Below are 53105 nucleotides of genomic sequence, written 5' to 3' on the forward strand. Positions count from 1 at the left end.
GCTTGCCGTCTCCAGAATGATGAGATTGGGCGTGGGCGACGCGGAAAACATCGTGGCTGCCGCGTTGATGTCCCCCTTGGTCACCCGAAGGGTCACCTTGCTCATGCGCCTGTCGCCGGACAATGCGTCCATGACGCCCTGCATATTGTCGCTGACACAGAAGGCATGGACGGAAATGCGGGGCAGGGGCCGCAGGCGATCCATATCCCCGACGCGAACGGGCGCTTCGGCGTCTGTGCCGCCGTTTGATTTGATGTCGTATTCTACAGCGCTCATCGTCTATCCTGCCGTAACAAATGGTGGAACCGCATCAGTCCGTCGTCGCCGTCGTGCTCTTGCCGCGATAGGCGTCAATGACCACCGCGCGACGCTCGGCATCGATCGGACTCATGCCCCGCGGGCCGACCAGATCCATGGGATTGGCAACCTGCGCGGCGAGATTGCTCTGCGAAGCGCATCCAAAATTGTACCAGTTCTTGTTGGCGAAGGTATTGTCCGAAAGGTCTTCGGGCCACTGGCCGCATTGCCCGGTCATTGCGGTGACGGCAACGTAACTCAGGCGGATGGGTGCAGCATCGCCATTGGGGGATGCCGAATAACGTGTTTCCATGATTTTGCCCGAGGGTACACCGGCGCCGGAAAGCGTCGAGCGGATCTGCTTCGCCACTCTTGAGGCCGCTGCCGAATTGACCGATCCCGACGGCGTCTGAATATTGATGATACCGGTCGACATGGACGCATAATTCTGGGCGAAACCACGCACGTTATCCGCCACCGCGGTGGTCAACCGGCTGTCGCCCGCCGAAACCGGAATATCCAGCGAGTGCTCCGCTTCCGACAGGGTGATCGGATGGCGTGTGCGATAATCATCGGGAATGGCATTGGTCGTAAGCGGATCGCGCGCGCAGCCTTGCAGCAGGCCGGCGGCGAGCGCAACCATGGAGATGAGACCGGCCCGTCTGAGGAAGGAAGAGGAGGTTATTTCCGGCATGACGTTTCCTGCCCTGACCGGGCTTGCTCTGAAGAGGAGATTTCGCGCGCGTGTCGTCATTTGTAGATGAACCCCACTGATCCCTGATAGGGCGCTGCCTGGACCTGGTCTTTGCGGCCATAGACCTTGTTGACGCGGTTCATGAAATACATGGCGGCATCGTTTTCCGGGTTGAAGTTGTCATCCGGCCGGGCGATCTGGTTGCGCGCAACGGGCCGTACCAGATAGGGCGTCGCGATGATGACCAGTTCCGTTTCGTTGCGGATAAAGTCCTTGCTGCGGAAAAGCGTGCCGAAAATCGGGATTTTCGACATGCCCGGCAGTCCCGACATGGCCTGGCGGACATTGTCCTGAACAAGACCTGCGATCACGATCGATCCGCCGGACGGAAGTTCGACTGTTGTGGAGGTTTCGCGCTTGCGGACTGACATATAGGTCGAGCCGGGAATGTTCCGCCCATAGTTGCCCGTTACCACGTTGCCTTCATAGGTCGGCTCGGAGACATTGGTCTCGATTTTGAGACTTATTCTTCCCGGTGAAAGCACCACTGGTTTGAAATTCAAGGTGATACCGTAGTCGACTGTTTCCGTTTCGCGGGTGATGGTCGGAGTATTTGTATCTTTGTCGAGCGTAACTTCCTGGGTTCCGGCGATCCGGAAATCTCCCCCCACATAGAACTTGGCCTGTTCGCCGGAGATGGCGGTAAGACTAGGTTCTGCAAGAGTGCGAACGACGCCCGCCTGCTCCATGGCATTGAGATAGGAGGCAAAGTTCAGCGAGCCGGAACCGATCGAACCGCTGGCTATTTTAGACGCAGTGCTGATTGCATTCCCGAGGTTGGACGGATTTGAGAACTCAAAGCCGTTACTGCTTGTCGAACTGCCGATGGAGCCATTGAAGCCGAGTTGTTTCAGCACCTGCCGGCTGACTTCGGCGACAGTCACCTTCAGCGTTACCTGATCCTCGCCCTCGATCGTCAACATGTTGACGATTTGCGATACTTGGCGTCTTTCCGCAAAAATCGCTGCATCCCCGCCATTGTCGCCGCCGGTGAGCGAGATGTTGCGGGTGGTGGCTTCCCCACCCTTAAGAAACGCGTCGGCGAGCTGCACGGCACGCGCAGAATCCTGCGGCGTGCGCACAGAGCCGGTGAGAACGATGTTGTCCGAAACGATTTCCACCTTGATATCCGACTCGGGAATAAAACGGCGGATATTTGCCTCGAGGCCGGAGATGTCGCGCTCTACTTCAAGATCGAGGCTGACGATCTCGCGACCGCCCTCACCGAAAATGAAAATATTGGTTTGCCCCACCGTTTTTCCGAAGAGGTAAATTCGTCTGGAGGTGCGGGTGACGGCATCGGCAAGGCTGGGGTCCGCAACGAGAATGTCGTGCGCATCCTCAGGCAGATCAATCACCAATGCCTTGTTGAGGCCGAGCTTCAGACGTTTGCGGATGCCAGATCCGCTCTCGGTGATCCGAACGATACTCGCACTTTGTGCCACGGCTTCGCCAAGGCGCATAAATTCAGGCGAATGCGGGCCTGGAATACCTGAAAATGCCACGCAGAATGCAAGTCCGCCCAGCATCGATGAACGCAGGTGTTTTTTAACACGCTTTGCCATGAACCCCCCGGTCATTGTGATGCTCCTTGACTGCCTTTGACGATCGACCCGGATTTGATCACCTGGATTTCCGGTTGACCGGAGCCGCCGTTCAGAAGGTAACCCGCTGAAAGCGTATCGTTTTCCTGCGCGTCGGCGATCGAGCGCAACGCAAGGGTGAGGCGATCCGCCATCTGCTGCGCCACCGTTATGATTTTTGCCTGTTCTGGGGTCAGCTCCAGAGTTGCAGTCGCACCGACGACGGCGGAGATACCGTCTTCGCCTTCCTTGATCTGTTGGTCGATTGCTAGAACCCGGACATTGTTCAAAACGTTCTCGGTCAGGAAATTGCCGTTATCGCCCTTGCGAACCATGATGACATCGACCCGGTCATTCGGCAGCACGAAACCGCCGGCGCCGGTGGAGACGGAAATTTCCGTGGCGACGGCGCGTTTGCCTGCCGGCAGAAGTGAAGACATGATGCGGGTGCTGGAATCGACGACCTTTTCCGGTCGCACCGGTTCGCCTTCGAACAGGGGCAACCGCACGACGGCACCGGTGAGTTCGGTGATCGCGTTCGGATTTTTCGTTTCGGTTATGAAGTTATCGACGACATTGCCCTGCGGCCACGGTGTCCAGCGCATCGAACTATCGTTCAGGCGGCTACCGACGGGCAAATTGACCGAGGAAACGAGAACATTGACCGTCGGCTCCTTCTGGATGATCGTTTCCGCTTTTTCGATGACCTGCTTTGCGCCGGAAATCTGCATGGCGACGAGACCGGCAAGACCGGCAGCGACCAAGGCAACGGATAAAATGACGATACGCGACGGTTTCATGCTCGATCCTTGAGGGAATCAGGTTGTTCTCCCCTCAGGATGGCGTGTGATTGGTATAATTATAGTTAATATTGTGCTTGGATTTGTGGTTAACGGGTCTTTAATCCGTCAGCGCTGTAACTTGTTCAGGAAAGACTGGCGATAGCGGCTTTTACAAGTGGTGCTTCGCCATAGGTTAACAGTCCCGCAGCAGCGATGCCGATTCCGTAGGGGATTTTCTTTGCCACCATCAGGGAATCTGGGATGGGAATGCCGACGGCCATAATCTCCTGCGAGCGCGAGCGCAAAAGCAGGATCCCTAAGGTCAAGATACCCCCGAGAAAGGTTACTGCGAGCAGAAATTCTACGAGGGAAATGTTGAAGCCGTACCATACGGAAGCGGCGGTTAGCAGCTTGGCATCTCCTCCACCCATGACGTTGGTGGCGAAAAGTGCAAAACAGGCAAAAAATACCATGCCGGCCGCCGCGAGGCTCATAGCAAAAGTATGCCAGTCCATGCCGCAAAATGGGGCTACGGTCAAAAAGGACAATAGCAGGAAGAGTGTTATCCTGTTTGGTATCGTCATACTGAAAAGATCATTCAGAGCAGCAAAAGCGAGGCAAAAAGGCAATATCAGGAAAATTGCAGCGACTACCACGACTGTCTCCTCCTGCTGCTTTTCAGAGCAGCTATTTTATAGAAGGTATCGATAAAAAGACACGCCGCCTCAAGGGCGGCGTGTGCATTTTCATTCGGTAAAGCTTAACCGTTCGTTGTGGCAGGCTTATTGGCGTTGATTCTATCAGCAAGGGCGGTGAAGAAAGCATTGAGCTTCGTGCCAACGGCCGACGCACCACCGATGATAGCAACGGAAATAAGCGCGGCGATCAGGCCGTATTCAATTGCCGTGGCGCCGGATTCGTCCTTGAGAAAACGAGCGAAAATCTTGGTCATGAGTATCTCCTAACTCTTGTTTGGTTCAGCACGCCGACAACTGTTTTCCGTTGTTCGGTTGGGCTCAAACTACAGCCGAGCGATTTCCAACCACTTAAAAAAAATCCTTAATCCAAAGTAAATGGCATGATGAGTTTCTCTTGGTAAACAAAGACAAAAAGTATTGTGCATATTTTTATATTTGCTGATAAACAAATATATTCCGCCGCAAGGGATTTCCCATTTTTGGAAACCTGCTCCCTCAATGGGACATATATGTTCAATTTTGATGCGGGCCGGCGAAGGCGGAAAATGACTTCAGCCGCGCATGGTTACCGCCCGCGCCATGCATTTTCGCCATTTAACGCTTCATTCACTAAAACCGCGCATTCTGCGACGCAGTAAAGTGCGGGTAATGAACAAGGGCAAAACGCGTGTCATCCGGAAAACTGGCGAAAATTGTGGTCGGCTTGTCCGTCATTATGGGAGGCTCGTCGCAATCTGTTTTCGCCCAGGAAGACATATTGCGCGTTTCGATGAACCACGCCCGTGTTCTCCGTCTCGATCGTCCTGTCAGCAAGGTTATTGTTGGTAATTCGAAAGTTGCCGATGCCACGGTCGCCGATGCCACGACCATTGTGCTGACCGGCCGCAGTTTCGGAACGACAAATCTCGTGCTTCTTGATTCCGATGGAAATCCGATCGTCGACGAGCGCATTCTCGTCTCCATCGATGAAGGCAATACGGTTCGCGTTTTCCGCCAGACGGAACGAACCGTGCTTTCCTGTACGCCGAATTGCGAACAACATTCGCAAAACAGCGGCGACAAGGATTCTCAGCCGTAAGCTCGGCAAAGCCAAATGAGCATTCACATATAATGATTTTGCATGAGGAAACGGCAGGTTTTTTTGTCGACGTGACAAATGCTGCGTTCCCGCAGGCGGCAATCATTTTTTTGGGAAAACGGTAGCCAGGAGTTTCATCAGATCGAAAAAAAACAACATGCTCTCCTGCGTTTCGCGGGAGGCCTGCATGTTGCTGTTTTTTCGTCTAAGTCATTGATCTGGCTAAGATCAAAAATGGAATGGTGCCCAGAAGAGGACTCGAACCTCCACACCCTTTCGAGTACCAGCACCTGAAGCTGGCGCGTCTACCAATTCCGCCATCTGGGCGACGGAGAGCGATGTACGAGGGCAGCCGCCCGGTGTCAACAGACTTTTTGAACTTTTATGACGATCATTGATTTTAAAGGGAAAAAACTTGGTTGGAGGCTGTTGAAACATGTCGCCGGGTCAGGTGTCGAGCCCGTCATGCTTCGTTCTGTCCACATGGCCGAGGTCGCGGTCCGGATCGATGATATCGCGGATTCTCTGTTTGAGCTCTTTTGGGCCGGGAAAACCGCCATCGCGTTTGCGTTCCCATATGATGGTGCCGTCTACGGTGATCTCGAACAGACCGCCGGTTGAGGGGATGAGGCTGACTTCGCCGACATCAGAAGCGAAGGTTTGCAATATCTCCTGTGCCATCCAGCCCGCGCGCAGCAGCCAGTTGCATTGCGTGCAATAGCGAATGGTTATGCGCGGCTTGGTGTCGGTCATGATCAGGTCTCCTTCAAAGTCCGGTCACGATAATGTTAACTATAACACTCATGTTTTTACCCGGCGCGTTCTTGTTCTTATCACGGAGCTTTGCGAACAGATAAGCCATCGAAGGCTGAAACGTGGAGATCCTATGGCCCAGTTCGACAATAACCGTCAGCGTCTTTTCGTTCCTGCTGTCGCTCCGCTTTATAATGCGACACATGATCTGGTGGAGACCATTCTGCGCGTTGCGGCGGGTGTTCTTCTTGTCACCCATGGTTTTGGCAAGATCGCCAACCCTTTCGGTGCGGTCGGCATGGTGGAAAGCCTTGGCTTTTATCCCGGCGTGTTCTGGTCGCCGCTTCTGGCCGCCACAGAGTTTTTCGGCGGTATTCTGGTGGCGATCGGTCTCTTCACGCGGCCTGCCTCCTTCGCGGCGATGATCGTCCTTTTGGTGACGGTCTATTTTCACGGCATCGTAAAGGCGGAAGGTCTGGGTGGCGCAGAAAAATCGATTCTCTGGGCGGCCATCTTCCTGTTTTTCGCCGTTCGTGGCGGCAACCGGCATTCCGTCGACGCAAAGATGTCCCGGGAATTTTAAGGATTACCGGCGGGGCTGGCCTGGCATCGCCCCGCCGTCGTTTTATGCCTCTTGAAAATCCGTTTTTCTCGTGGTGAAGCTTGGATTTGATCGGCAACTGCGCTGATTGGGTTTTCCGCGATCATCGAGAGGCCGCATGCGCGTTGTAATTATCGAAAACATGGCGGGCACGCCGCACGGACAACTCGGCGTCGCACTGGACGAGGCAGGTGTGGAAACGCACATTATCCGCGCCTATGCGGGCGAGCCTCTTCCCGTCAGTGCGGGTGAGCATGATGCGCTCATCGTTCTGGGTGGTGAGCAGAATGCCCTCGATGACGCACTTTATCCCTATCTTCCAGACCTTGCGCATTTGATGAAAGCCTTTGGTGATGCCGATAAGGCCGTGATGGGCGTGTGCCTTGGCAGCCAGCTGCTGGCGCGCGCCTATGGGGGAGAGAATATTCTCTCCGGCCCGCCTGAATTCGGTTGGGAAGATGTATCGCTGACGGAGGACGGCGTATCCGATCCACTATTGGCCGGGCTGGATGACATATTCCCGATTTTTCAATGGCACCGCGATACGTTTACGCTTCCGCCGGGCGCGATACGGCTGGCAACCAATGAAGCAACGCGAAATCAGGCCTTCCGTCTAGGTCGGGCGGTTTATGGCACCCAGTTCCATTTCGAAGCATCCACCGCCGTCGTGGACAGCTGGTGCGAGGCCTTCCCGGCGTCGGTCGAAAAAATGGCGCCCGGCTGGCTGGAAAAATACAACGACCACCGCGGCGCGCGCGCAGCTATGGCTGATGCCGCCGGTCTGGAAATTGCACGTGCCTGGGTGCGACTCATTTAAGCGGATTATTTTCGTTGTTAACGTGACCAGGCGATCAAGTTGTGGTCGTTTCGCCATCATCAGCAAGGAGACGTGAAGAACATGTATAAATTTGAGATTTATCAGGATAAGGCTGGCGAATATCGTTTTCGCTTCAAGGCATCCAACGGTGAAACGATGTTTTCGTCGGAAGGATACAAGGCCAAGGCCTCGGCGGTCCATGCGATCGAGTCGATCAAGAAAAACTCTCCCGGTGCCGATACCGTTGATCTGACCACCATGACGGCCTGATCCTCGCCGCCCTGTGAGAACTCGAAGTATTTTGTCTGCCAGAAATGACAGGCGCATTGGCAGGTGCCGGCGTAAAGATAAGATTCAGTCTTTTTTGATAATCTTCCGTTAGCAATTGTATTTCGAGGTCTCCGGGCGGCGTCAGAGCGCCCCCGATTTGTTTTGCGTACGGGTTCTCATGCGATCATCGGCTGTGCCAGCACTTTTCTTCGGTTGCCTTTTGTTAGGTGGCTGCACCAGTTCCGGGCCGGAAAGCCTGGTGGCTGGCTTGCCCTCGAAGGAGACGACGAGTTCGGTCACGCCATCGGCACCCGTGCCGCAGGCAAGTGTCGGCACGCAGGCCATCGCCGCCCAGCCACGGCAGGAAGTGCTGGCATGGGGTGGGCCGGTGCCTGAAGAGCCAAAAGCCTTTTCCGCTGTCACTCCAAAAGCATCCCTGCTTCAGAATGCGCCTGAAATCGGTTTACCCGCGCCTTCGCAGGCGGGAATGGTGCGGCCGGCGGAGCGCCCGATGGTTCGCGAAATGGAGCGTCCGGTGCAATTGGCGATGGCGGCCGCCCCGGCAGCGGGCGCCGGCGCACAAATCCGCTCGCGTATTTTCCGCTCCAGTTTCAGCGATGCCAAGCCAATCAATTTCGGCCGCGTTCAGCCGCGCCATTTTCAGGTTCACGGCGTGGATGTATCCCGCTGGCAGGCAAATATAAATTGGCCACAGCTGCGCACCCGCGGCGCCAATTTCGCCTTCATCAAGGCGACGGATGGCGGCGATCACCTTGATCCGATGTTCCGCACCAACTGGCAGCGCGCGAAGGAAGCGGGTATCCGCCGCGGCGCCTATCACTTCTTTTATTGGTGCCGCAACGCCGGCGAGCAGGCGGACTGGTTCATTCGCAACGTCCCGCGCGATCCCGATGCGCTGCCGCCGGTGATCGACGTGGAATATAATGGCGAATCCAGCTGCAAGATGCGTCTTTCCCGCGAGCGCGTTCTGGAAAAGATGCGCGTCTTCATGAACAAGCTCGAGCGCCACTACGGACAGCGTCCGATTATTTATACCGCACCTGATTTTTACAAGGACAATCTCACCGGCGAATTCCAGGATTATCCCTTCTGGCTGCGCGCGGTCGCCCAGCATCCGTCCGTGGTCTATCCCGGTCGCAAGTGGCTGTTCTGGCAATATTCCGGCTCCGGCCTCTCGCACGGTGTCGACGGCCGTATCGATCTCAATGTCTTTAATGGCAGCGAGGACGCATGGCATCGCTGGATCGACCGCCGTTCAAGCTGATCCGGGCGGGTGTCAGCGCGCGAATTTTCTGGCCCCGGCAACGCAAAGCACCACGACAAGCGTAACTCCGATCATGGCAGGGCTCACCTCTTCATGTAGCAGGGTTGCTGCAAGCACCAGCCCGAAGAATGGCTGCAGCAATTGCAATTGGCCTACAGCGGCAATGCCGCCGAGCGCCAGCCCGCGATACCAGAAGATGAAGCCGATCAACATGCTGAACAGAGACACATAGGCAAGGCCGCCCCAGGCCTGCGGATCGATGCCGGCAAGCGTTTCCGGTCCGGTGAAAAAGGCAAGCGGCAACATCACTGGCAGCGAAAGAACGAGGGCCCAGGAGATAACCTGCCAGCCGCCCAGCTTACGCGACAGTGCGGCACCCTCCGCATAACCCAGCCCACAGACGATGATCGCGCCCAGCATCAGGAGATCGCCGTCAAGCGAAGCCCCCACTCCGGCTGAAAGTGAATTCGACAGTGAAAAACCTGCAACGAGAGCACTGCCCAGGCAGGAAAACAGCCAGAAGGCGGGGCGGGGACGTTCGCCACCCCGCAACACGGCGAAGACCGCGGTTGCGAGCGGCAAGAGCCCGACGAACACGATGGAATGCGCCGATGTCACGTGACGCAGTGCCAGCGCCGTCAAAAGTGGAAAGCCCACCACCACGCCCAACGAGACGATGAAAAGCGATGTCATATCGTTCCGTGCCGGGCGTTTTTGCTGGAACAGCAACAGCAGGCCGAGCGCCAGAATGCCGGCAATGCTGGCCCGGGCAACGGTCAGGAACACCGGATCGAAATCCGTCACCGCAATGCGCGTCGCGGGCAGCGAACCGCTGAATATCACTACGCCGATAAGGCCGTTCAGCCAGCCGCTTGTCGTCTTGTCCATTGTCATCTCCTGCATTTTGCTTTCTTGATCCGGAACGGCTGGCAGGAACAGCAACAGTCATATACAATTTCAATAAACTGTTATGGTTGATGGCCCAGTACGGATGGAGAGCGATTTGAACGAGCAGGTTGTTCCCGTCACGCGCATGGCGCCCCGAACAGGCATGCAGCCCGGAACACGCATAGAGAGAGTAATGGCGAGCATCCGCCAGCGCATCGTCTCGCGCAGCCTTGTGCCGGGCGCGCGTTTGCCTTCGGTGCGGGCGCTGGCAAAGACGATGCAGGTTTCCACCTCCACCGTTGTTGAAGCCTATGACCGTCTGGTGGCGGATGGCACGATAGTTTCGCGTCCGGGCTCCGGGTTTTTTGTAGCGGGCCCGCTTGCGCCGTTATCTCTGGCGGATATTGAGCCGCGGCTGGACAGGGCGGTGGATCCCTTGTGGGTGTCGCGGCAGGCGCTGGATGAGGCCTCGGTCCTTGCCAAGCCCGGTTGCGGCTGGCTTCCCGCATCGTGGATGCCGGAAGAAGCGTTGCGGCGGGCAATGCGGGGGCTTGCCCGTGCGGATGCTGCCCTGCTGACGGATTATGCGAGCCCCATGGGGTTGCTGCAACTTCGCCAGCTTCTGTCGCGCAGGCTTGCCGAACATGGGGTACAGGCGGGTGCCAGCCAGATTATGCTCACTGATTCCGGCACGCAGGCAATCGACCTTCTCTGCCGCTTCCTGCTGCAGCCGGGGGATGCGGTGATTGTCGACGACCCCTGTTATTTCAATTTCCATGCCCTGCTTCGCGCACACCGCGTCAAGGTCATCGGCGTGCCTTACACTCCAACCGGGCCGGACCTGCCGATGTTCGAGCAGGCGCTGAAAGAACACCAGCCGCGTCTTTATATTACCAATTCCGCGATCCATAATCCGACAGGCGCCAGACTTTCCGCCGTTACCGCCCATCGGCTGCTGATGCTGGCCGAACAGGCGGGACTGACCATCATCGAAGATGATATTTTTGCCGATTTCGAAACACAGGCGGCACCACGGCTGGCTGCTTTCGATGGTCTTGACCGTGTTGTCCAGATCGGCAGCTTTTCAAAAACCCTGTCTGCTTCGGTGCGGTGCGGTTTCATTGCAGCACCTGTGGCATGGGTGGAAGCGCTGACTGACCTCAAGATTGCTACAGCTTTCGGCGGCGCGCATTTTTCAGCGGCGCTGGTGCTGTCGCTTTTGACGGATGGCAGTTACCGCAAACATGTCGAGGCGCTTCGACTGCGCCTTGCGGCGGTGATGCCGGAGGCGGCGGCACGTCTGAAGTCGATTGGATGCGTGCCCTGGATCGAGCCGCAGGCGGGCATGTTTTTATGGTGCCGCCTGCCGAACGGGGTGGATGCGAGCGATGTGGCGCGCCGCGCGCTTGCGCAGCAGGTGGTGTTGGCACCCGGCAATGTCTTCAGCTCCTCGCAGAACGCATCCAGTTTCATGCGTTTCAACGTATCGCAAATGGGCAGCCCGCAGACCATGACGGTGCTGGCGGATGCACTCCGGGAGGCGGCTGGTAGCCGCCCGTTCTGAAGGCGCAGGGATGAATCGGAACAAAATCGCGTGAACACCGTTTTCTCCGCAGAGTGAAGAGGAGAAATACCATGACATTCGATCCCAACAACCCGCGCCCGGACCGCGATCTTCGTCCGGAACTGAATATCAGCAATGAGCCTCCTGCCCGGACCTCGTCGTCCTGGGTACCGTGGCTGGCGATCATCGTCGTCGTGCTGGTGGGCGTTTTCGCCTGGTCGCAGATGAGCGGCCCGACCACCGATCCGGCCACGACATCGTCCACCACGCCGCCCGCGGTCACGGATCAGGCACCGGCACCCATGGCGCCGACTGCACCGGCAACACCGCCGGCAAACAACACGGCCCCGGCAAGCCCGAATACGGGTGGCACTCAGACCCAGCCGTAATGGGCTGACTGAAATGGTAAAACCGTCTGCCTTCGGGCAGGCGGTTTTTTCATGGATGCAATCAGCGTCTTTTCGCCTTTAGAGCTGTTCCATCGCCGAGGGGTTATTGGACACTTTGGACCAGCGGGCGATCGATTCTTTCGCCAGCGCTGCAAGCGTTATGCTTCCAAAGCGGGACAGGAGGATGTTCTCAGCCTCTTTCATGGCATCAAAAAGGGCCTCATTGACCGCCTGTTCGATAACGCAGTTGGGATTGTCGCCCGCCAGACCAATGGAAAACAGCTCCGGTGCGCCGAGCGCCCGGTAAATATCAAGCAGCGTGATCTCGCTGAGCGGTCGCGCCAGCACCCAACCGCCGCCATGGCCCTTTTCCGATGAGACATAACCATGCTCCCGCAGGCCCGCCATGGTTCTGCGCACCACGACAGGATTGGTCTGCAGCATGGCCGCGATGCTTTCGGAGGTCGCCGCTCTCTCGTGTTTTTCCATATGGATCAGAATATGCAGCACCCTTGAAAGGCGCGTATCGTGTCTCATTGCGCAAGCCCATTTGTTTTTTGCAACGCTATCAGTTCCGAACTGACGTAACAATATAAGTTGCATGACCCTTGACTCGAAAAATCACGTAACAATATAAGTATCGTGAAAATGAACGGGCGCTTCCTGCCCGGTCTTGAACGATAGGTGCATCATGAAATTCGACGTCATCATCATCGGCGGCAGCTATGCCGGTCTTTCCGCCGCCCTGCAGCTGGGCCGCGCCAGAAAGAACGTTCTTGTTGTGGATGCCGGTAAAAGAAGGAACCGTTTTACCAGCCATTCCCATGGTTTTCTTGGTCAGGATGGCATGGCGCCGGGCGAGATCGTCGCCGAAGCGCGCCGCCAGATCGAGCGCTATCAGACAATAGAATGGGCGGAAGGCAGGGTGACCGATGCCGAGGGGTCTTTTGGCGATTTCGCCGTCGAGATCGATGGTCATCGCCGCGAAAGTGCCGCCCGGCTCATCCTTGCCATGGGCGTTACCGATGAGCTGCCCGACATAACCGGGCTGAAAGAGCGCTGGGGCTCTTCGGTCTTTCATTGCCCCTATTGCCATGGTTACGAACTCGATCAGGGAAAAATCGGCGTTATTGCGGCTTCACCCATGGCTATTCATCACGCCCTGATGCTGCCGGACTGGGGTGAGACGACTTTCTTTACCAATGGCATATTCGTGCCGGATATGGATCAGGATGCGCTTCTGTCCGCCCGTGGTGTCCGTGTGGAAAAAGACCGTATCGCGGAAATTGCCGGACATGCGGATGTCGTTCTGTCCGACGGCCGCAGCATTGCGCTCGCTGGCCTTTTCACCCAGCCGAAACTGCGGATCACCTCGGACTGGATCGGAAAACTCGGCTGCTCCGTGGAGGAGGGGCCCATGGGATCGAGCATCGTGATTGATGCCATGAAACAGACCACCGCCCGTGGCGTCTTTGCCTGCGGTGATGTCGCAAGGCCGGCAGGCACGGTCGCCCTTGCGGTGGGCGACGGTGCCATGGCAGGTGCTGCGGCTCACCGGTCGATCCTGTTTCCGGAATGATCAGTTGGAGGTGAGGCTCAGCCAGCGCCCGGGCGGCATGCCAAAGGCGTTCTTGAAATGCCGGGTAAAATGCGCCTGATCGGCAAACCCGCAGGCAAATGCCGTTTCAGCAAGGCTGGCGCCGGCCCGCATCATCTCCTTGCATTTTTGCAGCCGCCGCATGATGAGATAACGATGCGGGCTGGTTCCAAGCAGGCCGCGGAAATGCCGGAAGAGCGTAAAGCGGTCGAGCCCGCTTATTCGCTCCAGTTCCTCTGAACCAACAGTGTCGGCACTGTTCTCCAGCAGATAGTCCCGACACCGCAGAACGGCGCCCCGGTCAATCCGTTTGATGGTTGTAGCGCTACCGTTCGAATGTTTGGAAAGCAGATCAGCCAGTCTCGATTGCCAGTCGGTCAGGAGCAGATTGTCCGGTTTGCTTTCGAGATTGGCGAGCGCTTCGATCAGGCATTGCCGGAACGCGGGGTCTTCGATGACGGGATTCTTTGCAAAGGGCAGCGTTTGATATCCCGCCTGCGCGATTTTTTCAGGCGGGAGATAAAGCATACGGTAGCGCAGGCCCTCATCCGTGCCTGCGCCGCCGTCGTGCACTTCGTCGGGATGCAGCACGATGACATTTCCCGGCATGCTGAAATGCGAGGTGCCGCGATAGGAAAAGGTCTGGACGCCGGAAAGCGTGACGCCGAGCGCATAGGTATCGTGGCGATGCGGCGCATAGGCGTTGCCATGAAAGCGCGCTTCGATACGTTCTATGCCCTCGCTTGCGGGCGCCTGGACTATACCCTCGAATTTGCACGAACGTTCAAGATCGATGACGTGCGGAGGGTCTAGGGTTGCTTCTCTTTCGTAACCACAGCCAGATTGAGTTTGCATGTTTGATACCAAGATCGCCGTCATCCTTCGTGATGACCTTGCCGTATGGCAAAAACTGAATGTTACCGCATTTCTCATGTCGGGCATTGTCGCCCAGACCGGAGAGATCATTGGGGAACCATACCGCGATGGCGCAGGCAACGTCTATAACCCCCTGTCCATCCAGCCGGTGGTGGTCATGGCCACGGATCAGGAGGCGCTGCGCAAAATTCATCAACGGTCCCTCGAACGCGACATCACGACATCGCTCTATATCGAGGAGATGTTCGCGACCGGGCACGATGTTGCCAACCGCCAGGTATTTTCGGAGTTTTCTCCCGACAATGTCAGGGTGGTCGGCATGGCGCTGAGGGCGGACAAGAAGATCGTCGACAAGATCACCAAGGGCGCAAAGCTGCACGCTTGAAGATATTCCTTCAAACGCAAAAGGGAGGCTGTAAGCCTCCCTCCAATAGCGATGCAGTATGAGCGCTGCTTATTCGTCGTTCATCTTCAGAGCGGCGATGAAGGCTTCCTGCGGAATTTCCACCTTGCCGAACTGGCGCATGCGCTTCTTGCCTTCCTTCTGCTTGTCCAGAAGCTTGCGCTTACGCGTCGCGTCGCCGCCATAACACTTCGCCGTCACGTCCTTGCGCAGCGCGCGCACGGTCTCACGGGCGATGACCTTGCCGCCGATGGCCGCCTGGATCGGGATCTGGAACATGTGCGGCGGAATGAGTTCCTTCAGCTTTTCGCACATGCCGCGTCCGCGCCGGTCGGCCGCCGAGCGGTGCACCAGCATGGAAAGCGCATCGACAGGATCGCCATTGACGAGGATCGACATCTTGACGAGATCGCCTTCGCGATAGTCGATGATGTTGTAATCGAACGAGGCGTAACCCTTGGAGATGGATTTCAGCCGGTCGTAGAAATCGAACACCACTTCGTTGAGCGGCAGTTCATAGGTGATCATCGCGCGGTTGCCGACATAGGTCAGCTCCGTCTGCAGGCCGCGCCGGTCCTGACACAGTTTCAGGATGCCACCGAGATATTCGTCGGGCGTCAGGATCGTCGCCTTGATCCACGGTTCGCGGATTTCCTTGATCTTCACCACGTCAGGCATGTCGGCCGGGTTGTGAAGTTCTTTCTCGGTACCGTCAGTCAGCGTCATTTCATAGACGACCGAAGGTGCTGTGGCGACGAGATCGAGATTGAACTCGCGCTCAAGGCGTTCCTGAATGATTTCCAGATGGAGCAGGCCAAGGAAGCCGCAACGGAAACCAAAGCCGAGAGCAGCTGACGATTCCATTTCGAAAGAGAAGGAAGCGTCGTTGAGGCGAAGCTTGCCCACTGCCGCGCGCAAATCTTCGAAGTCGGCCGCGTCGACCGGGAAGAGGCCGCAGAACACCACGGGCTGTGCCGGCTTGAAGCCGGGCAGGGCCTGCGCGGTCGGGCGCTTGTCGTCAGTGATCGTATCACCAACACGCGTATCGGCGACTTCCTTGATCGAGGCGGTGATGAAACCGATCTCGCCGGGGCCGAGGCTGTCGACATTGACCATCTTCGGGGTCAGCACGCCAACGCGCTCGACGCCGTATTTGGCGCCCGAGCCCATCATGCGGATCTGCTGGCCCTTGCTCAGCACGCCGTCGATGACGCGTACCAGAACCATGACGCCGAGATAGGTGTCGTACCAGCTGTCGACCAGCAGTGCCTTCAACGGGCCGTTTTCGCCAACTTCGCTCGTCGGCGGCGGCAGGCGGTTGACGATGGCTTCCAGAACATCGGGAATGCCAAGTCCGGTCTTGGCCGAAATCATCACGGCGTCGGAAGCATCGATGCCGATCACTTCCTCGATCTGCTCCTTGATGCGGTCGGGTTCGGCCGCCGGCAGGTCGATCTTGTTGAGCACCGTTACCAGTTCGTGATCGTTGTCGATCGCCTGATAGACGTTGGCGAGCGTCTGGGCTTCCACGCCCTGCGAGGCGTCCACGACCAGCAACGAACCTTCGCAGGCCGAAAGCGAACGGGAAACCTCATAGGCGAAGTCGACGTGGCCGGGGGTGTCGATGAGGTTCAGCACATAGGTCTCGCCGTTATTCGCCTTATAGTGCAGGCGCACGGTCTGAGCCTTGATGGTGATGCCGCGCTCGCGCTCGATATCCATCGAATCGAGAACCTGTTCCGACATGTCGCGTTCGGCAAGGCCGCCCGTCGACTGGATCAACCGGTCGGCCAGCGTCGATTTGCCGTGATCGATGTGGGCAACGATCGAGAAGTTGCGGATATGGTCCAGGGGCGTGCGGGTCGAATTTGTGCTCATGCCCCGCGCTATAGCAGGGGCTTCTCATGCCGCAAAGCGGGAATTTGGTTAAAAGCCCTTTAAAATGGGCTTTTCAGCTCGCAAATTGCTCCGGCCAGTCGCGGCGGGTGGCCACCTGCCCCTCGGTCCTGAGCCTTGCGACGGTGGCGAGATCGATATCGGCGATCAGCAGCGTGCTTTGCGTCACCAAATCGCTTTCGCTTTCCGCAATGATGCCGGATGCCGGCATGTCGTAGTCGGAGGGCACGTAAAGCGCCGCACGGCCGCGATTTTCATCGACGGCGGGCGACCATGGGGCCTCACCTGCGGTGGGGGAGGAGAGTACGGCATATTGGTTTTCCAGCGCCCGCGCCTGCGCGCCGATGCGCACCCGGTACGCGCCGGCCAGCGTGTCGGTGCAGCTGGGAGCGAGGACCAGTTCCGCGCCAAGCTCCGCCAGCCTGCGGCCGAGCATGGGAAACTCGTTATCGTAACAGATGAGGATGCCGAGCTTGCCGATTGGCGTCTCGAAGGCTTTCAGGCCCTCCGTACCGGCATGGATGTTCCATTGCTCCCGTTCGAAACGGGTCATGATCTGCTTGTCCTGATAACCGATCAACCCGTCCGGTCCAAACAGCCATGCCCGGTTACGGAACTTGCCGTCCGGGTCCTTCACCGGCGCGCTGCCTGGCTGGAAGAGGATCTGATGTTGTCGTGCCAGCTCTTCGCAAAGTTCCACCCAGGAAGGAATAAGCGGCTGTATCTCTTCGATGGAACGGTGCAAATCCGACCGTGCCTCGGGCGGCAATTGCCCTGTCAGCGCCATCGCCGAATATTCCGGCAGAAGCAGCAGTTCCGCACCCGTTTCTTTCGCCTCGCGCACGATGGCGGCAAGATGCGCCGCATAGGCTTCCCATGTCTCGATCAGTTCGATGGCATATTGGCTGGCGGCGAGGCGGGTCATCGGTTTCCATCTCCTGCGGCGATGTTCTTCATCCAGAAGGATAGCGGTTTCGGGCTCTCGGCGCTCTCGTCGATATCCTGCCAGATAAAGCTGGTGCGCAGCTCGGGGTGGTGGCGATAGCCGCGCTTTTCCCAGAAGGCATTCAGCGGCACGTAATCCACCGGGCGGCGCGGGTGATCGGCGGGCCGCTCGACAGCGCAGAAGGTGCACCAGTCAAAGCCCAGATGTTTGGCATGGGCCTCCCGTTCCTCGAAGAACCGCACGCCGATGCCGTGACCGCGATAATCCGGAAGCAGCACGCTTTCGCCAAAATAAAACAGCTGTGACGGGTCGTAACCGGCCGCCAGGAAAGGCGATTTCACCTCGTCGGTTTCCGCCGCCATGGGCATGCCCGTGGACATGCCGACAACCTGCCCGCCGTCTAGTGCCAGCACGAAAACAGCGCCCTTCGTATCGGCATAGGTGGCCAGATATTTGCGCTCATACTCCACCGAACCATCATAGAGATAGGGGAAAACGCGGAACACCGTGATCCGCAGCCGGGCGAGATCATCAAAATAGGGTGAAGCATCGATGCCGGAAAGAGACTTGATTTCGACGGTCATGGGCATTTTCACTTTCGGTTCCGCTGGTTATACCGTCATGGAAAACCCGCGCAAGCTTTGAACGGAGACGATGATGACCGCTACTGAAACCATCCGCGCCTATTACGATGCCTTCAACCGACAGGACATGGATGCCTTTCTGGCGCTTCTTCATGACGAGGTGGTGCATGACATCAATCAGGGCGAGCGCCAGACCGGCAAGGCCGCTTTTGCTTCCTTCATGGATCACATGAACCGCTGCTATAAGGAAAACCTCACCGACATGGTGATCATGGCGAGCGCAGACGGCAAACGCGCCTCTGCCGAATTCACCGTGAACGGCGAATATCTTGTGACCGATGAGGGCTTGCCGCAAGCCGAAGGCCAGAAATACGTCCTGCCCGCCGGTGCCTTCTTCGACTTGAAGGGTGGAAAAGTTAGCCGAGTAACAAACTACTATAATCTGAACGACTGGATTGCCCAGGTCGGCGCCTGAGGCCTTGGCCTTTCCCGCTACAATGACCACCCGACAGTAATCGTTTTTCCACTATCGTGGATATTGACTCCATCATATGGGAATTCTAATCTCATATGATGGAAAACAAAGATCATATTCTCGAAAGTTCGATCGGTGAGCGGATCAGGGCGTTGCGGGCTGAAAACGGCCTGACGCTGGACCAGCTTGCCGCCGAATCCGGCGTCAGCCGTGCCATGATTTCCCGCATCGAACGTGGTGAGGCGAGCCCGACCGCGTCGCTGCTCGCCCGCATCTGCGCCGCACTCGGCCTGTCGCTTTCCGGCTTCTTCGCGGAAAATGAACAGGCGATGTCCCCGCTGGTGAAGAAGCGGGACCAGCAGCTCTGGAAAGATCCCGAAACCGGTTATGTCCGCCGCGCCATCTCCCCGCCGCGTGTCGGTTCCGATGTCGATATTGTCGAGGTCGAGTTTCCACCCGGTGCGCGTGTCGGTTTTCCGCCGCATGCGGCAAGCCGCGGCATGACGCAATATGTCTGGCTTTTCGAAGGGGTTATGGAGATGACGAGTGGCGGCGCGGTGCATCTGATGGAGGCTGGAGATTGCCTTTTCATGCCGGTCGGTGAGGGCCATGTTTTTCACAATCCTTCCGAAAAACCCGCCCGTTACGCCGTCGTGCTAGACCAAAGACAGCGCTGATCTTTCCAGAGGAGTTTTTTATGGACACCATCCGCGTGCTGAACGGGCAAGAGACGCTCGACGTGCTTCCGGAGCTCTGCGAAGTTCTCTCCGCCTGCGTCAACGGCGGCGCATCCGTCGGTTTCATGTTGCCTTTCTCTCCGCAGGATGCAGAGCCCTTCTGGCGAGCCGTGGCGGAAGCGGCGGGCGAGGGCGGTACGATCCATGTGGTGGCGGAAATGGATGGCAAGGTGGTGGGCACCGTGCAGGTGGGCCTCGCTTCCAAACCCAACCAGCCACATCGCGGTGATCTGATGAAGCTTCTCGTGCATCCCTCGGCCCGCGGTCTCGGGCTTGCCCGCAAGCTCATGCAGAAGGTGGAAGAGGAGGCGGCAAAACGTGGCCGTACCCTTTTGGTGCTGGATACGGCCACGGGCAGCGATGCAGAGGCGATCTATCCCCGACTTGGCTGGGAGCAGGTCGGGGTCATTCCCGATTACGCCCTGTTTCCCGATGGGCGCTATTGCGGCACGACGCTATTTTACAAGCGGATCGGCTAGCACATTTCCGCCGCTTATTGTCCCGGCTTCAGCGTGCGGTTGAAGGCGGCAACAATCATCTTTTCCAGTTCGGCATGAATATCCGCACGGTCGCGTGGCCCGGCCGGTTCGCAGATCGGATCGCGCTCGCCAACGGATTTGAGAAATGCATCGGCATCCGGTTTGCATAGGGGCAGGAAGCTGAAATGGTTGGCCTCATCGACCTGCTGATAGGTCGCGCCGGGCACCTCGGCTGCTAGTTTGTCCGCCAGCACGGCCGGCGGAATTTTCCCCTTGCTGCCGAGATTGATGAAGGTCAGCGGAATACCGATTGTTTTCAGGCTGTCCGGCTGGAAGGCGAGTGCGAGGCCAGGATCGACCAGCACGGCGGAACGAATGCGTGGATCGCGGTTCTGCTGCTCGAAACGGGCCTTGTCGAGGGTTCTGAGATCGAGCTTCGGCACGCTCACCGGCTCGCCATCGAGGTAACCCCGGCCGCCGGCGAACCATTGGCAATCCATCATCGTGGCATAGTCTTCGCAATAACGCGCATAGGCATTGAGATCGGCGCGTGCGCCCGAAATCTCCATTGCCGCACTGCCGCCGAGCGAAAAGCCGAGGACGCCGATCCTCTGCGCATCGATCGCGCCCGACCATTTGCCCTGCGTCGTCAGTGCTGTGAGGATCGTAGAGAGATCACCCGTCCGCTCCCAGATTTTCGGCGTATCGGCAGGTGTGGAATCGCCGCTGGTAGTGCCGGGATGGTTGGCGCCGGCGACGATGAAACCTTCGCTCGCAAGCTTTGCGGCGATCCAGGCCATGCCGCTCACTCTCGAGCCCGAGCCGTGTGACAGAAGCACCAGCGGCAGGCGACCCGACTGCACTGCGCTGTCTTTGAAAACGGGCGTGCCTTGAAAAATCCGGTCCTCACCGGAAAGCGTCTGCGTGCCGTTGCCCTCCGAAGGATACCAGACGGTAACGGCTAGGTCCTTGCCACGTTCGGGAGAATGGATGGCGATTTCGCTGACGCCCACAGCTTCATTTGCAAAAGCCGGCTGGGTAATGAGAGCGGAAAACAGCATGGTTGTGATGGTGATGATGGGGCGCATGAAAAACCTCTTGCGGTCGGAAAGAACGAGACCCAATCTGCATTGTCACCTGTTTTCCGCGTCCTTGATCGCGTTTGAGGTCGTACCGAAACGCGATCTGGTCCATGAAAAGACAACAGGTCATCGATCCGGGATATTTATTCGTGCTTTTCATTCCCCTGCCATTCGTCGTGGCGCTTCTGCTGGTCGTCATGTTCATCGTCTTTTTTCGAAGCGGAGACGATGTGCGGACGAACCGCGCCTTTCTGGCGCTGATTGCGCTTTGCGCGGTGCAATCGGTTCTTGTTGGCCTGCGCTGGGGCTATGGCGTGAATGCGGTGCGTTATGTCCTGCCGGTCCTCGCCGCCTGCCTGCCGCCACTTGTCCATATCGCCTTTCGCGGCTTGATGAGGGTCGGGGCAGATAGCAGGAGAGCGATGCTGGCAAGTCTCGTGCTCTCGCCTCTGTTGATTATTGTTCTGGAATTCGCCTTGCCGGTGGCGATTGATCTTGCCTTGATCCTCATCTTTGTCGGCCATGCCGCCGCACTGCTTCTTCTGGGAAGAAAAGGGCCGGATGGGCTGGACGAGGCGCAATTCGCCAGCGTCACCTCGGCGCACAGGGCGCTGATCATCGCCGCTGTGGCGTTATGTGTTTCGGCGCTGTTCGATCTTCTCGTGTTCCTCGATTTTGAGTGGGCGCATGGGGAAAATGTCGCCGCACTTGTTAGCAATGCCAATCTTTTCGGTCTGTTGCTGATCGGTCTGATGGCCGCGCTGGCTGGAAAAAGCAAAGCGTCGCAAACGGCTGCAGAGCCGGCTGAGGAATTGCCGCCTCCCTCAGAGCCATCGGAACAGGACCGCGACATTGTCGCAAGCCTCGACCAACTGATGACAACACAGGCGCTTTACCGTGACGAGAACCTCAACCTGACGCGGCTGGCCAGACGCCTCGGCCTGCCAAGCCGGCAGATATCAGGTGCGATCAATCGTTCCCTCGGCATCAATGTCTCGCAATATGTCAACCAGCTCCGTATCCGCGAGGCCTGCCGGCTGCTGGAAGAGACGGAGCAATCGGTGACGGCGATCATGTTTTCCTCGGGTTTCCAGACCAAGTCCAATTTCAACCGGGAATTTCGCCGTGTCACCGGCATGAGCCCGGTGGACTGGCGTGAACGACAGGTGTGGAAGCTGGTTTCGCCAAACAAAACGGCCACCCGGCAGATGCCGGATGACCGTCTGAAGATGGTCGGAAAATGATAAGGGATCAGAGCGTGCCGTTGCGCTGCTGGATCATCATGTAGGTGTCATAGGTATATTCGGCGATCTGGGCCCAGAGATAGGCGTCTTTCTTGAATGCCTGCTGGCTCTCGTAGATCTTCTTGAAATTCTCGTTCTTGGCCGAAATCTCCGCATAGGTTTCCTGCGCCGCCTTGTGGCAGACATCGAGGATTTCCTGGCTGAACGGTCGCAGGATGGCGCCCTGCGCCACAAGTTCCTTCAAAGCCTTCGGATTGTGCGCGTCGTAACGCTCCAGCATGCTGGCGCTGCCGGCGGCGCAGGCGTCTTTCAGGATGCGCTTGTAGTTTTCCGGCAGCTCGTTGAATTTCTGCAGGTTTACGAAAGCATGAACGGCCGGGCCGCCTTCCCACCATGCAGGATAGTAATAGTATTTTGCGACCTTGTAGAAGCCGAGCTTCTGGTCGTCGTAGGGGCCGACAAATTCGGTCGCGTCGATCGTGCCCTTTTCCAGCGCGGCATAGACATCACCGCCGGCGATCTGCTGCGGGGTAACGCCAACCTTCTGCATGACCTGGCCGGTCAAGCCAGCAATGCGCATCTTCAGACCCTTCAGGTCATCGATGGTGTTGATTTCCTTGCGGAACCAACCGCCCATCTGAGCGCCGGTATTGCCGAGCAGGATCGAGTAGATATTGTGCTGGGCAAGGAATTCGTTGAGCAGCTCATTGCCGCCGGCCTGGTTGAACCAGGCATTCGTCTGGCGCGCGTTGAGACCGAAGGGAACCGAGGTTCCGAGTGCGAAGGTCGGGTCCTTGCCGACGTAATAATAGGCGCAAGTATGCGCCATTTCGACGGTTCCGGCCGTCACCGCATCCGCCGCCTGCAGCGCCGGCACGATTTCGCCGCCGGCGAAATGCTGGATGACGAAGTTGCCGCCGGAAGCTTCCTTGACGTGATCGGCGACCATCTGGCCAGCGCCGAAAAGAATGTCGAGGCCCTTGGTGAAGGATGACGTCATGCGCCAGGTGATTTTGGGGTTTTCCTGCGCAATGGCCGGAGCGGCCAGCGCGGTTGCGGTAACACCGGCGCCGAGAGCGCCCGCCTTGCGGATAAATGATCTGCGATCCATGTCGATAAGCCCTGATACGTCTGCATATTACGGGCGAACCGCACGGTACGCCTCCCAAGGGCTACTAAACATTTATCCTTGCAGCCATCAAGAGGGAATGTTCCAAACTTGCGCGCTCTTCTGCAATGCCTGTCGATTGCTGATTTCGCACGTGATCGCGTTCTGCTTGTGGCCTCCGCCCCGCCGTGGTCAGGGTTGCGTGGGTTTTAATGCCGGATCGTCTATTGCAGGATTATAAAACAGCGACAGCGTCAGGCTTCTCGCGATGCGTTCGGCCGTTTCCATAAACCAGTCGTGGGCCTCCCTGCTCGGCGCGATATCATCAAGCGTCGCCGAAAATAATGTGAGCCATTGTGGGAAAAGTTCGGCCGTCATGCCTTTGACACCCAGATGCGCCTGCACCGGCTTGCCGCCGTAACCGCCATTCTTGAAGGCGACGGCTGCCCAGAACTGTTTCATTTTGGCCATATGTTCCGGCCAGCGCCCGGTAAGACGTGCATCAAAGACAGGTCCGAGCGTCGGATGTTTTAGAACGCGGCCATAAAATGTCTCCACCAGCAGATCGATGAAGCCGGAATCAACGCCGATCTCTGCCATGGCTCTTTCCGCCCGGTCTTGAATCTCCGCGCTATGGGCGGCCTTTGCCGCGATGGGATCCTGCATCGTGCTTCCTTTTCCGTGAATTTACGCCGCTTGGCCGCGCTGGGCAATGCGACGCTTTGACGTATTAGAATTATTCTAAAGAGCTTGATTGTGAAGGTGTGTCGCTGTATTTAGAATTATTCTAAAAAGGTTTCAGCCATGTTCCGTAGTCTTTTTTCCCTTTCCAAACGCCCCTTCTCTTCGCTTGGCGAACAGGAAATCCTGGCGCTCGCCATCTCGTCGGAAGAGGATGATTCCCGTATTTATCGCTCCTACGCCGATCATCTGCGCGGACAATATCCGCAATCGGCAAAGGTTTTTGATGATATGGCCGAAGTCGAGCAGCAGCATCGAAATGTGCTGATCGATATGCATCGCCGCCGTTTTGGAGAAACCATCCCGCTGATCCGCCGCGAACACGTGCGCGGCTTTTACGAGCGCACGCCGGACTGGCTGGTGAAAAACCTGTCGCTAGAGAAAATTCGCGCCCAGGCCGAATTGATGGAAGCGCAGGCGATCCGGTTCTACGATGAAGCGGTCAAGCGCACCACCGATGCCTCGACGCGCCAACTGCTCGGTGATCTGGCTGAGGCGGAGCGGGGCCACGAAGACGTGGCGCATATGCTGGAAGAGAAACATCTCGATGCAGATGGCAAGACCGAAGAGGCTGAAACCGCAAAACGCCAATTTCTGCTGACCTACGTGCAGCCGGGCCTTGCTGGCCTGATGGATGGCTCTGTCTCGACGCTCGCGCCGATCTTCGCGGCCGCCTTCGCCACGCAGGATACCTGGCAGACCTTCTTGATCGGTCTCTCGGCTTCCGTCGGCGCGGGTATTTCCATGGGCTTCACCGAGGCCGCCCATGATGATGGCAAGCTTTCGGGCCGCGGCTCGCCGGTAAAGCGGGGTTTCGCTTCTGGCATCATGACGGCCGTCGGTGGCCTCGGTCACGCGCTTCCCTATCTCATTCCGCATTTCTGGACGGCCACGGCCATTGCTGCCGTCGTCGTTTTCGTGGAGCTCTGGGCCATTGCCTTCATTCAGAACCGCTTCATGGAAACGCCGTTCCTGCGGGCGGTGTTTCAGGTTGTGCTTGGCGGTTCGCTGGTTCTGGCAGCCGGCATCATCATCGGCAACGGGTGAAAAAGAAAGAGCCCGCGGCGGCGGGCTCTTAATCTGTCAGAATGGTAGTTTGAGCGTCAGCGCAACGCGCCAACCAGAACGTCACGACCATCTTCGATGGAAACCCAGCGGCCCGTATTGAAAGACGCCTGCCGTTTCAGATAGGTGTAGTTGGTGTCTGTCCAGAGCTTCACGTCGTCGGTGAGGTTGTCGAGAATATAATCGCCATCGGTGGTGCGAAGCGTCAACACGGCATGGCCCTCGCCGTCCGGTTTGCGCACGACGGTGATCAGCAGGTCGGCCACGGAAAAACCGCGCTCGATGAGCTTCTTGCGCTTCAGCAGCACAAAATCTTCGCAATCGCCGGCCGTCGTCGGATATTCCCAGACCTCGTCCTTGCCGTAGATTTCCTGATCGGTCATCGCCACGATGGTGGTGTTGACAGAGGTGTTGATCTCACGAATGACGCCCCAGCCATATTCGGTGACGCGCGGCGGCGGCGTCATCTTGTTACGAATGTTGCATTCATCCGAATATTTCTGACAGAACTCATAATGGCCGATCGGCTGGGAGGTAATCCCGCCCGTCACCATGGAAGGGCTTCCCTTGATTTCCGCCATGGCGGAAGCAGCAGTCATTAGCCCGGCGGCAACTGCAAACAGCAGCGCACGCGCCAGCGGTGCGTTCATCATGAAACCCGTCCCTTAATTCTTAATGAAAAGTTAAGAGGGATGGGGGGTAGGAGTCAATCATTAGCAATCGGTGGCGCGCAAGACTCGTTGAATATGGTTAAGAGCGTTGCGCAAATGCCTATATTGCAAGGGCTTTGACGGCCGCGAGCATCCTGTCGATATCCTGTGGCCGGGAAAGCCGGTGGTCGCCGTCGCGGATCAGCGTCAGCACCACGTCGTCGGCGGGAAGGTGCTCGAGGAGCTTCAGCGCGTGCTGATAGGGAACGTCAGGATCGCGCATGCCCTGCAGGATGTGAACGGGGCAGCCGGTGGTGATGATGCCTGTGAGCACGCGGTTCTGCCTGCCGTCCTCCATCAGTGCCCGGGTGAAGATGTTGGGTTCGGGGCTATATTCCGAATGTTCCTCGAAATAGCCTCTTTCCACCAGCGACGTCTTTTCCGCTTCCGTCAGGCTGGGCTCTATCAACTCCGCAGTAAAATCGGGAGCGGGGGCAATAAGAACCAGACCGGCGACGGAAGGCGCACCGCCTGCCTCGCGCAGCTCCTCGACCATGCGCAACGCAATCCACCCGCCCATCGACGAGCCGACGAGGATGACGCGCGACGGTGCCTTGGCGTGCACCACGGTGAGCGCTTCTTCCAGCCACCGCGAAATCGTGCCTTTGTTGAAATCGCCGCCGGAAGCTCCGTGGCCGGAATAATCGAGCCGCAGGCAGGCAAGACCATTTTCTGCTGCGAAGCGATCGAGCTCCACCGCCTTGGTTCCCGTCATGTCGGAACGATAGCCGCCGAGCCAGACAAGCAAGGGTGCGTCCGGCTGTGATGTTGCGCGGCGATGGAGAAAAGCGATGTTGCGGGTGTCGTCACCTGCTCCTATGTGCAGGAATTCAGCGGCTTGTTCGGTCATGTATATGCAATTCTCCTGATTTTCGTGCAATATCGGCGGCGTATTTGCAAAAACCGTGGCAAGAGGTGATCTTTTCGGGCAGATATGCTATTGACTTCGCCACGGCAATAACGACATTTCCGCCGCTTGTACCAAACAAGCTGTTTTTTGCTGACGTGATCCAGAAACAGATCAGGAGAATACGACCATTCGCAGACCTTTCAAAGCCGATGCCCCCGTCAAGGAGGGCCCGCGCTCCAACCGGGAAATTCGGGTTCCCAGAGTTCAGCTTATTGATGAAGAGGGCCAGAACCTCGGTAGCATGCCGACGGATCAGGCTTTGAAAATGGCGGAAGAGGCCGGTCTCGATCTTGTCGAGATTTCGCCGAACGCAGAGCCGCCGGTATGCAAGATCCTCGATCTCGGCAAGCTTAAATACTCGACCCAGAAGAAAGCCGCTGAGGCGCGCAAGAAACAGAAGATCGTCGAGGTCAAGGAAATCAAGATGCGCCCCAACATCGACACGCATGACTATGACGTGAAGATGAAGGCGATGAACCGCTTCTTTGACGAAGGTGACAAGGTGAAAGTGACGCTGAAGTTCCGTGGCCGTGAAATGGCCCACCAGGAACTTGGCATGAAACTTCTCCTTCAGGTGAAGGAAGATACCCAGGCGATTGCCAAGGTTGAAGCCGAGCCGAAGCTGGAAGGCCGTCAGATGATGATGGTTCTCGCCCCGAAATAATTTTGCGCCAGTCTTGAGGGCTGCGTAAATCACCGCCGCAAGGGGAAATTTTCATTCCCCGTTGCGCTTTTAGCCGACTGCGGTTATAAGCGCGCGTCCGAACGGTCCGGCAGGGCATGCCGAGGCCGTTCCTGAATAGCTTGAAATAGGCCTCGTCTGCCTGTTTCGATACAAAAACACGGAGTAGCAAAATGCCCAAGATGAAGACGAAGTCCGCTGCAAAAAAGCGGTTCAAGATCACCGCTACCGGTAAGGTTGTTGCAGCCGCCGCCGGTAAGCGCCACGGCATGATCAAGCGTACCAACAAGTTCATTCGCGACGCGCGTGGAACCATGGTTCTCGCCGAAGCTGACGGCAAGAAAGTCGTCAAGAACTACCTGCCGAACGGTCTCTGAGACTTTTCCGCACTTTTGGACACTTTAAGGAGATCATGACATGGCACGCGTAAAACGTGGCGTAACTTCCCGCGCCAAGCACACCAAGACACTCAAGGCAGCCAAGGGCTTCTACGGCCGCCGCAAGAACACCATCCGCGCAGCAAAGGCTGCCGTGGATCGTTCCAAGCAGTACGCTTACCGCGACCGCAAGGTCAACAAGCGCAACTTCCGCGCTCTGTGGATCCAGCGTATCAACGCTGCTGTTCGCGAATTCGGCCTGACCTATGGCCGCTTCATCGACGGCCTGAACAAGGCTGGCATCGAAGTCGACCGCAAGGTTCTGTCTGACATGGCTATCCATGAGCCGGCAGCATTCGGCGCGCTCGTTGAAGCAGCGAAGAAGGCTCTTGAGTACCTCAAGGATGCTGGTACGACCAACGAGTTTGAAACCGCTGTAAAGTAATTACGGCGCGGACAATCTGTTGTTCATTTGAAACCCGCGCCGGTCCTCCGGCGCGGGTTTTCCGTTTTTGAAGTTCATGGCAATTCCGGCAAAAGCGTCAGGCGCTTCGTCCCGGATTTGTCGGAGACAAAAGGGTGGGGCATCGGCCGGCATTTGACCGGGCAAGCTCCAGGGGGCAAAAAATGCTGGTTGCCGCAAGCGAAGTGGAAAAGGCAAAGGGCTTTCACGTCCATCTCGAGGATGGTGATATCGCAGCCTTGATGCGGGCATTGCTTCAGAGCGAGCGCCGTGTGCAGAAACTCGAGCTTTCCGCCGCTACCGTCTGGATCAAACGTCAGGGCACGGAAACGCCGTCCTGGTGGATAAAGCTGCAGACTTTTCTTGCAAAACTGCTTCCCTACACCTTCATGCGGCCTTCGCCGCCGCTTGACGGTGCCGGGCTGATGCGTCGCGAACTCGAAACGCTTGAGGTCTTCAAGGCCCGCGGTTTTCCCGTTCCGCCGATCATTTATTCCTCGCTCACGGCCGTTGTTCTGGGCGATGTCGGGCCTACCATCATGGAGCGCATGGACGCGATAAAGGTCGCAAGACCGTCGGAACATGATGCCTTGCTGGTTAAATCGGCAGAAGCGCTTGGCGAACTGCACGCGGCGGGTCTCTGCCATGGTCGTCCGCATGTGCGCGACTTCTTTCTCCAGGACGGCCGTGTCGGCTTCATGGATTTCGAGGAGCGCCCTCAGGAGGTCATGCCGCTGGAAACGGCGCAGGCCCGCGATATATGGCTGCTGTTTTTACAGGTCGCAACGCGCGCCTGCGATACGTCGAAAACCTGTGATGCCGCCTTTTCCCGCTGGCGTGAAAACGCCCCGCCCCAGGCGCTGGAAGAATTGTGCCGCCTGACCGGCATTCTGGGGCGATTTTTACCGCTTGCCCGGTTGATCGGGCGCGTGCGGATGGGTAGTGATCTGCGACGCTTTATCATGGCGACCGACTATCTGATGAATGCTGTGAACCCCGAAGCCGCTCTCAAAAAAACCGGCAAGGCAGGAAAAGATGACAGAACTTGATACCTTGAAATCGCAACTGATGTCGGAGATCGCCACCGCTGCCGATGAGCCGGCCATCGAAGCCGTACGCGTTTCCGCGCTGGGCAAGAAGGGCTCGGTTTCGGAGCTTCTGAAGACGCTTGGCAGCATGACGCCGGAAGAGCGCCAGACCCGGGGCGCTGCCATCAATCAGCTCAAGACGGAGATCACCGACCTCATCGGCGAGCGCAAGAACGCGCTGAAGGATGCCGCCATCGCCGCCCGCCTGAAGGCGGAAACGGTGGATGTCAGCCTGCCGGTTCGCCAGTCCCCCACCGAGCGTGGCCGCATTCATCCCATCAGCCAGATCGTCGATGAAATCACCGCCATCTTCGCGGATATGGGGTTCTCGATCGCCGAAGGTCCTGACATCGAGACCGACTATTACAATTTCACGGCGTTGAATTTCCCCGAAGGCCATCCGGCCCGCGAGATGCACGACACCTTTTTCTTCCAGCCGGATGAAAACGGCGAGCGCAAGGTGCTGCGCACCCATACCTCGCCGGTGCAGATACGCACCATGGAAAGCCAGAAACCGCCGATCCGCATCGTCATTCCCGGCAAGACCTACCGTCAGGATTCCGACGCCACTCACTCGCCAATGTTCCATCAGGTCGAAGGCCTTGTCATCGACAAGAAGGCGCATGTGGGCAATCTGCGCTGGGTACTGGAAGAGTTCTGCAAGACCTTCTTCGAGGTCGACAGCGTGGTGATGCGTTTCCGCCCGTCCTTCTTCCCCTTCACGGAGCCGAGCTTCGAGGTGGATATCCAGTGCGACCGTTCCGGCCCCATCGTCAAGTTCGGCGAGGGCAAGGACTGGATGGAAATCCTCGGCTGCGGCATGGTGCACCCCAATGTGCTGCGCGCCGGCGGGCTGGATCCGGATGAATATCAGGGTTTTGCCTGGGGCATGGGCCTCGATCGCATCGCCATGCTGAAATACGGCATGCCGGACCTGCGCGATTTCTTCAACGCCGATGTCCGCTGGATGAACCATTACGGCTTCCGCCCGCTCGACATGCCGACGCTGTTCGGCGGTTTGAGCGTTTAATCCGGTTAGCCAAGGAGCAAAGACATGAAATTCACTCTTTCCTGGCTGAAAGAGCATCTGGATACCGATGCGACGCTGGACGAGATTTGCGAGCGGCTGACGGCGATTGGCCTCGAGGTCGAGGACGTTGACGACAAGGCGGCCTACAAGCCTTTCGTCATCGCCAAGGTGCTCTCCGCCGAGAAGCACCCGGAAGCTGACCGCCTGAAGGTTCTCTCCGTCGATGCCGGCGACGGCAAGCCGGTGCAGATCGTCTGCGGCGCCCCGAATGCACGCGCCGGCCTCGTTGGTGCGCTCGCGCGGCCCGGCATGTATGTTCCGGGCATCGACGTCACCCTTGCCGTCGGCAAGATACGCGGCGTCGAAAGCCACGGCATGATGTGCTCCGAAAAGGAGCTGAATATTTCCGACGATCACGACGGCATCATCGACCTGCCGCAGGATGCACCTGTTGGTACCTCCTTTGCCACCTATGCCGGGCTCGACGATCCGGTCATCGAAATCAACCTGACGCCCAACCGTCCGGATTGCACCTCGATCTACGGCATTGCCCGCGATCTCGCCGCTTCCGGTCTTGGCAAGCTGAAGACGAACGCAACGCCGTCCTTCAAGGTGGAAGGCACAACGCCGGTCGATGTGAAGCTTGAGCTGGATGATGCAGCACTCTGCCCCGGCTTTTCGCTGCGGATCGTGCGTGGCGTGAAGAACGGTCCAAGCCCGAAATGGATGCAGCAGCGCCTGATGGCGATCGGCCTGCGTCCCATCAATGCGCTGGTCGACATCACCAACTACATGACGTTTGATCAGGGCCGGCCGATGCACGTCTTCGACGCCGCCAAGGTCAAGGGCGATCTGACGGTTCGTCGCGCGAAAGAGGGTGAGACCATCCTAGCGCTCGATCAGCGGGAATATAAGCTCGGCCCGAACAATGTCGTCATCTCCGACGAGAAAGGTCTCGAATCCATCGGCGGCGTCATGGGCGGCGAACATTCCGGCTGCGATGACAACACCGTCGACGTGCTGATCGAATCCGCTCTCTGGGATCCGATCAACATTGCCAAGACCGGCCGCTCGCTCGGCATCATCACCGATGCGCGTTATCGTTTCGAGCGTGGCGTCGATCCGGACTATATGGTTCCGGGTCTGGAGCGCACCACCGAACTGGTTCTCGAACTGTGCGGCGGTGTCGCTGGCGAAGCCCGGGTTGTCGGTTACAAGGGCCATCAGCCCAAGGTCGTGGATTTCCCGCTGGCGGAAGTGAAGCGCCTGACAGGTCTGGAAGTCTCGGCGGAAGAGAGCCTAACCATTCTCAAAGGCCTCGGTTTTGGCGTCGAGGGAACGGGCGAGCGCGTCTCCGTCACCGTACCGTCCTGGCGTCCGGATGTTGATGGCAAGGCCGATCTGGTGGAAGAGGTCATGCGCATCCATGGCGTCGACAACATCAAGCCGGAACCGCTTGAAAGCTTCGGCGCCGTCAACGGCCGTATCCTGACCACGCTGCAGGTCCGCACCCGCACCGCGCGTCGTGCCTTGGCAAGTCGTGGCATGCTGGAGGCCGTCACATGGTCCTTCATCCCGGAAGCGCAGGCAAAGCTGTTCGGCGGTGGTTCACCCGCGCTGAAACTCGCCAACCCCATCGCGGCCGATATGTCGGACATGCGGCCCTCGCTGCTGCCCGGCCTCCTGACCGCCGCGCAGCGCAATGCCGATAAAGGCTATGGTGATGTTGCAATCTTCGAGGTCTCCGGCACCTATGAGGGCGATACGCCTGAGAAGCAGCGCCGCGTTGCCGGCGGCGTTCGCCGTGGCACGGCCTCGCTCGCAGGCAGCGGCCGCATGTGGTCCAATGCCGCCAAGGGCGGTGGCAAGCCTGTCGATGTATACGACGCGAAGGCCGATGCGCTCTCGGTGCTGGAAGCCTGCGGCTTGCCCATGGCCAATGTGCAGATCGAAGCCGGCGCGCCATCCTGGTATCACCCCGGTCGTTCCGGCACCATCAAGATGGGTCCGAAGGTCGTGCTCGGTTACTTCGGCGAATTCCATCCAAAGACGCTGTCCGAACTGGATGTCTCCGGCGCCTATAGCGGCTTCGAGGTCTATCTCGACGCCATGCAGGAGCCGAAAAAGAAGGCGACCCGCACCAAGCCGGCGCTCGAGCTTTCGCCCTTCCAGGCCGTCAAGCGCGACTTCGCCTTCGTGGTCGACAAGTCGGTAGAGGCGGGCGCCATCATCAAGGCCGCAACGAGCGCTGACCGCAAGCTGATCACCGGCGTCAATGTCTTCGATATCTTCGAAGGCGCATCGCTCGGCGAAAACCGCAAGTCTGTCGCCATCGAAGTGCAGATCCAGCCGGTCGACAAGACGCTGACGGATGAGGATTTCGAGGCCCTGACGGCCAAGATCGTCGGCAATGTCGAGAAATCCACGGGCGGCGTTCTGCGCGCCTGAGGGTGGATGAAGGTCTGATTGAAAAAAGCCGCGGCAACTGCCGCGGCTTTTTGGTTTTTAACGGTTGGCCATCTGTGACATGCGTTCGGGATAACGTGCGCCCGCAACTTTTGCGGGGGAAAGCAGAGCGCCGAGGCTGGCGGCTTCGTCCGCTGTCAGCGATACCTCCGCAGCGGCCGCGTTCTTTTCCAGATTGGCGATTTTTGTCGTGCCGGGGATCGGGACGATGAAGTCGCCCTGCGCCAGAACCCAGGCGAGCGCCAGTTGTCCGGCCGTGACGCCCTTTTCAACCGCCATGTCTTCCAGAAGCTGGATGAGCGCCAGATTGGCGTCGAAGTTCTCGCTTTGGAAGCGCGGCAGGCCGCGGCGGAAATCATCGGCGGCAAGGCCGTCGAGTGATTTCAGCGCGCCGGTCAGGGCGCCGCGACCGAGCGGGCTGAAAGGCACGAAACCGATACCAAGTTCACGGCAGGTTTCCAGCACGCCGTTTTCCTCCACATCGCGGGTCCACAGCGAATATTCGCTCTGTATGGCCGCAATCGGATGAACGGCGTGTGCCTTGCGAAGGGTTTCGGCGCTCGCTTCCGACAGACCGAGATGTTTCACCTTGCCCTGTCGGACCAGCTCCGCCATAGCCCCCACCGTATCTTCGATCGGGACAGCAGGATCGACGCGATGTTGGTAGAACAAGTCGATAACATCGACGCCAAGGCGTTTGAGGGAGGCTTCTGCGACGGCGCGCACATTTTCCGGCCGGCTGTCGGTGCCCACCATCATCTGGCCTGCGGGTTTGCTGGGGTCGATCCTGAATCCGAACTTGGTGGCGATGACCACCTTGTCGCGATAGGGCTTCAAACCCTTGCCGACGAGAATCTCGTTATTGTAAGGCCCATAAACCTCTGCCGTATCAAAAAAGGTGACGCCGAGTTCGACGGCACGGTGCAGCGTCGCTATTGCGCTGCTTTCATCGCCGGTCGGGCTATAGGCATGGGTCATTCCCATGCAGCCGAGGCCAAGCGCCGAAACGGAAAGGTTGTTTCCGAGGGTTCTTTTTTTCATCTGTTCGTCCTTCCATAAGGAACCGCCCGTCATCAGGGCGTGATCAGAAAATAGCGTCTCATGGCGATAAAAATAATCGCTGCAAATCCGCTTGGGTTGTTCTATCATTTAGAACAATGAACCGTGTGCAACTCTCCCAGCTGGCCGTTCTCGCCGCCGTTGCCGAAGGCCGCAGCTTCCGCAAGGCCGCGGCTGAACTCGCCATTGCGCCCTCCGCCGTCAGCCATGCCGTCTCGTCGCTGGAGGCAAGTCTTGGACTGCGCCTGCTCCATCGTACCACCCGCAGCGTTTCGCCGACAGAGGAGGGCAGGCGGCTTCTCGAAACACTGGGTCCGGCGCTTGCCGATATCGATGCGGTCATCGAGACACTTGCCGAGCATGGCGGCAGACCGGCCGGGCCCCTGCGCATCACCTTGCCGCGGCTGGCCGCCGAGGATCTCATCGTGCCGCGGCTGGGTGAATTCCTGCGACTCTATCCCGATATCTCACTCGAAATCTCAACGGACGATCGTTTCGAAGATATTGTCGCGAAGGGTTTCGATGCCGGTCTGCGGCTCGGGGAGCACCTGGATGCGGATATGATTGCGGTGAAAGCCAGCGGTGCGTGGCGCGGCGCGATTGTTGGTTCTCCGTCCTATTTTGCGGAAAATCCACCGCCACGCGATCCCAGGAATCTCATTCGGCATCGCTGCATCCGCCGGCGCTTCGCCAGTGGCCTTATCTATCGTTGGGAACTGGAGAAGAATGGCAAGCCGCTGGTGGTCGATGTTCAGGGACCTTTGATCCTGTCGGACCAGAGCCTCATTCGCCGGGCAGCAATTGATGGAGCAGGGCTTGCCTTCGTTTTCGAGCAGCGCGTCGAGGACGATATCAGGCAGGGCAGGCTCATCCGCGTGCTGGAGGACTGGTGTGCGCCCTTTGACGGCTTCTATATCTATTATCCCTCGCGCCGGCAGATGCGCCCGGCGCTGAGGGCTTTCGTGGATTTCTTCCGCTTTCGGGTCTGATCAGAACTTGATGCGATAACGAATATGGCCGTCGCTTTTCACGTAGCTGTCGTAAAGTTTCTGGGCGCGCTGATTGTCTTCGCCAGTGTGCCAGTAAAGCCGTGACCAGCCCTTTTCCTTGCAGATCGCGATAAGATCGTCCATCAGCGCCCGGCCCGTCCCCTTGCCGCGGATTTCGCCATCGACGAACAAATCCTCCAGATAGCAATCGGGCGTCTTCACCCAGGTGGAATCATGGAAGTGATGGATGGCGAAACCGGCCATGCGGTCACCAAGCATGGCCACACGCATGGAAACCCGCGATGTGGGATCAAGAATGCGTGCCCAGGTATGGTCAGTCACGTCACCGGCAAGTTCGACCTCATAAAAAGCGAGGTAATCGTTCCAGAGGCGCAGCCATTCCGCCCGGTCAGCCGGCTGCGCATCACGAATTGCAAGCTCCATCTTATGCGCCCGCCTTGTCGAGAAGGGTCATCATTTCATCGGTCAGCTTCAGGTCGACGGCGCGTTTGAAGCTTTCAAGCTGCGACAGGCTGGTGGCGCTGGCAATCGGCGCTGTTATCGCCTTTTTCCGCAACAGCCACGCCAGCGCGATATCGGCGAGCTTGGCCCCGGTCTGCACCGCCACCGCATCCATCGCCCCCAGAACGGCAAGGCCGCGCGTGTTGACGTATTCGCCGACGCGATAGCTGCGGGCAACGCCTTCCGTATCGGCCTTGGCACGGTATTTCCCGGTCAGGAAACCGGCTGCGAGGCTGTAATAGTTGATGACGCCGATCTCTTCTTGCACACAAAGATCAGCAAGTGGACCTTCGAAATCCGCGCGGTTGTAGAGATTATATTCCGGCTGCAGCACGTCGTAACGGGGAAGATTGTTTTTCGCCGCCGTATCCAGCGCCTCCTGAAGCTGGCTGGCGGAATAGTTGGAGCAGCCAATGGCGCGGATTTTTCCCTGTTCCTTGAGCTTCGCAAAGGCGGCAAGTGTCTCTTCCAGCGGCACGTCGGCATCCGGCTTGTGGGCGAGATAGAGGTCAATATAGTCGGTTTGCAGCCGCTTCAGTGAGGCATCGACGGCTTCTGCGATCCACTTGGCGCTGAGGCCGCTCTTCTGGCCGCGATTGTCAAAACCGACCTTGGTGACGATCACCGCATCCTCGCGCTTCACGCTCGATTGCTTCAGCCATTTGCCGATAATGGCTTCGGATTCGCCGCCCTCATGCCCGTCCACCCAGGCGGAATAGACATCCGCCGTGTCGATGGCGTTGAACCCGGCGTCGAAAAAAGCGTCGAGCAGGGCAAAGGAAGTCTTCTCATCCGCTGTCCAGCCGAACACGTTGCCGCCGAAGACGATCGGGGCGATGGAGAGGCCGGTGCGGCCGAGGTTTCGTTTTTCCACGGGGAATGCTCCTGTTGCTGACTTGGTGACAAGGTTAGCAACTGCTCATCCGCATAACCATTCAATTCCTTTGATGGCACTCATCAGGCAATGGACGGAAGCTGGCGAGATCAGCTCCGATAACCGCGATAGTGGCTGGGCGGAAGGTGATTATGCTGTTGCCACACACGCCGCAAATGCCGGGCAGAGGCAAATCCCGCCCGTTCGGCGATGGCCTCCATGTCGAGGCGGCTATTGGCGAGAATGTCTCGGGCCAAATTGACCCGCATCAGATTGACGTAATCGATAACGCTGATGCCGGTATGTTCACGAAACAGGCGCGACAGGTGCCTTTCGCTGAGGGCTGCAATATCGGCCAGGCCTTCCAGCGACCAGTCTCGGGCCGGCTCCGCCATCACCTTGTCCTGCACGCGGTGAATGGCGGGGTGCATGTGGTTACGGCCTGTCAGCCAGGGCGAAATTTGCGGATCGCTGCCGTTGCGCCTGAGATAGATAACCATGGTTTTTGCAATGCGCGCCGCGACCGCCGGGGATGTTAGCCGGGAAACCACATGCAGCATCAGGTCTATGCCGGTGGAGATGCCAGCGCTTGAGAAGCGGTTTCCGTCCTCGACGAACAGTCGGTTTTCGGCCACATGGGACAATGGCGCGCTGCGTCGCAGCGCTTCGATGCAATCGGCGTGTGTCGTGCAGCTTCGTCCGTCGAAAAGTCCCGCCTCTCCCGCCAGCAATGCACCGGAGCAGATGGAAATGATGGTGGTATCGATACGCGCGACACGGCCCAGCCATGCCGTCAATGCCTGCCGCTCCCGCCGCGTTTCCGGTTCGCTCTCGGAATGCGACGTGCTGCCGGAGATCAGCAGGAACGCATTTTCTGGAAGCGCCGCCGGCAGGGCCTCCAAACCGCAAAGGTCAAGGCCGATCGAGGATTGTTGCCTGTCCCTTGCCGCAATGTAGTGGCAGTCGAAAAAAATGTCGCTTTGCTCGCCATTGGCATAACGGATTACCTGCAGGGGACCGGCAATATCGAGCAAAAGCGCGTGCGGCGGCACAAGCGTATAAAAGGGAATAATGCGCGTGCCGCCTTTGTCCATCAGGCTGCTTCTTTCAAGGTTGTAAGCGCGTCATTCACCGTAGCGATGCGTGCGAAGCGGCCGGCCAGCACCAGCTCGGTGCGTTTGCGGATATCGTCGGCGCTGAATACCGTGCCGGACGCATGTGTCATGGGAAAGGTCAATGTCGCCTCGGTGACGTATTCGACGTTGTAGCCGAGATCGGAAGCGTGCCGCGTCGTCGTTTCGCAGCATTGTTCAGTGCGGATGCCTGAGACGATCAGCCGATTGATGCCTTTCTGCGTCAGCCAGATTTCAAGGCCGGTGCCAGCGAAAGCCGAATGGCGGTTCTTGTGAAAGGTCACGTCGGGTGCGATCTCCACACCCTCAAGCGTGCGGACGTAGCCGCTGTCTTTCGAGAAGGCCCTGTCGCCATCGACATGGAAGATTTGCACAACGGGAATTCCCGCGGCCTTGGCGCCGTCAATCAATCCCTGCTGTTTCTCCAGATAGGTAGCAAGTCCGCTTTCCTCGAAATAAGGAGTGTGCCGAAACGATTCCTGAACGTCGATAACGAGCAGTGCGGTGTGAGAAGAGGACATTTCATGTTTCTCCATTGGGTTTATTCATAGCATAATTCCCCCTTATGCATCCCGATAAAAGCAACCAGACCGACAAAGGCAGGACACATCCGGCCATACTTTATGGTGATCGGACTTTGCCGGCTTGCCACACGGTGCCGGGGTGGTAAGTTTCCGAAGAAATGGCAGAGTGGGGAGAACGGGAATGCTGCGCTTCGGAATAATCTCAACGGCGAAAATCGCTCAGGATCACGTCATTCCGGCAATACAGGATGCGCAAGACTGTGTGGTGAGCGCTATCGCCAGCCGCGATCGCGCCAAAGCGCGCGCGGTTGCCGAGCGTTTTTCCGTGCCGCATGCCTTCGGTTCCTATGAGGAGATGCTGGCATCGGATGTGATCGATGCGGTCTATATTCCGCTTCCAACCGCGCAGCATGTGGAATGGACAATCAAGGCGGCCGATGCTGGCAAGCATGTGCTGTGCGAAAAGCCGATTGCGCTGAAGGCGCGGGAGATTGATACGCTTATCGCCGCGCGCGACCGCAACGGCGTTGTTGTGTCCGAGGCTTTCATGGTCACCTATGCGCCGGTCTGGGCCAAGGTGAAGGAGTTGCTGGCATCCGGCGCCATCGGCACGCTGAAACATGTTCAGGGCGCTTTCAGCTATTTCAATCGCGATCCCGGCAACATGCGCAATATTCCCGAACTGGGCGGCGGAGCCCTGCCGGATATCGGTGTCTACCCAACCATCGTGACCCGTTTTGCCACCGGCGCGGAGCCGAAGCGCGTGCAGGCCACGGTTGAGCGCGACAAGGAATTCGGCACGGATATCTATTCCAGCGTCAGAGCTGATTTCGGCGATTTCGAACTGAGCTTTTATCTGTCGACCCAGCTTGCCGCCCGTCAGCTCATGGTCTTTCACGGCACGGATGGTTACATCGAGGTCAAATCTCCTTTCAACGCCAATCGCTGGGGCGCGGAAGAGATCGAGCTGACCAATCAGGCCCACAACCAGTCGCAAATCTTTCGGTTTCAGGATAGCCGTCAATACAAGCTGGAGGCGGAGGCCTTTGCCCGCGCAGTGAAGGGTGAGGGCGAAGTCGTTACGCTGGAAAGCTCGAGGAAGAACCAGCTTTTTATCGACGCCATATATCGGGCGGCTGAAAAGGACGGTTGGGAACCGGTTTAATCCCGGTCCTACTGCTGTTTTTGCAGCCGTCGGTAGCCATAAAGCGCCAACAGCAATGCCGCGAATGCTGAAAAGGCGAGCGGGATAAGCGGCTGGACCAGCGGGTTGCGCCACTGCAGCAACATAAACAGCCCCACACCGACGACGCGGGCGGTGAGCGTCACAGCATTCACGAGAAAAACGCTCAACGTGGCCGGTGCACCGCCGTTGGCGTGGTTCAACCGCCAGCTCGTTGCAACGCCTGCCGCCGCACCGGGCAATCGGGCGGAAAGCGGATCGACACCGAGATAGAAAATGAGCAGGCAGGTGACGGTAAGGTCAGCGGCCAATCCGCAAATCTCGGTCAATGCGAAGTGCGGAAATCTCAAGGCCGTGAGCTTTTAAAGCGTCGGCTGCGTGGAGCGCGGGCGTTGCAGCACGAGAAGGCCGATGACGACACCGACGACGCCGAAATTATACCCGGCGAGCGCCAGAAGCAGCGACATCAACGGTACGGCCGTAGAAGAAAGCGCCATTGCTATACCATAAGCGCCGATAATCATCATGCAGATGAAAATGATGCTGAAGACAGAACGCAACGCAACTGCGGTTACGCCAAGCACTGTGGCGGTAAGAAAAATCATGGATGCCGCCTCCTCTTTGGTTGCCGGGCCCGGGACAAGACGTAGCGTCTTCTTCCCTAACGAACCCTTGTTTTCTCCTCCGTTCCCTGTTTTCCTAACTCGTTAGTTGAGGATATGGTTTCATCGCCGTTAAAATCGGGCTGGCGAGCACCGGCATTTCCGAATCGACGGGTTTTGGTTACAAACGGTCATGAGCGATATCTTCTCCCACGCCGCATTGAGCAATCTTGCCGAGTTCTCGGTGTCCGAACTGTCAGGTTCCATCAAGCGCACGGTGGAGACGGCTTTCGAGCAGGTGCGGGTGCGCGGCGAAATTTCCGGCTATCGCGGCCCACATTCTTCCGGCCACGCTTATTTCTCGCTGAAGGACGATCGCGCCCGCATCGATGCGGTGATCTGGAAAGGTACGTTCTCGCGGCTGAAGTTCCGCCCGGAAGAGGGCATGGAAGTGATTGCGACGGGCAAGGTCACCACCTTTCCCGGCTCCTCGAAATACCAGATCGTCATCGAAAGCCTCGAGCCGGCCGGTGCCGGCGCGCTGATGGCACTTCTGGAAGACCGCCGCCGGCGTCTGGCGGCGGAAGGGCTGTTCGATGTGGCCCGCAAACGCCGCCTGCCGTTCATGCCACATGTCATCGGTGTCGTTACCTCACCCACGGGTGCCGTCATTCGCGATATTCTTCACCGCATTTCGGATCGCTTTCCGGTCCATGTCGTCGTCTGGCCGGTCAAGGTGCAGGGCGAAGGCTCGGGCGAGGAAGTGGCGAACGCCATTCGCGGCTTCAATGCGCTTAAGCCCGGCGGCGAGATCGCCCGCCCGGATGTGCTGATCGTCGCCCGTGGCGGCGGCAGTCTGGAGGACCTCTGGAGCTTCAACGATGAAATCGTCGTGCGCGCTGCGGCTGAAAGTGAAATTCCGCTGATTTCCGCCGTCGGACACGAGACCGATACGACATTGATCGACTATGCCGCCGATGTGCGTGCGCCGACACCGACGGGGGCCGCCGAAATGGCGGTGCCGGTGCGTGCGGAACTGGAAGCGCAGCTTTCCGGCCTTGCCGCGCGTCTTTCCGGCTCGGTATCGCGGCAGATGGACAATCGCCGCCAGGGCGTGCGGGCGCTGGTGCGGGCGCTGCCGTCGCTCGACCAGCTTCTGGCCCTGCCGCGCCGCCGTTTCGACGAGGCCGCAGGCGGTCTCGGTCGTGGGCTTGAAATGACCACGCTGAATAAGCGTCGCGCCTTTGAGCGCTCCGCTTCGGGGCTTCGGCCGGAAACTCTTCTGAACGGTCTCAAACATCACACGCAGCGGATCACCGAGCGCATGCACCGGGCCGAGACTTTGGTGGAACGTCGGCTCTTGCAGGGCAAAGGCCGCGTTGATGCCTTCGATTCCGCGCTGCGTTCGCTGCCCGCCCGCCTGCTTGGCCAGCTGGAGCGGCAGAAGGAACGCGTCGTCACCGCCGCGCGCCGGGCCGATACCGCGGTCCTGCATCGGATGGCGCAGAACCGCTCGGGCCTTGCCGCCCACAATCGTATCCTGCAATCGCTCTCTTATAAGAACGTGCTGAACCGCGGTTATGCCGTGATCCGTGATGAAGAGAACCGGCCGCTGACCCGTGCCGCCGCCATTGCCTCCGGCGCTGTCGTGTCGATGGAATTTGCCGACGGTCGTGTCTCCGCCATCACGACGGGAGAGGGGACGCCGTCTCCGGATGCCGCCGCCGCACAGAAAAAGAAGCCGGCAAAACCGGCTTCATCAGGCCCGGGCAATCAGGGCAGTCTGTTTTGATCAGATCGACGCCGCATCCGAAACACGGCGGCTGACGGTGAAGGTCTTTTCGATGTCGGGATGCAGTTCCATGCCAAGGCCGGCGCCCGGCGGCACGGTGATCATGCCGTTTTTCACTTCCGGCAAGGCGGTGACGAGATCGCGATACCAGGTCTTGTAGAAGGCGCGCACGCTTTCCTGCACCAGCGCATTCGGCGCGTTGAGCGACAGGTGCGTGGAAGCGCAGAGGACCACCGGGCCGGTGCAATCATGCGGGGCGACCGGAAGATGCCAGGCTTCCGCCATCGAAGCGATCTTGCGCGCCTCCGAAAGTCCGCCGCACCAGCTGATATCAAGCATCACCACGCCGGCCGCACCCGTCTCCAGAAGATCGCGGAAAGCCCAGCGGGAACCCAGCGTTTCCGATGCGGAGATGGGTGCTGGCGAAACGGCGGCATACCGCGTCAGGCTGGAAAGGCTGTCCATCTTGATCGGGTCTTCGTGCCAGAAGGTCTGGTAGGGCGTCAGCGCCTTGGCGATCTGCATGGCGGGCAGAAGCTGCCACATGGAGTGAAACTCCACCATGATATCCATCTTGTCGCCAACCGCCTTGCGGATTTTCTCGAACGGCTCGAGCGCGCTTTTCAGGTCGGGCATCGAGATATATTGCCCGCGCGTCTTTTCCGCCGCCGCATCGAAGGGCCAGATCTTCATGGCCGTGATGCCGTCTTCCAAAAGCGAATGGGCAAGCTCGTCCGCCCGGTGCAGGAAGCCGTTCAGATCGTCATAATCCTTGCCGCCGGAGAGGCCATAATTGGCAGTCTGCTGGCCGGTCGCCTTCTTGATATATTCAGTGCCCGCGCAGGTATTGTAGGTGCGGATTTCCTTGCGGCTGAAACCGCCGAGCAATTGGGCAATCGGCTGGTTCGTGGCCTTGCCGAAAATATCCCACAGCGCGATATCGAAGGCCGAATTGCCGCGCACTTCCGCGCCCGACGAGCGGAAACCCAGATAACCGACGAGATCCTGTGCCAGAAGGTCGATCTGCAGCGGATCGCGGCCGATCACCCGTGGCGCGATATATTCATGCACATAGGTTTCCACCGTCTCGGCGCCATAGAAGGTTTCACCAAGCCCGGTAATGCCCTCATCCGTATGGACCAGAACCCAAAGCAGGTTTGCCCGTTCCGCCACGCGGACGGTCTCAAGTTTCGTGATTTTCATGAAGTGTCTCCTCCAGAGGCAGGTGGTGTTCCGTCTGGAACTGCGTTGAAAAAAATCAGGCGATGCCGGCGGCCAGAAGCGCGTGCACGCTTTCATCGAAATGCCGCGCCATCAGCGTTGAAGCCGTTTGTGGGTCGCCCGCAGCAATGGCCTGTCCGATGGCGACATGAAGCTCACCTGCGGCATGGCGCTGCGCATCGGATGTGCGGCTTTTCCAGCCTATCGGCCATGTCTGGCGCGTCACATTCTGAAAGGCGCCGAGAATGAGCTCGAAAACCGGGTTCTTGGAGGCTCTGGCAACGGCAAGGTGAAAGGCAAGGTCGTGTTCCATGACCTTGTCATTGTCGCCGAAATCCCGCTCCATATTGTTGGCATGGTCGAGAATGGTAAGCGCTTCCGCGTCCGTGCGCCTCAGCGCCGCCAGCGTCACGGTTCTGACCTCGATGGTGCGGCGTACGTCGTAAATCTGCTGGATATTGATCTGTTCGGTATGAATGCCATGTTCGAACATCAGCGACATCGCACCGTGATCCAGCGTCGCCACCGTGGCGCGCTTGCCGGCGCTGACATCGATCAGCCGCATGGCCGAAAGGGACCGGAAAGCCTCGCGAACAACCGTGCGTGAGACGCCTAGCTGCTGGGAGAGCGAAAGTTCGCTCGGCAGTTTCGCGCCGGGGGCCAGTTCGTTTTCGCGGATATGGCGGGTGATCGCGCCGATCGTGCTGCTGACGAGACCGGTTTCATGGGAGATGGCGTTATACATTTTTCCTCCAACCTGTAGTACAGGTTTATGGAAAATTGCTTACAGGAATTTTTACGCCGAAACAAGCGTTCATCGCTGGTTGACTTGATGTTTGTCTGATCCGGGAAGCTACTGCTCGAAATCCCGCAAAAACCTCTTCAGCAGCCCGTTCAGCGCCGCACGCTCCTCTTCGCTGAGATGAGCGACCAGACGATGCTGGTTTTCGACATGCGCGCCAACTGCATCCTCGACAATGGCGAGTCCACGCTCCGTCAGCGATATCAACACGCTACGCCGGTCCTGCGGGTTGTGAATGCGCTCCACCAGCCCGACCTTTTCCAGCTGGTCGATCCGGTTGGTCATGGTGCCCGAACTCACCATGGTCATGGCCAGCAGATCGCCGGGGGAAAGCCGGTAGGGCGGGCCGGCACGCCGCAATGTCGCCAGCACATCGAAAGCGGAGGAGGAGAGTCCGTGTTTCAAAAGCACGGCCTCAACCTCCCGGCTGAGATGCGTACTGAGCCGGTGCAGGCGCCCAAGCAGGCCCATCGGGCCGACATCGAGATCGGGCCGCTCCTTGCGCCATTGCGCCAGAATATGATCGACGTGGTCCAGCGGTTCTTTGCTCATCACCAAGGCATAACAATTGATATCTTGACGTCAAGATAAAATCGACTAAAGTGAATTTATCTTGATGTAGAGATTCTTGAAATGAAGAAAAATCCGACCTATGCCGCTGACGTGCTGGTGACAGCACTTGCCCCCGCCATCTGGGGAACCACTTATTTCGTCACCACGGAATTCTTGCCGCAGGGCTACCCTCTTCATGTCGCCATGCTGCGCGCTTTGCCGGCGGGCATCCTGCTGCTGCTGCTCGTCCGGAAGTTGCCGGAAGGCATTTGGTGGCCACGCAGCTTCATTCTTGGCGCGCTGAATTTCTCATTTTTCTGGGCGATGCTTTTTGTGTCGGCTTATCGGCTGCCGGGCGGCGTGGCGGCAACGGTGGGCGGGGTGCAACCCCTCATCGTCATTGGCCTTTCCCGGCTGTTTCTGGCAGTGCCCGTCAGGCCTCTTGCCATCGCCGCCGGTTTGTTAGGTATCGCAGGCGTCGCACTTCTTGTGCTGACGCCCGGAGCGGCGCTGGATGGTATCGGCGTTGCCGCAGGTCTTGCCGGTGCCGTCTCCATGGCTTTCGGAACGGTGCTGACCCGCAAATGGCGACCACCGGTCTCCAATCTCACCTTCACCGCCTGGCAATTGACCGCGGGCGGCATTATGCTCCTGCCGGTTGCCTTTGTTCTGGAGCCGGCCCTGCCAGCGCCGACCGCCGCCAATATTCTCGGCATGGCCTATCTCGGCCTCATCGGCGCGGCGCTGACCTATCTTTTGTGGTTTCGCGGGCTTGCCCGCATCGAGCCCTCGGCTGCGGCATCGCTCGGTTTTCTAAGCCCTGTCGTCGCAACTCTTCTGGGCTGGCTGGCGCTCGGCCAAAGCCTCACGCCAATACAGATTGCCGGGTTTGTCGCGGTGCTTTTCAGCATCTGGCTCAGTCAGCGCAGTCAGTTGCCGAAGTAAGCGTCCTCAGGCCCATTCGCCCTTGCGCATGACCGGAACCGTGGAGCCATCCGGCTTCACGCCATCAATATCCACCTTGTCGGAACCGATCATCCAGTCGATATGGATGAGGCTGGAATTGCCACCCTGAGCCTTGATCTGCTCCTGCGACAGCGAAGCACCGTCAAGGAAACATTTCGAATAACATTGGCCAAGCGCGATGTGGCACGAGGCGTTTTCGTCAAACAGCGTGTTGTAGAACAGGATACCGCTTGCGGATATCGGTGAGGAATGCGGCACCAGCGCCACTTCGCCGAGACGCCGTGCGCCCTCGTCGGTATCGAGCACCTTGTTCAGCACCGCTTCGCCCTTCGAAGCCTTGGCCTCCACGATGCGGCCGGCCTCGAACTTCACCTGAATATTGTCGATCAGCGTTCCCTGATGCGACAGGGGCTTGGTGCTGGACACGTAACCATCCACGCGCAGCGCATGCGGCGTGGTGAATACTTCTTCCGTCGGAATATTCGGGTTGCAGGTCACGCCGTTCTTGGCGGTGGAAGCGCCGCCATGCCATTCATGGCCGTCTGCCAGCCCGATCGTCACGTCCGTGCCGGGGCCGGTGAAATGCAGCGATGCGAAGCGCTCGCCGTTCAGCCACGCGGAGCGCTTGGCAAGATTGGCATTGTGCTGCGCCCATGCCGCCACCGGATCGGCAAGATCAACCCGCGAGGCGGCGAAGATGGCGTCTGCGAGCTTTCGGACGGCTTCGTCCTCGGCGAGATCCGGGAAGACCTGCTTTGCCCAGGATGGGTTCGGATAGGAAATGATGTTCCAGTTGATGTCGAAATTGGAAATCTTCTCCAGCGCCGGCTTGTAGGCGGTAGAGTTGGCCTTGTTGGCCCGCGCCACCTTGGCAGGGTCCTGCTCTGCCAGCAGCATGGGGTTGTCGCCGGCAATCGCCAACCGCGCCGCGCCGTTGGCATAGGCTTTTGCCATGCCTTCATAGAGCCAGCCGGAAGCCCGGTCGAAATTCGCGTCGCTGGCGTGGCGATAGCGGGAAAGCGTGGTCTCCTCATCGGAATAGAAGGTGGTGACCAGCCCGCCGCCGGCCATATAGGCGTGTTTGGTCAAAAGCCGCACCAGCGGCAGCGCCGCCAGCGGCGAAGTGATCACCAGATCCTGATCTTTCTGCAATTGCAGGCCGACTTTTACGGCGACTTCGGCCAGTTTTTCGAGTTTGACGGGATCGATGGGAGAAACGGTCATGATCTGCCTTCGTATATTTCAATCGGAGGCGTCGACCATAGCCCATTCCTTTCGAAAGCCAAATGCTTTCAAAAGCGTTGGGAGAAGCGTCAGTCCGCCACCAGCGGAGCGATGATGGCCTTCAGTGCCGCCTGCGCATCTTGGGGCGAAAGTCTCACCTGCAACCCTCTTTGCCCGCCATTCATGTAAACATGCGCATGCGCCATGGCTTCAGCCTCCATGGCTGTCGGCACCTGTTTCTTCTGCCCGAAAGGACTGATGCCGCCGACATGGTAACCCGTGGCCCGCTCCGCATCGGCAGGCTTCATCATGCTGGCGGATTTACCTCCGAATGCGGCAGCGAGTTTCTTCATGCTCACCTCACGGTCGGAAGGGACGATGACGCAGACCGGTTTGCCGTCAAGTTCCGCCATCAGCGTTTTCAGCACCAGATGTGGCGCCTCGCCGATCGCTTCCGCCGCCTGCAGGCCGATGCGGTCGGCATTCGGGTCGTAGTCATAGGTGACGGTGGTGAAGGCAATACCGGCCTTGCTCAGCATCTGGGTGGCGCGGGTCGTTTTGGACATGGCGGCTGCGTTCAGGCAAGGAGGGTCTGATAGATTTCCGGTTTGAAACCGACGGTTATCTTGCCTTTGGCCTCGAGTACCGGACGCTTGATCATCGAGGGTTGATCCAGCATCAATCCGATGGCCTTCTCACGGCCAAGATCGGCCTTTTGGTCATCATCCAGTTTCTTGAAGGTCGTGCCGGCGCGGTTAAGAACCGTTTCCCAGCCGGCGGCATCGCACCATGTCTCCAGATGGGCGCGGTCAATGCCCACCGCCTTGTAGTCATGAAAAGAATAGTCGATGCCGTTGGTTTCCAGCCAGCTTCTGGCCTTCTTCATCGTGTCGCAGTTCTTGATGCCGTAAATGGTGATCGTCATGCTGCCAGCCTCTTTGTCTTCAGCCTTCCGGCATAACAAAATATCCGGCTTATTCAACCCGCTGCCCGAGGTGCCCTGCAGGCTTTTCGGAGCGTGATGTCTGAGCCATGCGAAATCGCCATAGCTGATATCCAAACGAGCGCGAGCAAAGCTGCATGGCTTCCTTGCTACATCATGAGTTGTAGAAGGGGCCGAAAATACCCATTATCTGGGCATCAAAGATGGAGAGAAAAATGCGTCAGGTTGCAAAGACATCGCGTAACTTCTTCGGTGAAACTTTCGCCGTTCTCGGTGCAGCGCTCTCGGTTTCGGCCGCTGTTCGCGCACATCGCAAGCCCGCCCGTGCCGATCTCGAAGCCCTCGGCATCGACGGTAAGGCTTTCGACAAGGTACAGCTCTAAGCTGGTTATCATTCGTAGCGAGGCGGCATCGCCTCGCTTGCGCTCGGGTCGAAATCCATATCGGTTTTTACGGACGAGCTGGACGCGCGGGTATGGCTCGAGAAGCGTTCCGTATTCACGCAGGAAGGTCCCACATAGTTCTCGAACGGCAGTTGTGGGATAAATTGTCAGCGCTGGATTACTGCGTTGCTTCGAGCGCAGGTCATCGCATCGCTGCACTCTGTTTCGGCCGCTTCGACGGGCCGATCACTTTTTCCGACAAATATAACTGGCTCTCAGGCCGCTCATAACGATCCGCTTTCGCTGAAAGCGCAAAGCGTGCCAGAGATTCGTGCCGTGTTTCGCCATTATGGCTGAAGACAAGCTCGAAATTGCCCGCCAGCCAGCTATAGGGTTTACCAGCGGGCATAGGCTCGATCTTCCCACAGCCATAGATCATGGTGAGATGCGGCGTAAAAGACGATGCCGTAATAAAGGGAAGGTTTGCCCGCCAAAGGGTACGTTGCAATATCTTCACCAGAGCCTTTATCTCCGGCATTTCGCGGCTGCTTCTCATAACCAGACTATTGCGATTGCCGAAAAGCGACGTTTCTTCGAAAGTGATAGGAACAGGCCGCGCCTCAATTTCCCCCAGCGCCGCCTTTAGCCTGTTTATCAGCCCGCGAGGCGCAGTCTCGAAACATCCGATACAGAGCAGGGTTATGTGCAGAAGCTCCGCTGGATAGGCCGCTCGTTTTGTCCGTCCTTCCGCATGGCGCGCTGCATCGGCAAAGATCCTATCGGCCAGGGCTGCCGGTGGTTTCAACAACAAGAGAAGCTTGCTGCGAAATCGCGGATTGAGGCGCTGTATTTTCTGCGGCTCCAGCCCTTCGAAGAAAAGCTGCTGTAAACCTCCCTTATCCGTCAACTCGAAACCCATGACGACGCTCCACAGCCTTTGCCAAGGCTGCGATATTATCATCGCCAGAAGAAATTAAAAGAACAAAAGTAGAACATATTGGCCGTTTCAAGCCTACCAGATGCCGGGGATTAGCCGGTATCGCCTTTCGCGGACATAGTCAGCATAGCCAGGCAATTCCGCCTGCAACAAACGATCTTCCAGACCCGTACGCATGATCAGCAGGGCGATGGCCAGGGTGGCGGGCAGCAGGGCCATCCAAGACGCCAAAGCAAGCGGTACGCCGGCGAACATGGCGATTGCCGCCGTATAACCGGGGTGGCGCACGATGCCATAAGGCCCCGACGTAATCACGTGTTGTCCGCGCTCGGTCTGAATGCGGATGCCCGGCTCGAAGAACGGATTGACAGCCTGAGCCCAGGCCGCGACGGCGATGCCGCCAATGAGCAGGACATAACCGACCGGGATGACCCAGAGCGGCACAGCAGACCACTCCATCCGGCCGGCATCTAATGTCGCAACCGGAATTTCAGCGGCAAAAGCCAGAAGTATCGCGGTGACGAGGATCAGATCCCATCTTTTTGTGCCGGGCTGAAACCGGCTGCGGGCGCGAAAAATGATCGGGTTCACACACGCGAGTACCAGCGCGGAAAAGCTGAAGGCTACCACGAGCACTGCGATGAATATCCAGCCGGGAGGCCAATCTATGCGGCCGGCTGGTAGAAAGACCAGTGCGATCAGGCCGAGGGGCAAGCCGAATGCGTAGAGGATCGCGACGGTACGCGACATGGGTGGCGGATCAGTATCGGAGACCATTGATGTGCTCCTCTTAATAGTTCCCGCAGGCGGAACTAGGCCCGTCCCCAGTCGGGCTGCATTTGCCAGCCCAAGGTGTTGCCGGACGGGTCATGCCCTGCGAGAGACAGTCGAAATCCTGGCAAAAACCGGCAAAAAGTCAAATAATGAGGTGATCTGGTCGAGGTGGACTCATGAGTTGACATTCTACCTACTAGTAAGTAGGTAGAATGTATGAAAAATCCACAGACCAGAGCCGATGATATTCTTCGCTGCGCGCGCACCCTCATTATAAGGGGCGGCTATAACAGTTTCAGCTACGCTGATATTTCCAATGTAGTCGGCATTCGCAATGCCAGCATTCACCACCATTTTCCCAGCAAGTCAGATCTGGTCCGCAAACTGGTCGAGCAGTACAGGCAGGAAGCTGAAGCCGGGATCGCCGAGCTGGAGCGAAACATCTCTGATCCGCTCGAACAGCTTCGCGCTTACCTCGATTATTGGGCGGGCTGCATCGCTGACGCGACCCATCCCTTCTGCGTCTGCGCCCTGCTCGCCACTGAAATACCGGTCCTTCCCGAATCTGTCGTTCTCGAAGTGCGTGCGCATTTTCAAAGCCTCTCGGATTGGCTCACCGCCGTGCTGGAGCGCGGCGCTGCCAAAGGTCGCCTTGTGCTGACCGGAACAGCGCGAGCCAATGCCGAAATGTTCATGGCCACCGTGCACGGCGCAATGCTCTCAGCCCGCGCCCATGGTGATGCCGCAACCTTTGGCGCAATAACCCGCCCCATGCTGGAGCGCATCACCGCTTGAAAACGAAGCGTCGCCAGGGAGGTGAATGCATGACCGGAGCGATATTCGACCCGGTAAACAAACAGCATTACGCTTCAAGATCAGTCGTCAACAACCTGCTTCCCCGGGCCGCCACCGCTCTTCTGGAAGAGAAAGGCAATCTCTCATGTTCGGAATTTCTCCGCTTGGCTGGGTCCACGCACTCGGCAGCCTGCCCGCCATTCCCGTGGCCATTTACATGTTTGCCCGTTACGGTCGAATCGTTCCCCGCTCCACGCCGGGTGCAATCTATTTTGTGTCCATGTTGATTGGCGCTGCCACAGCCTTCCTCGTGGCGCATCAGCCGGTCAGCTACGCCATTGGCGCACTCACCATCCTGTTCCTGCTCGCAGGTTACGGAATCGAGCGCATTCTCGGCTCAACGCGCATCGCCAGATATGTTGAAACCATCTGTCTCAGTGTCAGCGCGTTTCTGTTGATGGTGCCGACGGCGACCGAAACCCTGCGCCGTGTTCCGGATGGTCATCCCTTTGTGACCGATTTGAAATCGCCGCTGCTTCTCGGCGTTCAGGCAGGGTTGCTGGCGATCCTCGTTGTCGGCCTGACCGCCCAGATCATCTACCTCGCAAGACAAAACAGAAACGCCGCGAACTAGTCGCGGCGTCATCGTTCAAGCATTGTCGATTGTAGTCGTTATTCCCACTCGATCGTGCCGGGCGGCTTGCTCGTCACGTCATAGACGACACGGTTGATGCCGCGCACTTCGTTGATGATGCGGGTTGCTGCGCGGCCGAGGAAATTCATGTCGTACGGATAGAAATCCGCCGTCATGCCATCCACCGACGTTACCGCGCGCAGCGCGCAGACGAAGTCATAGGTGCGGTAGTCGCCCATGACGCCGACGGTCTGCACCGGCAGCAGCACGGCAAAGGCCTGCCAGATTGTGTCATAGAGACCGGCCTTGCGGATTTCGTCGAGATAGATCGCATCCGCCTTGCGCAGAATATCGAGCTTCTCGCGGGTGATCGCGCCGGGGCAGCGGATCGCCAGACCCGGACCGGGGAAGGGGTGGCGACCGATGAAGCTTTCCGGCAGGCCGAGTTCGCGGCCAAGCGCGCGGACCTCGTCCTTGAAAAGCTCACGCAGCGGCTCGACGAGCTGCATGTTCATGCGCTCGGGAAGACCGCCGACATTGTGGTGGCTCTTGATGGTGACGGAAGGGCCACCCGAGAAGGAAACACTTTCGATGACGTCAGGATAAAGCGTGCCCTGTGCCAGGAACTTCGGTGCGCCCTTGCCATCGGCGGCGATCTTGGCCGCTTCGGCTTCGAAGACCTCGATGAACAGACGGCCGATGGTCTTGCGCTTTGCTTCCGGATCGGAAACGCCAGAGAGTTCGCCGAGGAACAGGTCGGCGGCGTCAACGTGGACGAGCGGAATATTGTAGTGGTCGCGGAACATGCCGACCACCTGTTCGCTTTCGCCAAGCCGCATCAGGCCATGATCGACGTAAACGCAGGTCAGCTGGTCACCGATTGCCTCGTGAATGAGGATAGCCGCAACCGAGGAATCGACGCCGCCGGAGAGTGCGCAGAGCACGCGGCCGGTGCCGACCTGATCGCGGATCTTGCGGATCATTTCGGCGCGATAGGCCGCCATCGTCCAGTCGGATTTCAGCCCGACGATCTTGTGCACGAAGTTGGACAGGAGCTTGCCGCCATCAGGCGTGTGCACCACTTCCGGGTGGAACATGGTGGTGTAATAGTGACGCGTCTCGTCGGCCGCGATGGCGAAGGGCGCGTTTTCGGAGGTCGCGATGACCTCGAAACCTTCCGGCAGCTTCGTCACGCGGTCGCCATGGCTCATCCAGACCGGGTAGCTCTTGCCCTGTTCCCAGAAGCCGTCGAACAGCGGGCTCGCCTTCTTGATGTCGATATCGGCACGGCCGAATTCCGCCGCATGGCCACCTTCGACCACGCCGCCGAGCTGGGTGCAGAGCGTCTGCTGGCCGTAGCAGATGCCGAGGATCGGAACCTTGCTGTCGAACACCGCCTGCGGTGCGCGCGGGCTACCTTCCGCCGTGACAGATGCGGGGCCGCCGGAGAAGATAACGCCCTTCGGCTGAAGCTTCTCAAACGCCTCTGCGGCATTCTGGAACGGATGGATTTCGCAATAGACCCCGGCTTCGCGGATGCGGCGCGCAATCAGCTGCGTCACCTGGCTGCCGAAATCGATGATGAGAATGCTGTCGGGATGGGCTATCTGGGTCATGGCGAGCCTTTAAAGAAAATGGCGGCTTTAGGCAACCCGGAAGCGGGCGTCAAACCGCGGAAATTTGCGAAAATCGCAAGGTTTCAAAGGGTGATTGAGCCATCTTCTATGGCATGGCAAAGCCGGTCGACGGCATCTGCCAGCTTTTCGTCGATGATGTGCAGATATTCCGTCCAGTCGTCCACATGGTTCACATCCGCCTTGCCGTCGGAAATACCGCGCAGACTGACGAGCGGTACGCCAAAACGCTGGCAGGCTCTTAAAACCGCAAAGGTTTCCATTTCCACCATATCGGCGTCGATCAGTCCGTAAGCCTCGCCCGAAACGACATTGGCGCCGGTGGAAAGCCGCGCCTCGGCAATTTCGGGTATCCGTAAAGGCAAGGCCACTTCGGCGGGCAGATCAAGCAGTGGCGTGCAGCCCTTTTCGAAACCGAAGGCGGAGGCGTCCATGTCGCGATAGGAAACCGAAATCGCCTGATAGATGCCGGTTTGCTCCAATGTTCGCGAACCGGCGGAACCGAGCGAAACGACGAGATCAGGCAGATGGTCCGCCGCATCGAGACCGGCAAGAACGGCCGTGACCGCAATCGCCGCCTCGACCGGGCCGATGCCGGTCATCAATGGCGCGATGCGTGCCTGGAGATGGGGACCGTATTCGGGGGAGGCCGCCATGACGAAAAGAATGGATTTATCCGCAACATGCAAAAGCCGGTAGCTCATCCGGTAATATCCTCGCGACCTTTCACCACCATCATCGTTCCTGTCATGGAGGCTATCAGCTTTGTCGGCCCGTCCGAAAGCGCATAGGCGCGGCCATCGGCGACGATCAGGTTGTTGCCTGGCTTGATGATCTCGCCGCG

The 53105-nt window shown here is 58.4% G+C and carries 63 protein-coding genes and 1 tRNA gene (2 of these 64 cut by a window edge); 27 read left to right on the forward strand and 37 right to left on the reverse strand.

The annotated features are described in order from the left end of the window. The 6 genes from AKG12_RS20025 to AKG12_RS20050 form a co-directional block, all read right to left on the reverse strand. Window positions 1–276 carry the start of a CpaE/TadZ family protein gene (locus tag AKG12_RS20025; RefSeq protein ID WP_052820175.1) on the reverse strand. 1008 nt of this gene lie to the left of the window's left edge, so the window shows 276 of its 1284 coding nt (coding positions 1–276); the start codon lies at window positions 274–276; its stop codon lies off the left edge, out of view. A 34-nt stretch (window positions 277–310) separates the two neighbouring features. Next, window positions 311–991 carry a CpaD family pilus assembly protein gene (locus AKG12_RS20030; RefSeq protein WP_052820176.1) on the reverse strand — a complete coding sequence of 227 codons (681 nt, stop codon included), beginning with the start codon at window positions 989–991 and terminating at the stop codon, window positions 311–313. Between the two features lie 56 nt (window positions 992–1047). Then, window positions 1048–2631: a type II and III secretion system protein family protein gene (locus AKG12_RS20035; RefSeq protein WP_052820177.1), complete on the reverse strand. Its 1584-nt coding sequence runs from the start codon at window positions 2629–2631 to the stop codon at window positions 1048–1050. Continuing rightward, window positions 2628–3434: a Flp pilus assembly protein CpaB gene (gene cpaB / locus AKG12_RS20040; protein ID WP_052820178.1), complete on the reverse strand. Its 807-nt coding sequence runs from the start codon at window positions 3432–3434 to the stop codon at window positions 2628–2630. The genes AKG12_RS20035 and cpaB overlap by 4 nt, the downstream gene beginning before the upstream one ends. A 125-nt stretch (window positions 3435–3559) precedes the next feature. Continuing rightward, a complete protein-coding gene (locus AKG12_RS20045; protein WP_052820179.1) occupies window positions 3560–4072 on the reverse strand; it encodes an A24 family peptidase in 513 nt (170 codons plus the stop codon). 104 nt (window positions 4073–4176) lie between these two features. Continuing rightward, window positions 4177–4368, reverse strand: a complete 192-nt coding sequence (locus AKG12_RS20050; RefSeq protein WP_052820180.1) for a Flp family type IVb pilin — start codon at window positions 4366–4368, stop codon at window positions 4177–4179. A 461-nt stretch (window positions 4369–4829) separates the two neighbouring features. Here AKG12_RS20050 and AKG12_RS20055 point away from each other — a divergent pair, with 461 nt between their 5' ends. Then, on the forward strand, window positions 4830–5192 hold the full coding sequence (locus tag AKG12_RS20055; protein WP_046799219.1) for a pilus assembly protein N-terminal domain-containing protein: 363 nt from the start codon (window positions 4830–4832) through the stop codon (window positions 5190–5192). Between the two features lie 240 nt (window positions 5193–5432). Here AKG12_RS20055 and AKG12_RS20060 read toward each other — a convergent pair. Beyond that, window positions 5433–5519, reverse strand: a tRNA-Leu gene (locus AKG12_RS20060). A 120-nt stretch (window positions 5520–5639) separates the two neighbouring features. Next, the gene (locus AKG12_RS20065) at window positions 5640–5945 is read right to left on the reverse strand and encodes an Rdx family protein (protein WP_046799220.1); all 306 of its coding nucleotides are present in this window, start codon (window positions 5943–5945) and stop codon (window positions 5640–5642) included. A gap of 133 nt (window positions 5946–6078) precedes the next feature. Between AKG12_RS20065 and AKG12_RS20070 the strand changes: the two genes are divergently transcribed. The 4 genes from AKG12_RS20070 to AKG12_RS20085 all read left to right on the forward strand — a co-directional run bounded on the left by AKG12_RS20070 (window position 6079) and on the right by AKG12_RS20085 (window position 8918). Continuing rightward, window positions 6079–6528, forward strand: a complete 450-nt coding sequence (locus AKG12_RS20070; RefSeq protein WP_052820181.1) for a DoxX family protein — start codon at window positions 6079–6081, stop codon at window positions 6526–6528. A 136-nt stretch (window positions 6529–6664) separates the two neighbouring features. Next, window positions 6665–7363, forward strand: a complete 699-nt coding sequence (locus AKG12_RS20075; RefSeq protein ID WP_052820182.1) for a type 1 glutamine amidotransferase — start codon at window positions 6665–6667, stop codon at window positions 7361–7363. A gap of 81 nt (window positions 7364–7444) precedes the next feature. Beyond that, window positions 7445–7633, forward strand: a complete 189-nt coding sequence (locus tag AKG12_RS20080) for a YegP family protein (RefSeq protein WP_046799222.1) — start codon at window positions 7445–7447, stop codon at window positions 7631–7633. Window positions 7634–7811: 178 nt separating this feature from the next. After that, the gene (locus AKG12_RS20085) at window positions 7812–8918 is read left to right on the forward strand and encodes a glycoside hydrolase family 25 protein (protein WP_052820183.1); all 1107 of its coding nucleotides are present in this window, start codon (window positions 7812–7814) and stop codon (window positions 8916–8918) included. A gap of 12 nt (window positions 8919–8930) precedes the next feature. Here the strand turns inward: AKG12_RS20085 and AKG12_RS20090 are convergent, their stop codons facing one another. Next, a complete protein-coding gene (locus AKG12_RS20090) occupies window positions 8931–9806 on the reverse strand; it encodes a DMT family transporter (protein ID WP_052820234.1) in 876 nt (291 codons plus the stop codon). Window positions 9807–9951: 145 nt separating this feature from the next. Here AKG12_RS20090 and AKG12_RS20095 point away from each other — a divergent pair, with 145 nt between their 5' ends. Next, window positions 9952–11370 (forward strand): aminotransferase-like domain-containing protein, encoded by a 1419-nt coding sequence (locus AKG12_RS20095; RefSeq protein WP_052820235.1) that lies wholly within the window; start codon window positions 9952–9954, stop codon window positions 11368–11370. 71 nt (window positions 11371–11441) lie between these two features. Further along, window positions 11442–11759 (forward strand): hypothetical protein, encoded by a 318-nt coding sequence (locus AKG12_RS20100; RefSeq protein WP_046799224.1) that lies wholly within the window; start codon window positions 11442–11444, stop codon window positions 11757–11759. Between the two features lie 78 nt (window positions 11760–11837). Here AKG12_RS20100 and AKG12_RS20105 read toward each other — a convergent pair whose 3' ends face one another. Beyond that, window positions 11838–12296 (reverse strand): Rrf2 family transcriptional regulator, encoded by a 459-nt coding sequence (locus AKG12_RS20105; RefSeq protein WP_052820184.1) that lies wholly within the window; start codon window positions 12294–12296, stop codon window positions 11838–11840. A 154-nt stretch (window positions 12297–12450) separates the two neighbouring features. Here AKG12_RS20105 and AKG12_RS20110 point away from each other — a divergent pair, with 154 nt between their 5' ends. Continuing rightward, complete coding sequence (locus AKG12_RS20110) at window positions 12451–13338, forward strand: NAD(P)/FAD-dependent oxidoreductase (RefSeq protein WP_052820236.1); 888 nt, start codon at window positions 12451–12453, stop codon at window positions 13336–13338. On the opposite strand, the gene AKG12_RS20115 is transcribed toward AKG12_RS20110, so the two are convergent. Next, the gene (locus tag AKG12_RS20115; protein ID WP_082178973.1) at window positions 13339–14235 is read right to left on the reverse strand and encodes an AraC family transcriptional regulator; all 897 of its coding nucleotides are present in this window, start codon (window positions 14233–14235) and stop codon (window positions 13339–13341) included. It abuts the gene before it with no gap. Between AKG12_RS20115 and AKG12_RS20120 the strand changes: the two genes are divergently transcribed. Next, the gene (locus tag AKG12_RS20120) at window positions 14210–14617 is read left to right on the forward strand and encodes a DUF2000 family protein (RefSeq protein WP_052820185.1); all 408 of its coding nucleotides are present in this window, start codon (window positions 14210–14212) and stop codon (window positions 14615–14617) included. The genes AKG12_RS20115 and AKG12_RS20120 overlap by 26 nt on opposite strands. A gap of 69 nt (window positions 14618–14686) precedes the next feature. Here AKG12_RS20120 and lepA read toward each other — a convergent pair whose 3' ends face one another. The 3 genes from lepA to AKG12_RS20135 all read right to left on the reverse strand — a co-directional run bounded on the left by lepA (window position 14687) and on the right by AKG12_RS20135 (window position 18061). Next, window positions 14687–16525, reverse strand: coding sequence for a translation elongation factor 4 (gene lepA / locus AKG12_RS20125; RefSeq protein ID WP_046799228.1), 1839 nt, complete (start codon window positions 16523–16525; stop codon window positions 14687–14689). Between the two features lie 61 nt (window positions 16526–16586). After that, window positions 16587–17456, reverse strand: coding sequence for a carbon-nitrogen hydrolase family protein (locus AKG12_RS20130; protein ID WP_052820186.1), 870 nt, complete (start codon window positions 17454–17456; stop codon window positions 16587–16589). Continuing rightward, on the reverse strand, window positions 17453–18061 hold the full coding sequence (locus AKG12_RS20135) for a GNAT family N-acetyltransferase (protein WP_052820187.1): 609 nt from the start codon (window positions 18059–18061) through the stop codon (window positions 17453–17455). The genes AKG12_RS20130 and AKG12_RS20135 overlap by 4 nt, the downstream gene beginning before the upstream one ends. Window positions 18062–18134: 73 nt before the next feature. On the opposite strand from AKG12_RS20135, the gene AKG12_RS20140 reads away from it, so the two are divergent. The 3 genes from AKG12_RS20140 to AKG12_RS20150 all read left to right on the forward strand — a co-directional run bounded on the left by AKG12_RS20140 (window position 18135) and on the right by AKG12_RS20150 (window position 19752). Next, complete coding sequence (locus AKG12_RS20140; RefSeq protein WP_046799435.1) at window positions 18135–18536, forward strand: ketosteroid isomerase-related protein; 402 nt, start codon at window positions 18135–18137, stop codon at window positions 18534–18536. Between the two features lie 95 nt (window positions 18537–18631). Beyond that, window positions 18632–19213 (forward strand): helix-turn-helix domain-containing protein, encoded by a 582-nt coding sequence (locus AKG12_RS20145; RefSeq protein WP_052820188.1) that lies wholly within the window; start codon window positions 18632–18634, stop codon window positions 19211–19213. 20 nt (window positions 19214–19233) lie between these two features. After that, window positions 19234–19752 carry a GNAT family N-acetyltransferase gene (locus AKG12_RS20150; RefSeq protein WP_046799232.1) on the forward strand — a complete coding sequence of 173 codons (519 nt, stop codon included), beginning with the start codon at window positions 19234–19236 and terminating at the stop codon, window positions 19750–19752. Window positions 19753–19766: 14 nt separating this feature from the next. Here AKG12_RS20150 and AKG12_RS20155 read toward each other — a convergent pair whose 3' ends face one another. Beyond that, window positions 19767–20840: an alpha/beta hydrolase family protein gene (locus AKG12_RS20155; protein ID WP_052820238.1), complete on the reverse strand. Its 1074-nt coding sequence runs from the start codon at window positions 20838–20840 to the stop codon at window positions 19767–19769. A 143-nt stretch (window positions 20841–20983) separates the two neighbouring features. On the opposite strand from AKG12_RS20155, the gene AKG12_RS20160 reads away from it, so the two are divergent. After that, on the forward strand, window positions 20984–22078 hold the full coding sequence (locus AKG12_RS20160) for a helix-turn-helix domain-containing protein (RefSeq protein WP_052820239.1): 1095 nt from the start codon (window positions 20984–20986) through the stop codon (window positions 22076–22078). A 7-nt stretch (window positions 22079–22085) separates the two neighbouring features. On the opposite strand, the gene AKG12_RS20165 is transcribed toward AKG12_RS20160, so the two are convergent. Then, the gene (locus AKG12_RS20165) at window positions 22086–23189 is read right to left on the reverse strand and encodes a TRAP transporter substrate-binding protein (RefSeq protein ID WP_052820189.1); all 1104 of its coding nucleotides are present in this window, start codon (window positions 23187–23189) and stop codon (window positions 22086–22088) included. A gap of 189 nt (window positions 23190–23378) precedes the next feature. After that, entirely contained in the window at window positions 23379–23852 is a 474-nt protein-coding gene (locus AKG12_RS20170; protein WP_052820190.1) for a group III truncated hemoglobin, read from the reverse strand. A gap of 138 nt (window positions 23853–23990) precedes the next feature. On the opposite strand from AKG12_RS20170, the gene mbfA reads away from it, so the two are divergent. Beyond that, window positions 23991–24974 carry an iron exporter MbfA gene (mbfA, locus tag AKG12_RS20175; protein ID WP_052820191.1) on the forward strand — a complete coding sequence of 328 codons (984 nt, stop codon included), beginning with the start codon at window positions 23991–23993 and terminating at the stop codon, window positions 24972–24974. A 56-nt stretch (window positions 24975–25030) separates the two neighbouring features. On the opposite strand, the gene AKG12_RS20180 is transcribed toward mbfA, so the two are convergent. Both AKG12_RS20180 and AKG12_RS20185 read right to left on the reverse strand, forming a co-directional pair. After that, the gene (locus AKG12_RS20180) at window positions 25031–25645 is read right to left on the reverse strand and encodes a transglutaminase-like cysteine peptidase (protein ID WP_046799236.1); all 615 of its coding nucleotides are present in this window, start codon (window positions 25643–25645) and stop codon (window positions 25031–25033) included. Window positions 25646–25763: 118 nt separating this feature from the next. Then, window positions 25764–26552 carry an alpha/beta hydrolase gene (locus AKG12_RS20185; protein ID WP_052820192.1) on the reverse strand — a complete coding sequence of 263 codons (789 nt, stop codon included), beginning with the start codon at window positions 26550–26552 and terminating at the stop codon, window positions 25764–25766. A gap of 187 nt (window positions 26553–26739) precedes the next feature. Here AKG12_RS20185 and infC point away from each other — a divergent pair, with 187 nt between their 5' ends. From infC to pheT, 6 genes are all read left to right on the forward strand, one after another. Continuing rightward, window positions 26740–27276 (forward strand): translation initiation factor IF-3, encoded by a 537-nt coding sequence (gene infC / locus AKG12_RS20190; protein WP_077224822.1) that lies wholly within the window; start codon window positions 26740–26742, stop codon window positions 27274–27276. Between the two features lie 191 nt (window positions 27277–27467). After that, window positions 27468–27671 carry a 50S ribosomal protein L35 gene (gene rpmI, locus AKG12_RS20195; RefSeq protein WP_003493355.1) on the forward strand — a complete coding sequence of 68 codons (204 nt, stop codon included), beginning with the start codon at window positions 27468–27470 and terminating at the stop codon, window positions 27669–27671. A gap of 40 nt (window positions 27672–27711) precedes the next feature. Beyond that, window positions 27712–28116 carry a 50S ribosomal protein L20 gene (rplT, locus tag AKG12_RS20200; RefSeq protein ID WP_003507464.1) on the forward strand — a complete coding sequence of 135 codons (405 nt, stop codon included), beginning with the start codon at window positions 27712–27714 and terminating at the stop codon, window positions 28114–28116. A 182-nt stretch (window positions 28117–28298) separates the two neighbouring features. Further along, a complete protein-coding gene (locus AKG12_RS20205) occupies window positions 28299–29183 on the forward strand; it encodes a phosphotransferase (RefSeq protein WP_052820193.1) in 885 nt (294 codons plus the stop codon). After that, window positions 29170–30252: a phenylalanine--tRNA ligase subunit alpha gene (gene pheS / locus AKG12_RS20210; RefSeq protein ID WP_046799239.1), complete on the forward strand. Its 1083-nt coding sequence runs from the start codon at window positions 29170–29172 to the stop codon at window positions 30250–30252. The genes AKG12_RS20205 and pheS overlap by 14 nt, the downstream gene beginning before the upstream one ends. Before the next feature lie 24 nt (window positions 30253–30276). Next, a complete protein-coding gene (pheT, locus tag AKG12_RS20215) occupies window positions 30277–32700 on the forward strand; it encodes a phenylalanine--tRNA ligase subunit beta (RefSeq protein ID WP_052820194.1) in 2424 nt (807 codons plus the stop codon). Window positions 32701–32757: 57 nt separating this feature from the next. Here pheT and AKG12_RS20220 read toward each other — a convergent pair whose 3' ends face one another. Beyond that, entirely contained in the window at window positions 32758–33759 is a 1002-nt protein-coding gene (locus tag AKG12_RS20220; RefSeq protein ID WP_046799438.1) for an aldo/keto reductase, read from the reverse strand. Window positions 33760–33875: 116 nt separating this feature from the next. Between AKG12_RS20220 and AKG12_RS20225 the strand changes: the two genes are divergently transcribed. Next, a complete protein-coding gene (locus tag AKG12_RS20225) occupies window positions 33876–34766 on the forward strand; it encodes a LysR family transcriptional regulator (protein WP_052820195.1) in 891 nt (296 codons plus the stop codon). Here the strand turns inward: AKG12_RS20225 and AKG12_RS20230 are convergent, their stop codons facing one another. The 4 genes from AKG12_RS20230 to AKG12_RS20245 all read right to left on the reverse strand — a co-directional run bounded on the left by AKG12_RS20230 (window position 34767) and on the right by AKG12_RS20245 (window position 37816). Further along, window positions 34767–35210 (reverse strand): GNAT family N-acetyltransferase, encoded by a 444-nt coding sequence (locus tag AKG12_RS20230; RefSeq protein ID WP_052820196.1) that lies wholly within the window; start codon window positions 35208–35210, stop codon window positions 34767–34769. It abuts the gene before it with no gap. 1 nt (window position 35211) lies between these two features. Beyond that, window positions 35212–36162: an aldo/keto reductase gene (locus AKG12_RS20235; protein WP_052820197.1), complete on the reverse strand. Its 951-nt coding sequence runs from the start codon at window positions 36160–36162 to the stop codon at window positions 35212–35214. 110 nt (window positions 36163–36272) lie between these two features. After that, window positions 36273–37256: a GlxA family transcriptional regulator gene (locus AKG12_RS20240; RefSeq protein ID WP_052820198.1), complete on the reverse strand. Its 984-nt coding sequence runs from the start codon at window positions 37254–37256 to the stop codon at window positions 36273–36275. Further along, on the reverse strand, window positions 37256–37816 hold the full coding sequence (locus tag AKG12_RS20245) for an isochorismatase family protein (protein WP_052820199.1): 561 nt from the start codon (window positions 37814–37816) through the stop codon (window positions 37256–37258). The genes AKG12_RS20240 and AKG12_RS20245 overlap by 1 nt, the downstream gene beginning before the upstream one ends. 184 nt (window positions 37817–38000) lie before the next feature. Here AKG12_RS20245 and AKG12_RS20250 point away from each other — a divergent pair, with 184 nt between their 5' ends. Next, window positions 38001–38984, forward strand: a complete 984-nt coding sequence (locus AKG12_RS20250) for a Gfo/Idh/MocA family protein (RefSeq protein WP_052820200.1) — start codon at window positions 38001–38003, stop codon at window positions 38982–38984. Window positions 38985–38992: 8 nt separating this feature from the next. On the opposite strand, the gene AKG12_RS20255 is transcribed toward AKG12_RS20250, so the two are convergent. Continuing rightward, window positions 38993–39352 (reverse strand): hypothetical protein, encoded by a 360-nt coding sequence (locus AKG12_RS20255; RefSeq protein ID WP_052820201.1) that lies wholly within the window; start codon window positions 39350–39352, stop codon window positions 38993–38995. Between the two features lie 12 nt (window positions 39353–39364). Continuing rightward, window positions 39365–39607, reverse strand: a complete 243-nt coding sequence (locus AKG12_RS20260) for a hypothetical protein (protein ID WP_046799247.1) — start codon at window positions 39605–39607, stop codon at window positions 39365–39367. Between the two features lie 190 nt (window positions 39608–39797). Here AKG12_RS20260 and xseA point away from each other — a divergent pair, with 190 nt between their 5' ends. Beyond that, window positions 39798–41396 carry an exodeoxyribonuclease VII large subunit gene (xseA, locus tag AKG12_RS20265; protein ID WP_052820202.1) on the forward strand — a complete coding sequence of 533 codons (1599 nt, stop codon included), beginning with the start codon at window positions 39798–39800 and terminating at the stop codon, window positions 41394–41396. Here the strand turns inward: xseA and AKG12_RS20270 are convergent, their stop codons facing one another. The 3 genes from AKG12_RS20270 to AKG12_RS20280 form a co-directional block, all read right to left on the reverse strand. Next, window positions 41397–42599 carry a mandelate racemase/muconate lactonizing enzyme family protein gene (locus AKG12_RS20270; RefSeq protein ID WP_046799249.1) on the reverse strand — a complete coding sequence of 401 codons (1203 nt, stop codon included), beginning with the start codon at window positions 42597–42599 and terminating at the stop codon, window positions 41397–41399. A 55-nt stretch (window positions 42600–42654) separates the two neighbouring features. Beyond that, entirely contained in the window at window positions 42655–43362 is a 708-nt protein-coding gene (locus AKG12_RS20275) for a FadR/GntR family transcriptional regulator (protein ID WP_035219349.1), read from the reverse strand. Between the two features lie 108 nt (window positions 43363–43470). Beyond that, window positions 43471–43971 (reverse strand): MarR family winged helix-turn-helix transcriptional regulator, encoded by a 501-nt coding sequence (locus AKG12_RS20280; protein WP_052820203.1) that lies wholly within the window; start codon window positions 43969–43971, stop codon window positions 43471–43473. A gap of 81 nt (window positions 43972–44052) precedes the next feature. Between AKG12_RS20280 and pecM the strand changes: the two genes are divergently transcribed. Further along, window positions 44053–44916, forward strand: coding sequence for a 4-hydroxybenzaldehyde efflux transporter PecM (gene pecM / locus AKG12_RS20285; protein ID WP_052820204.1), 864 nt, complete (start codon window positions 44053–44055; stop codon window positions 44914–44916). A gap of 6 nt (window positions 44917–44922) precedes the next feature. On the opposite strand, the gene AKG12_RS20290 is transcribed toward pecM, so the two are convergent. From AKG12_RS20290 to AKG12_RS20300, 3 genes are all read right to left on the reverse strand, one after another. Continuing rightward, the gene (locus AKG12_RS20290) at window positions 44923–46161 is read right to left on the reverse strand and encodes an aminopeptidase (RefSeq protein ID WP_052820205.1); all 1239 of its coding nucleotides are present in this window, start codon (window positions 46159–46161) and stop codon (window positions 44923–44925) included. 89 nt (window positions 46162–46250) lie between these two features. Beyond that, window positions 46251–46727, reverse strand: a complete 477-nt coding sequence (gene ybaK, locus AKG12_RS20295; RefSeq protein WP_052820206.1) for a Cys-tRNA(Pro) deacylase — start codon at window positions 46725–46727, stop codon at window positions 46251–46253. 11 nt (window positions 46728–46738) lie between these two features. Further along, entirely contained in the window at window positions 46739–47086 is a 348-nt protein-coding gene (locus tag AKG12_RS20300; protein ID WP_052820240.1) for an ArsC family reductase, read from the reverse strand. 233 nt (window positions 47087–47319) lie between these two features. On the opposite strand from AKG12_RS20300, the gene AKG12_RS30780 reads away from it, so the two are divergent. Continuing rightward, the gene (locus AKG12_RS30780) at window positions 47320–47487 is read left to right on the forward strand and encodes a hypothetical protein (protein WP_003503889.1); all 168 of its coding nucleotides are present in this window, start codon (window positions 47320–47322) and stop codon (window positions 47485–47487) included. Between the two features lie 202 nt (window positions 47488–47689). Here the strand turns inward: AKG12_RS30780 and AKG12_RS20305 are convergent, their stop codons facing one another. Next, window positions 47690–48406, reverse strand: coding sequence for a 2'-5' RNA ligase family protein (locus tag AKG12_RS20305; RefSeq protein WP_052820207.1), 717 nt, complete (start codon window positions 48404–48406; stop codon window positions 47690–47692). A 93-nt stretch (window positions 48407–48499) separates the two neighbouring features. Continuing rightward, window positions 48500–49201 (reverse strand): methyltransferase family protein, encoded by a 702-nt coding sequence (locus AKG12_RS20310; protein WP_197283337.1) that lies wholly within the window; start codon window positions 49199–49201, stop codon window positions 48500–48502. A 213-nt stretch (window positions 49202–49414) separates the two neighbouring features. Between AKG12_RS20310 and AKG12_RS20315 the strand changes: the two genes are divergently transcribed. Both AKG12_RS20315 and AKG12_RS20320 read left to right on the forward strand, forming a co-directional pair. Next, on the forward strand, window positions 49415–49993 hold the full coding sequence (locus AKG12_RS20315) for a TetR/AcrR family transcriptional regulator (protein ID WP_052820208.1): 579 nt from the start codon (window positions 49415–49417) through the stop codon (window positions 49991–49993). A 145-nt stretch (window positions 49994–50138) separates the two neighbouring features. Beyond that, window positions 50139–50627, forward strand: a complete 489-nt coding sequence (locus tag AKG12_RS20320; protein ID WP_052820209.1) for a hypothetical protein — start codon at window positions 50139–50141, stop codon at window positions 50625–50627. A gap of 38 nt (window positions 50628–50665) precedes the next feature. Here AKG12_RS20320 and guaA read toward each other — a convergent pair whose 3' ends face one another. From guaA to AKG12_RS20335, 3 genes are all read right to left on the reverse strand, one after another. After that, the gene (gene guaA, locus AKG12_RS20325) at window positions 50666–52243 is read right to left on the reverse strand and encodes a glutamine-hydrolyzing GMP synthase (protein ID WP_046799257.1); all 1578 of its coding nucleotides are present in this window, start codon (window positions 52241–52243) and stop codon (window positions 50666–50668) included. Window positions 52244–52326: 83 nt separating this feature from the next. Next, window positions 52327–52965, reverse strand: a complete 639-nt coding sequence (locus tag AKG12_RS20330; RefSeq protein WP_052820210.1) for a 5'-methylthioadenosine/S-adenosylhomocysteine nucleosidase — start codon at window positions 52963–52965, stop codon at window positions 52327–52329. After that, window positions 52962–53105 carry the 3' portion of a PaaI family thioesterase gene (locus AKG12_RS20335; RefSeq protein ID WP_046799259.1) on the reverse strand. 306 nt of this gene lie beyond the right edge of the window, so 144 of the gene's 450 nt are visible here — the last part of the coding sequence; its start codon lies beyond the right edge, outside the window; it ends in the stop codon at window positions 52962–52964. The genes AKG12_RS20330 and AKG12_RS20335 overlap by 4 nt, the downstream gene beginning before the upstream one ends.

The organism is Agrobacterium sp. SUL3 (genome assembly GCF_001263295.1).
Classification (GTDB): Bacteria; Pseudomonadota; Alphaproteobacteria; order Rhizobiales; family Rhizobiaceae; genus Agrobacterium; species Agrobacterium tomkonis.

What these genes read in the sequence shown, in the direction of transcription:
- AKG12_RS20050 (WP_052820180.1), bottom strand. Translation starts at nt 4,368, where the DNA reads ATGACCAAGATTTTCGCTCGTTTTCTCAAGGACGAATCCGGCGCCACG.
- cpaB (WP_052820178.1), bottom strand. Translation starts at nt 3,434, where the DNA reads ATGAAACCGTCGCGTATCGTCATTTTATCCGTTGCCTTGGTCGCTGCC.
- xseA (WP_052820202.1), top strand. Translation starts at nt 39,798, where the DNA reads ATGAGCGATATCTTCTCCCACGCCGCATTGAGCAATCTTGCCGAGTTC.
- AKG12_RS20260 (WP_046799247.1), bottom strand. Translation starts at nt 39,607, where the DNA reads ATGATTTTTCTTACCGCCACAGTGCTTGGCGTAACCGCAGTTGCGTTG.
- AKG12_RS20085 (WP_052820183.1), top strand. Translation starts at nt 7,812, where the DNA reads ATGCGATCATCGGCTGTGCCAGCACTTTTCTTCGGTTGCCTTTTGTTA.
- pecM (WP_052820204.1), top strand. Translation starts at nt 44,053, where the DNA reads ATGAAGAAAAATCCGACCTATGCCGCTGACGTGCTGGTGACAGCACTT.
- mbfA (WP_052820191.1), top strand. Translation starts at nt 23,991, where the DNA reads ATGTTCCGTAGTCTTTTTTCCCTTTCCAAACGCCCCTTCTCTTCGCTT.
- AKG12_RS20165 (WP_052820189.1), bottom strand. Translation starts at nt 23,189, where the DNA reads ATGGATCGCAGATCATTTATCCGCAAGGCGGGCGCTCTCGGCGCCGGT.
- AKG12_RS20075 (WP_052820182.1), top strand. Translation starts at nt 6,665, where the DNA reads ATGCGCGTTGTAATTATCGAAAACATGGCGGGCACGCCGCACGGACAA.
- AKG12_RS20135 (WP_052820187.1), bottom strand. Translation starts at nt 18,061, where the DNA reads ATGACCGTCGAAATCAAGTCTCTTTCCGGCATCGATGCTTCACCCTAT.
- AKG12_RS20070 (WP_052820181.1), top strand. Translation starts at nt 6,079, where the DNA reads ATGGCCCAGTTCGACAATAACCGTCAGCGTCTTTTCGTTCCTGCTGTC.
- pheT (WP_052820194.1), top strand. Translation starts at nt 30,277, where the DNA reads ATGAAATTCACTCTTTCCTGGCTGAAAGAGCATCTGGATACCGATGCG.
- AKG12_RS20330 (WP_052820210.1), bottom strand. Translation starts at nt 52,965, where the DNA reads ATGAGCTACCGGCTTTTGCATGTTGCGGATAAATCCATTCTTTTCGTC.
- AKG12_RS20180 (WP_046799236.1), bottom strand. Translation starts at nt 25,645, where the DNA reads ATGATGAACGCACCGCTGGCGCGTGCGCTGCTGTTTGCAGTTGCCGCC.
- AKG12_RS20145 (WP_052820188.1), top strand. Translation starts at nt 18,632, where the DNA reads ATGATGGAAAACAAAGATCATATTCTCGAAAGTTCGATCGGTGAGCGG.
- AKG12_RS20320 (WP_052820209.1), top strand. Translation starts at nt 50,139, where the DNA reads ATGTTCGGAATTTCTCCGCTTGGCTGGGTCCACGCACTCGGCAGCCTG.
- AKG12_RS20275 (WP_035219349.1), bottom strand. Translation starts at nt 43,362, where the DNA reads ATGTATAACGCCATCTCCCATGAAACCGGTCTCGTCAGCAGCACGATC.
- AKG12_RS20280 (WP_052820203.1), bottom strand. Translation starts at nt 43,971, where the DNA reads ATGAGCAAAGAACCGCTGGACCACGTCGATCATATTCTGGCGCAATGG.
- AKG12_RS20315 (WP_052820208.1), top strand. Translation starts at nt 49,415, where the DNA reads ATGAAAAATCCACAGACCAGAGCCGATGATATTCTTCGCTGCGCGCGC.
- AKG12_RS20240 (WP_052820198.1), bottom strand. Translation starts at nt 37,256, where the DNA reads ATGGACAAAGGCGGCACGCGCATTATTCCCTTTTATACGCTTGTGCCG.
- AKG12_RS20220 (WP_046799438.1), bottom strand. Translation starts at nt 33,759, where the DNA reads ATGAAAAAAAGAACCCTCGGAAACAACCTTTCCGTTTCGGCGCTTGGC.
- AKG12_RS20300 (WP_052820240.1), bottom strand. Translation starts at nt 47,086, where the DNA reads ATGACGATCACCATTTACGGCATCAAGAACTGCGACACGATGAAGAAG.
- AKG12_RS20155 (WP_052820238.1), bottom strand. Translation starts at nt 20,840, where the DNA reads ATGCGCCCCATCATCACCATCACAACCATGCTGTTTTCCGCTCTCATT.
- AKG12_RS20095 (WP_052820235.1), top strand. Translation starts at nt 9,952, where the DNA reads ATGGCGCCCCGAACAGGCATGCAGCCCGGAACACGCATAGAGAGAGTA.
- AKG12_RS20035 (WP_052820177.1), bottom strand. Translation starts at nt 2,631, where the DNA reads ATGACCGGGGGGTTCATGGCAAAGCGTGTTAAAAAACACCTGCGTTCA.
- AKG12_RS20090 (WP_052820234.1), bottom strand. Translation starts at nt 9,806, where the DNA reads ATGGACAAGACGACAAGCGGCTGGCTGAACGGCCTTATCGGCGTAGTG.
- rpmI (WP_003493355.1), top strand. Translation starts at nt 27,468, where the DNA reads ATGCCCAAGATGAAGACGAAGTCCGCTGCAAAAAAGCGGTTCAAGATC.
- AKG12_RS20140 (WP_046799435.1), top strand. Translation starts at nt 18,135, where the DNA reads ATGACCGCTACTGAAACCATCCGCGCCTATTACGATGCCTTCAACCGA.
- AKG12_RS20305 (WP_052820207.1), bottom strand. Translation starts at nt 48,406, where the DNA reads ATGGGTTTCGAGTTGACGGATAAGGGAGGTTTACAGCAGCTTTTCTTC.
- AKG12_RS20120 (WP_052820185.1), top strand. Translation starts at nt 14,210, where the DNA reads ATGTTTGATACCAAGATCGCCGTCATCCTTCGTGATGACCTTGCCGTA.
- AKG12_RS20055 (WP_046799219.1), top strand. Translation starts at nt 4,830, where the DNA reads ATGGGAGGCTCGTCGCAATCTGTTTTCGCCCAGGAAGACATATTGCGC.
- AKG12_RS30780 (WP_003503889.1), top strand. Translation starts at nt 47,320, where the DNA reads ATGCGTCAGGTTGCAAAGACATCGCGTAACTTCTTCGGTGAAACTTTC.
- AKG12_RS20230 (WP_052820196.1), bottom strand. Translation starts at nt 35,210, where the DNA reads ATGGAGCTTGCAATTCGTGATGCGCAGCCGGCTGACCGGGCGGAATGG.
- ybaK (WP_052820206.1), bottom strand. Translation starts at nt 46,727, where the DNA reads ATGTCCAAAACGACCCGCGCCACCCAGATGCTGAGCAAGGCCGGTATT.
- AKG12_RS20105 (WP_052820184.1), bottom strand. Translation starts at nt 12,296, where the DNA reads ATGAGACACGATACGCGCCTTTCAAGGGTGCTGCATATTCTGATCCAT.
- AKG12_RS20250 (WP_052820200.1), top strand. Translation starts at nt 38,001, where the DNA reads ATGCTGCGCTTCGGAATAATCTCAACGGCGAAAATCGCTCAGGATCAC.
- AKG12_RS20185 (WP_052820192.1), bottom strand. Translation starts at nt 26,552, where the DNA reads ATGACCGAACAAGCCGCTGAATTCCTGCACATAGGAGCAGGTGACGAC.
- AKG12_RS20290 (WP_052820205.1), bottom strand. Translation starts at nt 46,161, where the DNA reads ATGACCGTTTCTCCCATCGATCCCGTCAAACTCGAAAAACTGGCCGAA.
- AKG12_RS20270 (WP_046799249.1), bottom strand. Translation starts at nt 42,599, where the DNA reads ATGAAAATCACGAAACTTGAGACCGTCCGCGTGGCGGAACGGGCAAAC.
- rplT (WP_003507464.1), top strand. Translation starts at nt 27,712, where the DNA reads ATGGCACGCGTAAAACGTGGCGTAACTTCCCGCGCCAAGCACACCAAG.
- AKG12_RS20065 (WP_046799220.1), bottom strand. Translation starts at nt 5,945, where the DNA reads ATGACCGACACCAAGCCGCGCATAACCATTCGCTATTGCACGCAATGC.
- AKG12_RS20110 (WP_052820236.1), top strand. Translation starts at nt 12,451, where the DNA reads ATGAAATTCGACGTCATCATCATCGGCGGCAGCTATGCCGGTCTTTCC.
- AKG12_RS20245 (WP_052820199.1), bottom strand. Translation starts at nt 37,816, where the DNA reads ATGTCCTCTTCTCACACCGCACTGCTCGTTATCGACGTTCAGGAATCG.
- pheS (WP_046799239.1), top strand. Translation starts at nt 29,170, where the DNA reads ATGACAGAACTTGATACCTTGAAATCGCAACTGATGTCGGAGATCGCC.
- AKG12_RS20310 (WP_197283337.1), bottom strand. Translation starts at nt 49,201, where the DNA reads ATGGTCTCCGATACTGATCCGCCACCCATGTCGCGTACCGTCGCGATC.
- AKG12_RS20205 (WP_052820193.1), top strand. Translation starts at nt 28,299, where the DNA reads ATGCTGGTTGCCGCAAGCGAAGTGGAAAAGGCAAAGGGCTTTCACGTC.
- AKG12_RS20225 (WP_052820195.1), top strand. Translation starts at nt 33,876, where the DNA reads ATGAACCGTGTGCAACTCTCCCAGCTGGCCGTTCTCGCCGCCGTTGCC.
- guaA (WP_046799257.1), bottom strand. Translation starts at nt 52,243, where the DNA reads ATGACCCAGATAGCCCATCCCGACAGCATTCTCATCATCGATTTCGGC.
- AKG12_RS20170 (WP_052820190.1), bottom strand. Translation starts at nt 23,852, where the DNA reads ATGCAGGATCCCATCGCGGCAAAGGCCGCCCATAGCGCGGAGATTCAA.
- AKG12_RS20030 (WP_052820176.1), bottom strand. Translation starts at nt 991, where the DNA reads ATGCCGGAAATAACCTCCTCTTCCTTCCTCAGACGGGCCGGTCTCATC.
- AKG12_RS20115 (WP_082178973.1), bottom strand. Translation starts at nt 14,235, where the DNA reads ATGACGGCGATCTTGGTATCAAACATGCAAACTCAATCTGGCTGTGGT.
- AKG12_RS20150 (WP_046799232.1), top strand. Translation starts at nt 19,234, where the DNA reads ATGGACACCATCCGCGTGCTGAACGGGCAAGAGACGCTCGACGTGCTT.
- AKG12_RS20130 (WP_052820186.1), bottom strand. Translation starts at nt 17,456, where the DNA reads ATGACCCGCCTCGCCGCCAGCCAATATGCCATCGAACTGATCGAGACA.
- AKG12_RS20100 (WP_046799224.1), top strand. Translation starts at nt 11,442, where the DNA reads ATGACATTCGATCCCAACAACCCGCGCCCGGACCGCGATCTTCGTCCG.
- AKG12_RS20080 (WP_046799222.1), top strand. Translation starts at nt 7,445, where the DNA reads ATGTATAAATTTGAGATTTATCAGGATAAGGCTGGCGAATATCGTTTT.